The sequence below is a fragment of the Actinomadura harenae genome, assembly GCF_003696215.1.
GTDB classification, from domain to species: domain Bacteria; phylum Actinomycetota; class Actinomycetes; order Streptosporangiales; family Streptosporangiaceae; genus Spirillospora; species Spirillospora harenae.
Genome location: NZ_RFFG01000010.1, coordinates 55,888 through 112,743, shown reverse-complemented (window position 1 = coordinate 112,743; position 56,856 = coordinate 55,888). Strand labels below are relative to the sequence as shown.

Sequence of the window (56,856 nt, the reverse complement as noted above, 5' to 3'; positions counted from 1 at the left end):
CAGCCGTTCTGGAAGACCTCCACCTATGGTGAACACCCACATACCTCGGCTCGTCCCCGCCGTTCGTCGCAGCGTCCAGGATGGCCCTCACTCTCCGAGTGGATCACTCAATGTGACGTCGGCCGGAACTTGCCGGGCCACGCCGTCGGGCAGGTAGGCGTCATGGGTGAGGACCTGGATCCACTGTGCGACGGGACGAGCGTCGCCGGGCTCGCCGAGTGCCTGCGCCGGCTTCGGGCTCGCGCCGGGAACCCCTCGCTCCGCCGGCTCGAACTGTGGGGGCAGCAGAACCGCAGGCCGCTGGCGCGCAGCAGCACCTCGGACCTGCTGCGCGGCAAACGGCTGCCGTCGCGAGCGCTGTTGCTGGCGTTTCTGGAAGCCTGTGGGGTGGACCCGGTCGAAGACACGCGGTGGGTGGCGGCGTGGACCCTGCTCGCCGCGAACCGCGGTGCCGCCGTCCCCGTGCCGGCTCCGCTTCCCGAACGGCTGGCCGCAGACATCCGGACGGCGGGGCTGCTCCGGCTCGGAAACACCTATCTGCCCGACCTGGAATGGCGGCAGCTGTTCGCGACGGTCAGCGAACTGGACATCTTCGTCGCCTACGGCCAGACCTGGCGCCACCTGCACGCCCGCGAACTGGCCCAGCTCGCACGGCGCCCCGACGCGAGAATCCGGGTGATCCTCGCCGACCCCGCCGACACCCTCACCGTGCGCGTGCTGGCGGACCGTTTCGCGATCGGCCGGCAGGAACTGGTCGACCGCATCGAGAACACCCGGCGCGATTACCAAGACCTGGCCCGGCCGGGCGGCGCCACCATCGACATCCGCTACTGGCCCGGCGACCGGACCTGCTCCATCCACCGCTTCGACGACACCGCCGTCCTCGGCCTCTACAGCCACGGACGCACCCGCACCTCAGCCGTACCGGGACTGGTGTGCGCCGAGCCCGGTGAACTGTTCCAGTTCGTCAAGGACGAACTGGAAACCATCACCAACGGCAGCCGTCCCGCCCGGTGAACCCCGCCCGCCCCTGACCGGCCCTCTCGTTCAGTCATGCTTCGCCGGGCACGCTCATGCGGCGTGCACTTGGTCCGCCTTCGCCTTCGCTGGGCGGCCTCATCGCCGTGAGCGCGGTCGACGACGGGTGGAGAGCCGGAGTTCCGCGGTGAGGTGGCTCGCGGTGACCGCCCCCGATAGCTGTCCGGTGCTGTCCGAGCCTGTGTCGAGGTCCCCTCATCCAAGCAGTGTTCGTCCACAGCCGCGGGACGCCGGCGGCCTGGCTGTCCGGGTACGTCCGTTGCCCAGCAGGACGCGGGAGTTCGAGGTCTTCTTGAGGCGGTCCGTCGGGACTCGTCCTCGCTAAGTCGTCAGTCGGGCCGTCACCAGCGCAACGCATGAAAGGGGCCTGTCGATGAATCGCATCGTCCGGATGCTGGCACGCTTTCGTCCGCCTGACCGGCGGGAGGCCGCGGAGGATCTGGGGCCTGATCTGGCGGCGTTGGACGGGTGGGCGCGGCGGTCGCAGGAGATGGCCGAGACCAGCACGCTCACCATGACCCGTCGGCTGCCGCGCCTGATCGGGCAGGTCGGACGGCTCGGCTGGCAGGCGAACCGGCGTGACCTGGTCATCACCGTCGCGTGCAACGCCGTCGCCGGGGTGTTCACCGCGTTCGGGCTGCTCGCCACGACGCGGGTGCTCACGGCGCTGTTCGCGGCCGGGCCCACGCCCGACCGGGTGCGTGCCGCCGCCCCGGCGCTCGTGCTGGTCGGGGCCGCGATCACCGTCCGCGGGACGCTGACGTTGCTGGCGCAGTGGGCCCAGGCCCGGCTGCGTCCGCAGGTCGAGCGGATCGTCGAGCAGCGGTTGTATGAGACGACCACGGCGATCGATCTGGCGCGGTTCGACGACAGCGGCCACCAGGACGCCTTGCATCGCGCGCAGGTGCGTGGGCTTCAGTCCGCCACGTCCATGGTCGACAACGCGGTCGATCTCGGCACCGCCGCGATCGGCGTCGGCGCCGCGGCCGGGGCCCTGGGGGTCCTGCATCCGGTCCTGCTGCCGCTGCTGATCCTCACGGCGCTTCCGGAGGCGTGGGCGGCGGTCCGCTCGGCGCGGCTCGGGTACCGGGCGCAGCTGTCGCTGATCGCGGTCCGGCGGCGTGCCTGGATCCTGTCGGAACTCATGCTCGAGCGGCGGCACGCCGCCGAGGTCCGGTCGTTCACCGTGCGCCCGTACCTGCTGCGTCAGTACGGGTTTCTGGCCGACCATGTGCGCCGCGTCCTGGTGCGGGTGGCGCGCGGCCGCACCAGGACCCAGGCCTACGGGGACGTGCTGCGCGGGATCGCGACCGCGCTGCTGTATACGGCGCTCGGGGTGCTGCTGTGGCGGGGCATGATGCCGCTGGCCGTCGCCGGGACGGCGGTGCTGGCGATCCGCGCGGGTCAGCAGTCCCTGCTGAACCTCGTCCACGCCCTGAACCGCACCTACGAGGACGGCCTGTACTTCTCCGACTACCTCGCCTACATCGACATGGCCGAGGAATCCACCGGCAACCGGTCGACGGCCCTCCAGGGCGGTGCCGAGGCGCGCCATGTCCTGCGGGACTTCCGGCAGATCACCGTGGACGGCATCACCTTCACCTACCCCAGCAGCGACCAACCCGCGCTGCGGAACGTGTCGGTCCGGCTCAGGCGCGGCCAGGTCGTCGCGCTGGTCGGTGAGAACGGATCCGGGAAGACCACCCTCGCCAAGATCATCTCCGGTCTGTACGCGCCGCAGGAAGGCCGGATCCACTGGGACGACACCGTCGTCAACGGCCTGGACCCCGACATCGTCCGCCGCAACATCGCCGTCGTCGCCCAGGACCACACCCACTGGCCGATGACCGCCGCCGACAACATCGCCATGGGCGACGACCTCACCGACACCCGCATCCACGACCGGATGCGGACCGCCGCCGCCGACTCCGGCGCCGACGAAGTGATCAACACCCTCCCCCGCTCCTACGACACGCTGCTGGACAAACGCTTCGACGGAGGCCAGGAACTGTCCGGCGGCCAGTGGCAGCGCCTGGCCGCAGCCCGCGGCTTCTACCGCAACGCGCCCCTCCTGGTCTGCGACGAACCCACCGCCGCGCTCGACGCACGCGCCGAACACCACATGTTCGAACACATCCGCGTCCACGCCCAACGACACGGCCGGACCGTCCTGCTCATCACCCACCGCCTCGCCAGCGTCCGCCACGCCGACCACATCTACGTCCTCAAGGACGGACAGGTCATCGAGGAAGGCGGCCACGACACGCTCCTCGCCGCCGGTGGTTTGTACGCCGAGCTGTACGACCTGCAGGCATCCGCCTACCACCCCACCACCGAGACCGCGGAATCCCGGGCCGCCGACACCCTCACCGAGTGAACCGCCAGCGAAATGAGCCGATGGCCGATCCCCAGCGTCGGTGTGCTTCGCCCGGCACCGCGGCTGCGGACCAGGCGATGGGCAGAGCGAGCAGCACATGGAGGTGAGGACCGTGGAAGAGCCGGTGACGCCGTCGGTGTGGGCGTGGCGGCGGTTCCTGGCCGGGCTTGTGGTGTCGGGGACGGGCTCCACGATGACGCCGCTCGCGTTGTCGGTCGCACTCCTCGGCACCGGGCACGGTGGGACCGGTGTGGTGACGGTGCTGGTCGCCGAGTACGCGGCGTACCTGCTGGCATTGCCGGCCGGTGGTCTCCTTACCGACCGGGCCGCGCGGCACCCGGGTCGGCTGGTGCGGCTCCTGGTGCTCACCCAGATCGCTGCCGGGGCCTGTCAGCTGGTCGAGGGCACGCTGATCGCGTCCGGACGGGCGGGGGTCTGGTCTCTGGCGGTGGTCGCTGCGGCCGGAGCCGCTGTGGGGGCGGTGGCGGTCCCGGCCCGCAGGCGGCTGGTGCCGATGCTGGTCCCCGCGGGCCGGCTCGCGCACTCCAATGCCGTGGTCTCCACGCTGGGCCAGTCGCTGGCGGTCGCGGGCCCGCCGTTGGGCGGGTTGCTGATCAGCGCGGTCGGTCCCGCACCGGTCATCGTCTGGGACGGGGTGTCGTTCCTGCTCGCGGCGCTCGTCTGCGCCGGGCTGCCCGCCGTGCGCCACCCGGCGGGCCATGATCGGACGGCGCCGGTCGGGCTGGCTGCCGGGTGGCAGGCGATCACTGGACGGCGTTGGTTGTGGACGATGTCGCTCACCAGGTCGGTGGAGGCGGCGGCATTTCTGGCCGCGTTCGTCCTGGGCCCTTTGGCGGCCGGGCAGCAGTGGGGAGCCCCGACCACGTGGGGGCTGGTCAACGGGGCGCTGGCGGCCGGATCGGTCACCGGTGGCGTGTGGGCGATGCGGCTGGCCCGCACCCGCCCCGAGATGGTGTCCCGTCCCGCCTTGCTGGTCGCCGCGAGCGGAGTCGCGCTCGGGATCCCCTGGATCGTCATGGCCGCGGGCGCACCGGTCCCGGTGATGATGGGTGTGATGCTGGCCGGCGGCCTGCTCGCCGAGCCGGGGCAGGTGCTGTGGCCCACGCTCGTCCTGCACCGTATCCCCGGCCATCTGCAGGGACGCGTCCTTGCCGACACCGAGATGATCGCCTCGGTGGTGACCCCGCTGGCCTACGCCGTCGCCGGCCCCTGCGCCGACCACCTCGGCGCGCCCGTGGTGCTCGGCACGTGCGGTGTGGTGATGGTCATCGCGTCACTGGCCCCGCTGGCCACCGGCCCCGTCCGCAACCTGGCCGCCGTGACCGGACCTGAACCCCATTCCTTCCATCCGGCGGGCCAGCCTGCCGTGCCCGACAGCGACAGTCCCTGACCCAACCAAGTTCCCCGGGGTGAGGCCGCCGCGTCCGGCCCGCTCCCGGAGGCATCCCCCGCCGGCCGAATCAGGAGGTGATCCGTGCAGGACAGCGAGACCGACGCCATGCTCCCCACCGACACCCACCCCGTACCGCACAACGCCCCCTTCCCCCTGGACGGTGGCGAGCGTCGAGGAAGCCGGATCGCGAGGCTGGTGCACGCCCAGTCCGTCCGGATCTCTGCGCTGCTGCGCTGCCCAGTCCTCATGACGTAGCCCTGGCTGGGGGCGACACCGTCACCAGCGACGGCGACGGCGACGGCGACGGCGACGGCGACCAGATCGTCATCGCGCTCGGCAGCAGGATCTACGGCCTGCCCGCCCAGGCCGCCTGCCGCTCCCGATCGCCACCACCACCGAGGCCCTCGCCGGCTACTTGCTCGACAAGATCGTCAGCTGATTGAAGGACGAACCGTTCCATACGCGGATCGAGCTCACACTCGCCGAGGCTCCCGACACTGCCGCGACCGCCATCCGGACTTCGCCGCCGACGACGCCAGCGGCGGGCCCGCAAGCGGGCTGAAGGACGTCGCGTGACCTCGCCGCCGGCCTTCTGCCCGCCCGAGCATGTCCCGGACGCGCTGCTCGGCCTGGTCATGGAGATCTGGCTGTCCGGCGAACTGGGAATCGGGAACACCCGTCCCGACAACAGCGCTCGCAGGTAGTTGTGGTCAGGGCGCTGACCGGGCCGGAGTCGGTGGAGCCCAAGGGCCAGCCGCTGATCGGTCGGATATCGAGAGCGGCGCCCCCGCCGTCGCCGAAGGGCGTCACCGTCGTCGGCGGCGTCGGCGGCGGGGATGAGGAGGAGCTGCCAGCCGATGGCGGCGCGGTCCGCTCCCGAGAGAGCGGCGGGACGGGCTCGTCCAGAATGTTCGAGGACCTGCAGCCCAACTAACCCGAGGACCACGGGCTCCGATTGCGGCCTGCTGGCGTCAGGGTCCGCTACCAACGGGTCTCGGCGCTTTGTAGCCTTTCAGTATGGGCCCGGGTGAAACCGGCCGTCCGCGAAGGCTTTCTGGTCTCACGAAGTGAGAGTGCTATGACCGCCTGGAACGAGTACAGCACCGGCGAGCGTATGAAGATCCTGCGCGGGACCGACATCACTCAGCAGGCGCTGGCCGAGGCCGCTGGCATCTCGGTGGCCACGGTGCAGAAGGTGGAGCAGGACCGGGGCGGCTCGGTCGGCTCCCTCATGAAAATCGCCGACGCGCTCGGCACCGACGTGGGGGTGCTGCTGGGCCAGCAGGCGCCGCGCCAGGCGATGTCGCGGGCCGAGCGCACCGGCGCACGGGACCTGTCGCTGGCCGTGCACGACAGTGTGCTGGCCCCGGTCCCCGACATCGAAGCGCCGCCGCTGGCCGACCTGAAGGCTTCGCTCGCGCTGGCCTGGGATCAGTTCTGGCGTGGCGACTACACCGGCGCGTGCATGATCGCGCCGCATCTGATCGCCGAGTCCCGCGCGTTCATCGACACCCACGACGGCCAGCTGCGCGAGCAGGGCCTGGCGGTGCTGGCCAACGCGCACCACGTCGCCGCGTGCGTGGCCAACCTGCTGGGCAAGCGGGACCTGGCCTACGCCGCGCTGGCGCACGCTGAGCGGGCCGCCGAACAGTCCGGGGACGTGCTGCTGTCGGCGGTGCTGCAGTCGTCGCTGGCGTGGGTGTACCTGCGGGACGGGCGAATCGAGCGGGCCGTGAAAGTCTCGGAGGAGACCGCCTCAGGCATCCAACTGGCGTTCTCCGACGCTTCCCCGGAACGCCTGTCGGTGTTCGGCGACCTGATGCTGCGGGCCGCGGTGGCGTCCTCGCGGGCCGAGGACCGTACACGCTCCACCGATTTCCTGTCCCAGGCCCACGCCGCCGCCGCCCGGCTCGGCACCGACGCCAACCACTACCAGACGCTGTTCGGGCCGACCACAGCCCGCAAGACCGCGATCGAGATCCATCTGGCCTTCGGCGACATCGGCCAGGCCCTGGGGCTCATCCAAGACACCCGGATGCCCGGCAGCACACCGATCGCGGTCCGCTGCCGTCACCAGTTGAACGTGGCGCTGGCCTACTGCGAAGCCGAGCGGTGGGACGAGGCCGCCGACACTCTGCTGGAGGTGTGCACGGCTGCCCCCGAATGGGTGCGGCATCAGGCACTCGCGGGCGTGGTGGTGCAGCGGATCGGTGACGGCTCGACGGCCAAGCTCCGCAAGGTGACCCAGGTACTGGGCCTTCCGCTCCTGCCCCGCTGACTCCGCGCACTCCTACGGTTCATGCGACCGGCCTAGCCGACTGTTCCACCCGTCACACAGTGCGTGTCCGCTGTACGCCAGCGAACCGATGGGCTCCTACGCCTCGTGCCTACACGGGCCAGCGTTGGGCCCCCGACTGTCATGGTCTGTGTCTTCATTGGTTGAGATCGCCGGGCGATGCTTCGGGCATGACCGTGCCGCCCCCCGCCGACCGCTCACCAATCAGGCGCATCCACACGATCGTCAACACCCGCCGCGGAGACCCTGCTGAGCAAGGCCGTGCGATCTCCCGATGCCAGAACTGGGCCGCACGCCACAACTCGTACGTGGCCGCCGTCATCAGCGACCTCCGACGCCATCCCGCCTCTGATGCGGACCGGACTGGTCTCCGCGCTCGTTCCGCTGGAGGATCGCGAGGCGACGGTGCTGATGGTGACCGCACAGCTGGAGATCTCTGATCGCCTCGACGCCTTCCAACAGGTCTGTGCCAGCGCTGAGCGAACCGGCGGGTTCCTGCACGTGCTCGACACACCCGGGCACGGTCCCTGCATACTCGATCCCCCTCGCCCGACGCATCAGCCAGCGCAAACAGGCCTGCCGCGGAGCCATGTCCCCGCCCCGGCCGGACCCCCGCCGCTGTCCGCTGCCTCAGCAGAACGCTCGACTGCAGTCCCTCGGTCCCGGCCACCAGGAACGCGGCTTCAGCCGTGGCGTCGACGTGCTGGGGCACCTGACCGGACTCCTGGCCTTGCGCGATCAGGCCTGCGACCAAGTCCTCCAGTGCGTGTGGCGCGTCGCGGGCGACCTTGGCCAGGTCGCGGTCGGCCAGGAAGCGGATGAAGTAGGCGGCGTGTACCAGGTGCCGGGTGCGCCGTTCCTCGTCCACGGGGAGCAGTTCGAGCAGTACTCCCCGCACGATCGCGTGCATGCCGGTGTTTCACCGAGCAGGGCGAGGCGTTCGCGAGCGTGGCGCTCAGCGGCGATCTGACGGCGTCGAGCGGCTGACATCGACCGCGAGCCTTCGTCCTCCGAGGAGGAGGATGCACCATTCACTGCTCATCGTTCCTGAACTCGAGGAGTGGTCGTAGCGGACGCCGAGAATCCAACGAACCCTGGGCTGAGCTGGGGTTATTCGGGTTCGCGCCTGCGGCGCGGGTACGGACTGCGTGGATCGTGGCCGCGATCGAGGCGTCCAGGTCGATCCCGAGGACGTAGGCGGTGACGAACGCGGCGAGCACCTACGATGCGGCCATGACGATCACGTACGAGTGGCGTGGTGATTTCGACAACGCAGCCGTCAACGCACTTCATGCGGAGGCGTTCGGCCACGACCGGACATTCACCGACTGGCACGCGCAAGTGCATCGTCACAGCCTCGGCTGGGTTTGCGCCCGAAAGGACGGCAGCCTGATCGGATTCGCCAACGTCGCCTGGGACGGCGGCGCCCACGCCTTCATCCTCGACACGATGGTCGCTCAGGACCTCCGCACATCCGGCGTCGGAACCGAACTCATGGCCACCGCGGCCCGAGGAGCCCGCTCAGCGAACTGCGAGTGGCTCCACGTCGACTTCGAAGAGCACCTGTGTCCCTTCTACCTCAGCGCCTGCGGCTTCAGGCCAACGGACGCAGGACTCATCGCCCTGCGCTGAACCACGGGCGTCACCGGTCGGACAGCCCTGGGGTCCTCTGTCAGCCGAGGGAATGGCCACCACGACGACCGGCCTGCTGCCGCTCGCCCCCGTCCCCGGTCTCAACGTGCGGCGCCTGTCACTGGTCATGCCCCTCCTCAGCCGGAACGAAGTGACCTTGTCGCCGGCGCACGCCAGGCGATAGGCGCTGTACAGCCAGCCGCCGCCCACGCCCGAGCACGAAGGCCCCTGCGTTCCAGAGGTGCAGAGGTGGCGGCAGGCGGATGGTCGGCGGTCAGGGGCCGTCGCGGGCAACGGTCCAGGCGGACGTTCAGCAGGGTCGAGGGCTCGACCACTCCGGCGCGCAGGTCCTCGTGCCGTTGCTCTTTCGGCTTCCGCTCGACCCCTGTGGCCAGCGTTACCCCTCGGAACAGTGAGTCCAGAGTGGCTAAAGGGGACCTTTCAACCAACATCACCATAAGCGACACTCTGACTCCCGAGGGACGTCATCTCGGTGATGGCATCCGCGCGCTCCACGGAGCGTCCGGCCGTCTCCACGCCACCTTCATGCCGCGCCGATCCGACGGCGTGACCGCGGGGGCGAACGGGACGGGGATGAGGAGGAAGACGTGCATCTGACCCATCATGAGCAGGAACGCCTGATGATCCATGTGGCCGCCGATGTGGCCGCCAAGCGCCGGGCTCGGGGGCTCCGGCTGAACTATCCCGAGGTCGTGGCGCTGCTGACCGCGCACGTGCTGGAGGGGGCCAGGGACGGCAGGACCGTGCGGGAGCTGATGTCCTCGGGGCGCGGCGTGCTCACCCGCCAGGACGTGTTGCAGGGCGTTCCCGAGATGATCGAGATGATCCAGGTTGAGGCGACCTTCCCGGACGGCACCAAACTGGTGACCATCACCGACCCCATCCCCACCAGGCCCGACGTGACCGGTCCCGGGCAGGTCGAGCACCCCGAGTCGGCCGGGCCGGTGCTGGTCAACGAAGGGCTGCCGGTGACGCGGGTCGAGGTCCGCAACACCGGGGACCGCGCGGTGCAGGTCGGCTCCCACTACCACTTCTACGAGGTGAACCCGGCGCTGGAGATCCGGCCGCTGCAGGCCTTGGACGCGGCGCCCGACCGGGAGTGCGCGTACGGCAGGCGCCTGAACATCCCCGCCGGCAAGTCGCGGCGCTTCGAGACGGCCTGCCGTGTCGAGGTCGATCTGGTGCCACTGCAGGGAGACCGGATCGTCATGGGACTGCGCGGACTGGTCGGAGGCGAGCTGCATGACTGAGCCCGAGGTGTGCCGTCCCCGGCTGGAACGCGCCGAGTACGCGGACCTGTACGGGCCGACCGTGGGCGACCGGATCCGGCTCGCCGACACCGACCTGCGGATCGAGATCACCGAGGATTGGGCGGGCGGCCCGGGCCACAGCGGCGACGAGGTGGTGTTCGGCGGCGGCAAGGTGATCCGCGAATCGATGGGCCAGTCCTGCGTCCCCCGCGCGGGGAACGCCCCGGACACGGTGATCACCGGAGTGGTGATCCTGGACCACTGGTGCGTCGTCAAAGCCGACGTCGCGCTGCGCGACGGCCACATCGCCGCCATGGGCAAGGCGTACAACCCCGAGACGATGAACCGGCGGCACGACGATCACCCGGTCGCCTCCGACATCGTGATCGGCCCGGAGACCGAGATCATCTCCGGCAACGGCAAGATCCTCACCGCCGGCGGGGTGGACACCCACGTCCACTTCATCTGTCCCGAACAACTCGACGAAGCGCTCGGCTCGGGCGTCACCACGTTGATCGGCGGCGGCACCGGCCCCGCCGAAGGCAGTAAGGCCACGACCGTCACCTCGGGTTCCTGGCACATCGCCACGCTGCTGGAGGCGCTGGACGGCTCCGCAGTCAACATCGGGCTGCTCGGTCAGGGCGCCACGATGTCCAAGGAGTCGATGCGCGATCAGCTTCGCGCGGGCGTCATGGGGTTCAAGGTCCACGAGGACTGGGGCGCCACACCCGCCGTCATCGACGCCTGCCTGCAGGTGTGCGAGGAGTCCGGTGCGCAGCTGGCCATCCACGCCGACACGCTGAACGAGGCCGGATTCCTGGAAAGCACCCTGGAGGCCATCGGCGGGCGCTGCATCCATGCCTTCCACGTGGAGGGGGCGGGAGGCGGCCACGCACCGGACATGATCGAGATGGCGTCGCATCCGAACGTGCTGCCCGCGTCCACCAACCCGACCCGTCCGCTGACGGTCAACACCGTCACCGAGCACATCGACATGGTGATGGTCTGCCACCACCTCAACCCGAAGATCAAGGAGGATCTGGCCTTCGCCGACTCCCGTATCCGCCCCTCCACGATGGCGGCCGAAGACCTGCTGCACGACATGGGCGCCATCTCCATCATGTCCTCCGACGCCCAGGCGATGGGACGCATCGGCGAGATGATCCTGCGGACCTGGCAGACCGCCCACGTCATGAAGCGACAGCGCGGCCCGCTGGACGGAGACGGCGCCGCGGACAACCTGCGAGCGCGCCGCTACGTCGCCAAGTACACCATCAATCCCGCCATCGCCCAGGGCATCGCCCACAAGGTCGGCTCGGTGGAGACCGGCAAGCTCGCGGACCTGGTCCTGTGGGAGCCGGCGTTCTTCGGCGTCAAGCCCCACCTGGTGATCAAAGGCGGGCAGATCGCCTACGCCCAGGTCGGTGACGCGAACGCCTCCATCCCCACCCCACAGCCGATCCTTCCCCGCCGCATGTTCGGCGCGCTCGGGCACGCCCCGGGCGGCAACTCGGTCAACTTCGTCTCCGGGCACTTCGACGCCGATGTCCCCGGGCTCCGGAAACCCTTCGAGACGATCACCAGCACGCGGGGCCTGACCAAGGCCGACATGCGCGAGAACGACGCCCTCCCGCGCATCGACGTCAACACCGACAGCTTCACCGTGGTCATCGACGGCAGCGGCGGGACCTCCGAGCAGGACGACAGGACCGGAGACGTCGACGTGGAGGTCGGCGAGGACACCGTCGCACCGGACTACCGCACCGAACTCCCCATGGCCCAGCGGTACTTCCTGTTCTGACCGGCCACCCCCTGGAGCCATGATGAGCTCGGTGTCACTGCTGATCCTCGGTGACGGCCGCTTCCCGTCCGGAGGGCACGCGCATTCCGGAGGGGCCGAGGCCGCCATCGCCGCCGGGCGCGTCCACGACACCGCGACCCTGGAGGACTTCTGCCGCGGACGGCTGGCCACCACCGGCCTGGTCGCGGCCTCCCTGGCGGCCGCGGCGGCGACCGGGTACGATCCGCTGCTCCTGGACGCCGCCGCCGACGCACGGACCCCCTCCCCCGCACTCCGCCGAGTTGCGCGCAAGCTCGGCCGCCAGCTGATGCGCGCCGTCCGCACCACCTGGCCCGATCCCGAACTGGACCGCCTGGCCGCGGCACTGCCTGCCGGCGCGCACCAACCCATCGTCATGGGCCTCGCCGCACGCGCGGCCGGACTGACCCCGCACGACGCCGCCCGGGCCGCCGCCTACGACAGCGTCAGCGGCCCCGTGACCGCCGCGATCCGCCTACTCGGCCTCGACCCCTTCGAAGCCACCGCCGTCACCGCCCGCCTCACCGGCGACATGGAGAACGTCGCCGGTGAGGCCGCCGGCCACGCCGCACGACTACCGGCGGACGGGGTGGACGCGCTGCCCGCCGCGTCCGCACCCCTGCTGGACATCACCGCCGAACAACACGCGGCCTGGCCGGTACGCCTGTTCGCCAGCTGACCACCGCCACACCCGGAGCGCGCCATGCACCTGCACCACACCGACCCGGCCCTCACCGACATCATCCCTCCCACCGCTCCCCGCCCCGGCGGCCGTTCCGGCCCGCTGCGCATCGGCCTGGGCGGACCGGTGGGCGCCGGCAAGACCGCCACCGTCGCGGCCCTTTGCAGGCGCCTGCGCGACACCCTGTCCATCGCGGTGGTGACCAACGACATCTACACCCGCGAGGACGCCGAAGCCCTGCTGCGCCAAGCCGTGCTGCCCCCCGAACGGATCACCGCGGTGGAGACCGGCGCCTGCCCGCACACCGCCATCCGCGACGACATCTCCGCCAATCTCGAAGCCGTCGAAGACCTTCAGGAACGCATCGGGGACCTCGACCTCGTCCTGATCGAATCCGGCGGGGACAACCTCACCGCCACCTTCTCCAAGGGCCTGATCGACCATCAGATCTTCCTCATCGACGTCGCCGGCGGAGACGACATCCCCCGCAAGGGCGGCCCCGGCGTCACCACCGCCGACCTGCTGGTCATCAACAAGACCGACCTCGCCCCGCATGTCGGCGCCGATCTCAGCGCCATGGAACGCGACGCCAGGGCCGCACGAGGCTCCCTGCCCGTCGTCCTCACCTGCCTCAAAGACCAACACGGCATCGAACCCGTCGCCGACTGGGTCTGCCGCCGCCTCGCCGACCTGACCGCGGCCCGGTCATGACCACAGCGCCGCCCACCGCCAAAGCCGCGCAGACTCCCTACACGCTGAACGCCACCGCCCGCATCACGGCCGAAGCCGCGGACGGAGCCACCGACCTGCCATTACTCCACAGCGACGGCCCCTTCTCGTTCCGCCGGCTCCGCCCGTACGGCTCCCAGGCGCACATCTGCATCCTGAACACCATGAGCGCCCCGCACAACGGCGACCGCCTGAACACCGAGGTGATCGTCGGGCCGGGCGCGGACCTGCACGTCACCTCCGCCGCCGCCACGGTCGCACTACCTGGGCCCGTCCCCAGGCACGCCGCCCTCGGCGTGAATCTGCGCGTCGCGGACCACGCGCGACTGCGCTGGCTGCCAGAGCCCGTCATCTCGGCCGCAGGCAGCGACCTGCGCCAGCACATCCGCATCGACCTCGCCCCCACCGCCCGGCTCGTCCTCAGCGAACAGCAGATCCTCGGCCGCGCACACGAACCCAGCGGTCGGCTGACCAGCCGCATCACCGTCCGCCACGGAGGACGGACGCTACTGGACCAGCACAGCGCCTACGGCCCCGGCCTCCCCGGCTGGGACGGCCCCGCCGTGCTGGCCGGCAACCACGCCGTAGGCCAACTCCTCGTCATCGACCCCGCCTACCGCGACCCTCAACCCGATACGCAGATACTCGACGACATCCCCGTACGCGCACACGGCGTCATCACCCCACTGGCCGGCCCTGGCGTCCTGCTCACCGCAGTGGCTCCGGACGCCGGCGACCTGCAACGCTGCCTCGACGCCGCATTCGCCCACCTCGGTCTCCCGAACGGCTGACCACAGGTTCGGGTGCACGCAGTCCAGGAATCTGGGTCGGCACGGTGGCCGGGCGGTCCGGGCTGGTCCCCCGGACGGAGGCGCGCCCGGATCAGATCAAGGGCCGCTGGGCCTTGCGGTTCTCCTCGTAGCGGGTGCGGGCCTGGTTGGTGGAGTCCAGGTTGGAGACCTCGGCGACCGGGACGTCCCACCATGCCTCGCTGTCCGGGGCGCCGGTGGAGGTGTCGGTCTCGACGTGGACGACCGTGGTGCGGGTGCTGTCGCGGGCCTTGGTCAGGGCGGTGCGGAACTCCTCGGCGGTCGTCGCGCGCAGGACGTCGGCGCCGAGCGCGGCGGCGTTCGCGGCCAGGTCGCCGGGCAGTTCGAACTGGGTGCCGAGCCGCTGTGAGCCGACCGACTCCGACAGGTTGCCGATCGAGGCGAAGCCGTGGTTCTGGACCAGGACGACGACCAGCTTGATCTCGTCGGCGACGGCGGTCACGAGTTCCTGGGCCATCATCAGGTACGAGCCGTCGCCGACCATGACGAAGACCTCGCGGTCGGGTGCCGCGAGCTTCACGCCGAGGCCTCCGGCGATCTCGTAGCCCATGCAGGAGAAGCCGTACTCGACGTGGTAGCCCTTGGGGTCGCGGGTCCGCCACAGTTTGTGGAGGTCTCCCGGCATCGATCCGGCGGCGGACACCACGACGTCGCGCGGGCCGCTGACCTCGTTGACGATGCCGATGATCTCCGGCTGGGCGGGGAGGGGCCCGCGGGTCGGCGCGTAGGCGCGGTCGACCGCCTCGTTCCAGCGGGTGACGCGTTCGGCGATCTCGTCGCGGTAGGACGCGGTGACGGCGTGTCCGGTCATCGCCGTCCGGAGGGCTTCCAGTCCCGCGCGGGCGTCGGCGGTCAGCGGCAGGCCCGCGTGCTTGGCGGCGTCCGGCGCGGCGACGTTGAGGTTGATGAAGCGGACGCCCGGACGGGCGAACACGGTGCGGGAGGCCGTGGTGAAGTCGCTGTAGCGCGTGCCGATGCCCAGGACGACGTCGGCGTCGCGGGCCAGGGCGTTGGCGGCGGTGGTGCCGGTCGCGCCGATCGCGCCCACCGAGGCCGGGTGGTCCCAGGTCAGCGCGCCCTTGCCCGCCTGGGTCTCGGCCACGGGGATGCCGGTGGCCTCGACGAACTCACGCAGTGCTGCGGTCGCGCGCGAGTAGATGGCGCCGCCGCCCGCCACGATGAGGGGACGCTCGGCGTTGCGCAGCAGTGCGGCGGCGTCCTCGATGAGGGCGGGCTCGGGCACCGGGCGGGCGACCCGCCAGACCCGCTCGGCGAACAGTTCCGCCGGCCAGTCGTGTGCTTCGGCCTGCACGTCCTGGGGCAGCGCGAGGGTGACCGCGCCGGTCTCGGCCGGATCGGTCAGGACGCGCATCGCGGCGAGGAGCGCGCTCGGGAGCTGCTCGGGCCGGTTGATCCGGTCCCAGTAGCGTGAGACCGGCTTGAAGCAGTCGTTGACCGAGACGTCGTAGGAGCGCGGGTCCTCGAGCTCCTGGAGGACCGGGTTGGACACGCGGGTGGCGAAGACGTCGCCCGGCAGGAGCAGCACGGGGATGCGGTTGATGGTCGCGAGGGCGGCGCCGGTGACCATGTTGGTCGCGCCGGGTCCGACGGAGGTCGTGCAGGCGAACGCGCGGAGCCGGTCGTGAGTGCGCGCGTAGCCGACGGCCGCGTGGACCATCGCCTGCTCGTTGCGCGCGGCCCGGTAGGGCAGTTCGTCGCCGTACTCCAGCAGCGCCTGTCCGAGTCCTGCCACGTTGCCGTGGCCGAAGATGCCGAAGCAGCCGGCGAAGAACCGGTGCCGTTCGCCGTCCCGTTCGGTCCACTGGTTCGCCAGGAAGCGGACGATCGCCTGCCCGACGGTCAGTCGCACGGTCTCGGTCATCGATCCCCCTCGGGTCCGGCGGCCGAGCTCATCGGCAGCCTCGGGTCGGTCGGCTGGTCCGTCCAGGTGTCGCGGATCCAGGTGTGGGCCGGGTCGTCGCAGATCTTCCAGGCGCGTTCCTCGCCCGGTCCCGCCATCACGTTCAGGTAGTAGAGGTCGTGGCCGGGCGCGGCCATGGAGGGTCCGTGCCATCCGTGGGGGATCAGCACGACGTCGCCGGTGCGGACCTCTTCGAGCACGTCGGTGGTGCCGTAGACCCGCTGGTAGGCCATGCCCGCCCCGCCGTTCGGGGCGTCGGCGACCTCGAAGTAGTAGATCTCCTCCAGCACCGATTCGTGCTCGGTGTGCTCGTCGTGCTTGTGCGGCGGGTAGGACGACCAGTTGCCGCCCGGCGTCAGCACCTCGCACGCGATGAGCTTGTCGGCCTCGAACGCCTCGGGGGTGCAGAAGTTGTTCACCTGGCGGGTCATCTGCCCGGCGCCGCGCAGCTCCACCGGAACCTTCCCGGCGGGCCCGTAGCGGGGCGGGAGGCGCCGCTCGCAGCGCGCGGACGGCAGGGCGAACCGTCCGCCGTCCTTGGACCACAGGACGATCGAGGCGTCGCGCGGCGCGTAGGCGAAGTCGGTGACGCGGGAGAAGACGTCGGGACGGCCCTGGAGTTCGAACGTCACGGCGATCTCGTCGGCCGGGACGCCGACCGTGGCCACGCACGATCCGGCGAGCGGGAGCACGAGGGTCTCCGACTCCCCGGTCTCCAGTGTGATCTCCTCCCCCGCGGCGAGTGTCACCACGCGCAGGCCCGAGTACTCCCAGCCCGCGCTCTGCGGTGTGACCTCCATGGACACCTCTCCGTTCACAGCAGCGCCACCGCGGCGTCGACGGCGCCCGCGACGTCGTCGCCGGGCGGGTACAGCATGGATCGGCCGACGACCAGTCCGCGCACGGTCGGCAGGTCCAGGGCCGCCTTCCAGCCTGCCAGGGCGGCCTCGGAGTCGTCGGGCACCTCGCCGCCCAGCAGCAGGGCGGGCAGTGTCGAGGATTCCATGACCTCGTCCATCCGGTCGACCACGGGCACCTTCAGCCAGGTGTGGGCGGAGGTGGTGCCGAGCCCGGACGCGATCGAGATGGCCTTGGTCATCGCCTCGGGAGTGAGGATGTTGGTGATCTTCCCGTCGTCGCGCCGCGTGGACAGGAACGGTTCCACCATCGCGGGGAGGCCGCGTCCGGCGAGTTCGGTGACCGCGTTCGCGCAGTTCTCCAGTGTCGGGGCGGTCGCCGGGTCGTCGAGGTCGACGCGCAGCAGCATCTTGCCGCCGTCCAGGCCGCCGGCGGCGATCGAGGACGCGTTGTAGGCGGTGAACCGGTCGTCGATCTCGAACGAGGCTCCGGCCAGGCCGCCCCGGTTCATCGATCCGATGGCGTACCTGCCGTCCAGTTCCCCGAGCAGGAGGAGCTCCTCCATGATGTCGGGGGTGGCCAGGACGCCGTGCACGCCCGGCCGGGCGAGGCCGGCGCAGATCCGCTCGAGGAGGTCGCGGCGGTTGCCCATGGCCTGCGGGTCGGACCCGGCACGCAGCGCCCCGCGCGCCGGATGGTCGGCCGCGATGATCATCAGTTTGCCCGCGGCGCCGAGCGGGACGGCGGGCCGCGCGCGGCGGGCGGCGGCCTCGGCGATCGCGCCGGGCCAGGCGGCCCGGGTCTCGATCAGCTCCGCGTGGCGTTCGGCGAACGTGCGGGTGTTCAAACCGTGCTCTCCTTGTCGTCGGTTTCGGCAGGCGGGCCGGTTTCGGCGGATGGGCCGGTTGCGGCGAGCAGGCGTTCGACCTCGCCGGAATCGGGCATCGCGTCCGCGCAGGCGAGCCGCGACGCGACGATCGCCCCGGCGGCTCCGGCGAAGCGGACGATCCGCTCGAGGTCCCAGCCGTGCAGCAGGCCGTGGCAGAGGGCGCCGCCGAAGGCGTCGCCGGCGCCGAGGCCGTTCACCACCTCCACCGGTGTCGGCGGGACCTCGACGATCCCGTCCGCCGACGCGGCGAGCGTGCCGCGCGGCCCCTGCTTGACGATCGCGATGGACACGCCCCGGTCCAGCAGCGCGCGGGCGGCGGCGTGCGGCTCGCGTTCGCCGACCGCGACCTCGCACTCCTCCAGGTTCCCGACCGCGACGGTCGTGTGCTCCAGCGCGCGGGCGACCAAGTCCTTGGCCTCGTCGGGCGACTCCCAGAACATCGGCCGCCAGTCCAGGTCCAGGACGGTCGTGCCAGGGTGGGCGGCGAGCGCGGTCAGCGTCGCCTCCCGGCTCGGCTCCTGGGACAGGCCGGTCACCGTCGCCCAGAAGATCCGGGCGTCGGCGATGGCGTCGAGGTCGAGTTCGTCCGGGCGGATCTCCAGGTCGGGCGCCTTGGGGTGCCGGTAGAAGTAGAGCGGGAAGTCGTCGGGCGGGAAGATCTCGCAGAACGCCAGGGGCGTCGGCAGGCCGGGGACGCCGGTGACGAACCGGTCGTCCACGCCGTACTCCCCGAGCTTGCGGTGGATGAACCGGCCGAACGGGTCCTGGCCGGTCCGGGTGATCACCGCGGTGCGGTCGCCGTGGCGGGCCGCGGCGACCGCGACGTTGGTGGGGCTGCCGCCGAGGAACTTGCCGAACGACTCGACGTCCTCGAGCCGGGTGCCGGTCTGGAGCGGGTAGAGGTCCACGCTGACCCGGCCCATGGTGATGAGGTCGAAGGTCACGGCGTCCTTCCGAGGAAGGCCAGGCTGGTGCGCACGTCGCTGAGCGGGCCGGCGTCCGCCGCGGGCTCGGATTCCAGGATGGTGTCCTGTTCGAGGACGTACCAGCCGTCGTAGCCGGCGTTCTCGAGCGAGGCGATGATGCCCGCGATGTCGATGTCGCCGTGGCCGAGCGGACGGTAGATGCCGTCGCGGACCGCCTCGGTGTAGGTCGCGCGTCCCGCCTGGACGGTGCCGGCGAGCGCCGCGTCGACGTCCTTGAGGTGCACGTGGGAGATCCGCGCGGCGGCCGAGCGGGCCAGTTCCAGCGGGTCGGTGCCGCCGATCAGCAGGTGCCCGGTGTCCAGGCAGAGCGGGATGTGCGATCCCGCCAGTACCCGGTCGACCTCCTCGCGCCGCTCGACGACCGTGCCGACGTGCGGGTGCAGGGTCGCGCGGTGGCCGCGTTCGGCGGCGTAAGCCGCGGCGCGGTCGAGGTTGTGGAACAGGGTCTTCCAGTTGTCGGCGTCCAGGACGGGCCGCTCGTCGTAGCCGTCCAGGCCGGTGACGGCGGCCAGGACCGCCGTGGCGCCCGGGTCGCCGAACGCGTCGAGCGCGCGCACCAGCTCCGGCATCGGGTCGAGGCCCGGGTCGTGCAGCACGAGCGGGACGAAGCCGCCGACGGGGGCGAGCCCGTGGGCGGCCAGCAGTGCGGTCCGGTCGCGGGGGTCGGCGGGCAGGAAGCCGTCGGGGCCGAACTCGGTCGCGCTGATTCCGAGGTCGCGCATCTCGGCCAGCACCCGCTCGGGCTCCATCTGGTGGCCCCAGCCGGGAACCTCGCAGACGCCCCAGGAGATGGGGGCTGCGGCGACGCGTCCGGCGGCGATGTCGATGCTCATCGGCGTACCTCCTCGATCGTGACGGTGCGCCGCTCGCGGCGGGAGATCTCGCATGCCTCGGCCACGTAGAACGCCTCCAGGCTCTCCTCGGGCGGGCAGGGGCTCGCGCCGCCGCCCTTGACCATGGCGGCGAAGGCGTGCAGTTCGGCGGCGTACGCCTCGGCGAACCTTTCGAGGAACCCGCTGTGCGCCGGGCCCGAGGGGCGGAGGCCGTCGCCGGCCGGGGACAGCGGGGTCCGGTCGTCCAGGCCGGCGACGATGCCGGCGAGCGAGCCGAGGACCTCCAGCCGCACGTCGTAGCCGGCCGCGTTGTACCGGGTGGCGGAGACGACGGCGATGGTGCCGTCGTCGAGCGTGAGCATGGCCGAGCCGGTGTCGACGTCGCCGGACGCGGCGAACGGCCCCGGCCCGTGGTTGGCGCCGGTCGCGGTCACCTCGGTGACCGCGCGTCCGGTGACGAACCGCACGGCGTCGAAGTCGTGGACCGAGCAGTCGCGGAAGAGACCGCCGGAGTTCGGGATGTAGTCGTCCGGCGGCGGGACGCGGTCGAGGGTCATCGAGCGCACGGTGTGCACCCAGCCGAGGCGGCCGGAGGCCACCGCGTCGCGCGCGGCGACGTGGCCCGGGTCGAAGCGCCGCTGGAAGCCGATCTGCACCGGCACGTCGGAGCCGCGCAGCGCGGTCAGCGTTTGGATCGTTCCATCGAGGTCCGCGGCGAGCGGCTTCTCGACGAAGACCGGCAGCCCCGCCTCGACCGCCCTGATCACCAGGGGGGCGTGCGAGGCGGTCGGCGTGGCGACGACCACGGCGTCCAGGCCGGAGGAGAACAGCTCGTCCACCCCGTCCACGGCCGTGGCGCCGAGCTTCCCGGCGACCTCCCGGGCACGCCCGGCGTCGGCGTCGGCGATGACGACCTCATCGGCCAGGCCCTTCAACGTCTCGGCGTGTGCGGCTCCGATCCGTCCCGCACCTGCCAGTCCGACCCTCATGTGGCTGCGCCTCTCGTTCGCCTCATCCGCGCCTTCTCCATGCTGTCGCCGGCGCCCACGCCGGCGTGATCAAGTCTCATGGAACGCTCCAAGCACTGTCAATAGTTTGTCCTGACATAAGGACTTCAAGGCCAGGGTGCGTGTCGTCCGCTATCCTCCTCACGTGCAAGGACCCACCGTGACGCTCGATCGGGGCAGCCCGGTCCCGCTCTATTTCCAGGTCGCCCAGCAGCTCGAGGCCGCGATCCGCGCGGGCGAGCTGCCACCCGGCGCCCGCCTCGAGAACGAACTCGACCTGGCGGCGCGCTACCGGCTCTCCCGGCCGACCGTGCGGCAGGCGATCCAGCACCTGGTCGACAAGGGGCTGCTGGTCCGCAAGCGGGGCGTCGGGACGCAGGTGGTCCAGTCCCAGGTGCGGCGGCCGATCGAGCTGTCCAGCCTCCACGACGACCTCACCTCCGACGGGCGGGAACCCCGCACGCAGGTCCTGGAGCTCGAGACCGTTCCCGCCGACGCGGAGGCCGCCGAGCAGCTCGGCATCGCGGCGGGCACCGACGTGCTGCGGATCCGCAGGCTGCGCCTCACCGGTGGCGAGCCCCTCGCGCTGATGACCAACATCGTCCCCCTCCGGCTGATCGACGTCACCGCGGCCCATCTGGAGGCGCACGGCCTGTACGAGACGTTCCGCGGCGCGGGGGTCAATCTGCGGATCGCCCACCAGACCATCGGCGCGCGCGCCGCGACCGCCGCCGAGGCGAGGCTGCTGGACGAGCGCCGGGGCACCCCCCTGCTCACCATGACCCGGACGGCCTTCGACGACAAGGGGATCGCCGTGGAGTTCGGCACCCACGTCTACCGGGCCGACCGCTACTCCTTCTCGCACACGCTCGTCGGCAAGTAGTCCGCCGCGAGGCCCGCGGCGGCCGTCCGCCGTGAAGCCCGCGGCGGACGTCCGCCATAACGGACGTCGGCCACGGGCCCTCAGCGGACGTCGGCCGCGGTCGCCGGCCCGGGACCTGCCCGGACCGGCGACCGCGGCGTCATGTCAGCCGGTCAGCTGCGCGGCGCTGCTCGCCGTGCCTCCCTTCGCGGCCTCGAACGCGACGGTCAGCGAGCCGGTCGCACCCGGCACCGTCACGGTTTGGACACCCGCACGGGCGATGTCGACCTTCTTGCTTCCGAGCACCTTGCCGTCCCACACCAGGACGTGCGCCGTGCCCGGCCCGGTCGCCTGCAGCTTGAAGGTGACCGAGCCACCGGAGACCTTCGGCTTGCCCACGATCCGCGCGGTGTCGGACGCGGGCGCGGCGGCGGTCGCCGCCAGCGGGAGGCCGGTGCGCACGGACTGGAGGATCGACTCCGGCGAGGTCGCCGAGGTGGCCGCGTCGGTCGGCATGACCGGCGCCGGCGGCGTCGTCGGCAGCCCCGCGGGCGGGGTGTAGCCCGGCAGCGAGGTGAGGGCCCACCGGTACGGGTCGCCCTGCACGCCGCCCCAGGTCGACCAGCCGATACGGGTCTGGCCGGTCTTGTCCTGGGTGTCGGAGTCGTACACGAAGATGTTCATGCCCATCCGCGCCGGGTCCACGGCGGTCGGAAGGTCCTTGAACGGGATCTTCGCCTCGATGGTGTAGCCGTCGTAGGGCTCGTTCACGACCGAGGCGACCTGCATGCCGGGGGCCGTCTCCGCGCCGGTGCCCTGGTGGGCGTCGGCGTCCCGCTCGAAGCAGGGCTTGCCGTCCGACATCTGCGGGAAGATCCCCGTCTTGAACGTGGTGGAGGTGTTCTCGGAGTCGCCGCGCGGGTCGATCGCGATCTCGACCGAGTCCGAACGCCAGTGACGCTTGCAGTCATCGGCTCCGAGGATGGTGCCCTGCTTGTCGTCGCGGACCTTGACCAGCACGTACAGCGCGTCGTCGGTCCAGGAGACCTTGCCGGTCGCCGAGCAGTCGGCGGCCGAGTCGCAGGCCGTGCCCTCCCACAGGCGGGACAGGTCGATCTCCTGGCCCGGGTACTCGCCGGCCGACTCCTTGCCGTCGACCACCGGAGCGGTCGTCGCCTTGGCCAGCTCCGCGGTCGGGACGAGCTCGAGCCCGCCCTTCTCCACGTCGGCCGCGCCCGAGGAGGGGGTCGTGGTCACGGTGAGGTCGTAGTCGCCGCCGGAGCCGCCCTGGTTGGAGGTCGGCAGGGAGGCGTCGGTGTTGGTGACGGTGAAGGTGGCCGCGCCCTTGGCCCCGGCCGCCAGCGTGAACGGCTTGGAGTCCTCGTCGGCCGAGAAGCCCTTCGGCAGTCCCAGCTTCACCGTGCCCGACTGCGCGGACGCGGTGGTGTTGGCCAGGTCGACCCGCACCTTGCGCGACTTGCCGGACGCGAGCGTGAGCACGCGCTTCATCCGGCCGGTGAGCGCGGGCACGCCGTTCTTGCCGGCCCAGGCGTCGAAGTCGGCGACCCGCGGCAGCGGCTCCTGCAGCCCGGTGACGGGCGGCTGGACCTCGACCATCGTGGACGTCTGCCCCGAGGCCTTGCCGGCGGTGAGCGTCGCGGCGACCTGCACGCGGCCGGTCGCGGCGCCCGCCGAGGGCGTCACGGTGAACGTGGTGGTGCTCTCGCCGTCCGAGACGGTCCCGAGCGAGCCCGAGCCTGTCACGTTCCAACCGGACGGCACCGTGAGCGCCGCCTTGGCGCCGCGCAGCGCGCTCGGCGACGAGGCGTGCGCGGTCACCTTGAACGCGCGGCCTGCGCCGACCCCGAAGTCGCTCGTCAGGTAGAACCGGCTGCCGAGCGGAAGCCCGCCCTTGGCCGGCTGCACCGCGCCCTCGAGCATCGCCGCCGGGTCGGTGTTGCCCAGCGTGAACGGCACCCGGCTGTGGATCTGGGTGAAGAAGTCACAGCCGACCTTGGCCGGGTCCGCGGGCACGTCACCGAAGCCGCCCCAGCCCTGGCTCACGTACATCCGCTGCGCCTCGCGCTCGACCTGCGCCCAGGTCTTGCCGCCGTTGCGTGCGGAGGCACGGCCGCCCCACACGCCGTAGGACAGGGTGGCGGGGCTGGAGGTGGTCAGGCCGCTCGCGCAGGACGGACCGGTGGGACCGGAGGCCCCGCCCGTGCCGAACAGGCGGCCCGGCGACCAGGCCGTCAGCTTCTCCTTGCTCAGCTGCGAGGGGAAGGCCTTGGGGTCGGCCGCGGCGAAGTACGCCTCGGTCGCGAGGCGCGCCGCCTGCTGGTGGTTGCCGTGCTGGCCGGGCAGCGGCGCGGGCTCCATGGTCACGATGACCTTGGGCCGCGTCTCGCGCACGAGCCGCACGACCTTCTCCAGCGTGGCGTCGTGCCCCCACGTGTCGTCGGTCAGCGGGGCACTGACCGTGTAGAAGAAGTCGACCTTGTCGAGGTAGTGGATGTCGGTGACGCCGGCCTTGCCGACCGCGCGCCGCTCCTCGCTCTCACGAAGCAGGCCGAGCGGCGGACCTTCCTCGTTGCCTGCGGCGTTGCCGCCGCCCTCACCGCGGGTGACGGTGAGGACGCCGGTCCGTGCCTTGTCGAACTCGTTCCACTGGCCCAGAGTCGACAGCGAGCCGGCCTCGTCGTCGGGGTGAGCCCCGACGAAGAGCACGTCCAGCTGTCCCTTGTCGGCCTGTACCGGTGCCGCCGCGTGGGCGGGCACGCCGACCAGCGTGACCGCCGAAGCGGCCAAGGCCGCGGACAGGACGGCGGGCAGGGTGAGTTTGCGCAAATCAGCTCTCCTGTTCGTTCTCACTCCTTGATGGCCCCCGAGAGCATTCCTGCGATGAACTGTCGTTGCAGGAAGACATAGACGACGATGACGGGCGCCGCGATGATCAGCGCTCCCGCCATCAGCAGCGGGTAGTCGGTCTTGTGGGCGCCCTGGAAGAAGGACAGCCCGAGGGGCGCGGTGCGCAGCCCCTCGTCGGAGTTGACGATCACCAGCGGGAGCAGGAACTCGTTCCAGGTCCACATGCTGGTCAGCAGCACCATGGTGAGGATCGCCGGCTTGCCCACCGGAACCAGCACCCGCCAGAGCGTGGTCCAGCTGGAGGCGCCGTCGATCCGGGCCGCCTCGAGCAGCGACGGCGGGACGCTGCGGAAGAAGGCGCGCATCCAGAACGTGCCGAACGCCACCGACATCGCCACCTGCGGCAGGATCAGCCCCGCGTAGCTGTTGTCCAGGCCCATCGACCGCAGGTCGAAGTACAGCGGGACCACGATGGTCTCGGTGGGGATGGTCAGCCCGGCCAGGAACAGCAGGAACAGCACCGAGGCGCCGCGGAACCGCATGGTGCCCAGCGCGAACCCGGCCATGATCGACAGGACCCCGGACAGGACCACCGTGATCGAGGTGACGATCACGCTGTTGCGCAGGTAGGTGGCGAAGTGCCCGTCGCGCCACGCCGCGGAGAACGCGCCGAGGTCCAGGTCCGGCAGCTGCAGCGCCTTGACCGCCACGCCGAACATCGGGAACAGCGCGATGACCGCGAACAGCGTCAGGATCGCGTGGTTGAAGATCAGCTCACGCCGCGAACTCATTCGCCCTTCCCTTCCACCAGGCGGCCGATGGCGGCGGTGACGGCGAACAGCAGCACCGCCATGGTGATGCCGATCGCGCACCCGAGGCCGACCTCGCCGGTGTTGAACGTGCGGTTGTAGACCTCGTACGCGGGCACCTTGGTGGCGTTGCCCGGGCCACCGCCGGTGGCCATGTAGATGAGGTCGAAGTTGCGGATGGACATGGTCGTGGTCAGCGTCAGCGCCACCGCGAGCTCGCGCCGCAGACCCGGCAGCGTGACCGAGAAGAACTCGCGGACCGGCCCGGCCCCGTCCATGCGGGCGGCCTCGTACAGCTCACGCGGGATCCGCTGCACGCCCGCCATGAACAGGACGAACGCGAGACCGATCTCGACCCAGGTGCCGACCAGGCCCACGGCCGGCAGCGCGAAGGTGAAGTCCCCCAGCCAGCCGTGCCGCCAGTCGGGCAGCCCGGCGTCGTGCAGCCAGCCGAGCACGGTGTTGACCGGGCCGTCGGCGGAGTACACCCACTGCCAGGCCACGGCCACGGCGACCATCGCGATGACCTGCGGCAGGAACAGCACCGTGCGGAAGAACGTCATGCCGCGGATCTTCGTCCGCGACATCGCGGCCACCAGCACGAACGCGATGCAGCACGGCAGGATCGAGTAGAAGACGATCAGGACCAGCAGGTGGCCGAACGAACCGCGCAGCGCCGGGTCGGTCCAGGTGGTGGTGTAGTTGGACAGCCCGGCCCAGGTCGCGCTGCCGAGCCCGTCCCAGTTGTAGAACGAGAACTGCACGCCGCGCGCCAGCGGCCAGAGCAGGAACGCCCCGTACACCAGCAGCGCGGGCAGGATGTACAGCCAGCCGATGTTGCGTGACTCGCCTGGGGCACGGCTCTTCACCCGGCCCCCCGCCCGGCGCTCGGCGCGGATGGCGGGCGGCTTCTCCCCGGTCTTGCGGGTCTTCTGCCGCGCGACGCTCGTCATGGGCGGACTCCCTTGGCTCTGCCGATCTATCCCGATCTCGCCGCCGGGGCGCCGGGCGGCTGTTCCCGGCGCTCCCGGCGGCGAGGACGGTCGTTACTTCTTCTTCTGGGCTGCGGCGGCGTCGTCCTGCGCCGCCTTCATGACGTCCTCGGCGGACTTCCTACCGGCGACCAGTTCCTGCAGCGGCCCACCGAACCCGTCGGTGAACGTGGGGCTGGTGTAGTCGTTGTAGGGCGTCGTGCCGTCGTTCTTGCTCAGCTCGGCCCAGGCCGTCGACACCTCCTTCATCAGCGGCAGCGACGGCTGCTTGGTCGGCGCGGCGAGCACGGGCAGGTTCCCGGTCTCGACGGAGACGTCCATGGCCTCGGGCGAGGTGATGAAGTTGATGTAGGCCGCCGCCACGTCGGAGTGCTTGGACTTGGCGGTGATCGACCACGGCAGGCTCTCGCCGCCCATGGTCGAGACGGGCTGGCCGGCCTGGGCGGCCGGCGGCAGGACGAAGCCGACCTTGTCCTTCATGCGGTCGGCGAGGTCGGGGGCCCACCAGGTGCCGCCGAACATGAACACGCCCTGGCCCTTGGCGAAGTCGACGGGGGTGTCGTCCCACTTGCGGGAGTTGGGGTCCTTGGTGAGGTAGCCCTGCTTGGCCCAGTCGGAGAGCTTCTGCGCGGCCTGGACGTTCGGCCCGTCGGTCCAGGAACCGCCGTTGCCGAAGACCAGCTTGCGGACCGACTCCTTGTCGGTCAGGCCGTCCTGGATGATGCCGTACAGCTGCATCGCGGGCAGCTTCTCCAGGTTGTTGAACGCGATCGGGAGCTCGCCCTTGCTCTTGGCGGTGGCGAGGGCCTGGTCGAACTCCGCCCAGGTCTTGGGCGGCTGGAGGCCGAGCTTGGCGAGCTTCTCCTTGTTGTAGTACAGGCCGACGATCTCACCGTTCAGCGAGACGCCGTACAGGTTGCCCGAACCGATGAGCTTGCCGTCCGGGGTGACGCTGTTCAGGTCCATCAGGCCCTTGGGGTAGCGCTTCTTCCACCCGTAGACCTGGTCGTAGGAGTCCAGCGGGAGCAGCATCCCCGCCTTCACGTACTGGGCCATGTTGGCGTAGCCCTGGTTGGCCTCGACGACGTCGGGCGGGTTGCTGCCCGACAGCGCCAGCCGCAGCGTCTTCTGCAGGTCGCTGAACGACCGCGACACCCGGTTGATCTTCACGTTCGGGTACTTGGCCATGAACTGCTTGTTGAGCGTGTCGACCTGCTGCTTCAGCCCGCCCTGGACCTCCTGGTCCCAGACGGTGAGGGTGACGTCGCCGGCCTTCGCCACGTCGGTGCTGATGGCGTTCGGCGCCTTGTCCACGGGCTTGTCGTTGGACGAGCCCGGAGCGCAGGCGGTGGCGAGCGTCATCGCGAGGGCCGCGGCCGTCGCGACCGCCCCCCGCGTCAATCGTGTCGGCATTTCAGCGGCTCCTTCCTGTACTGGTCGTTCTGGTTCTTTGGTGCGGCGTTACTGCCGTGGTGCCGCGTTACTGCTGTGGTGCGCTGTTACTACTGTGGTGCGGTGATTCTGCTGTACTGCGGTGATTCTGTGTAGTGCTGTGGTGTGCGACGTCCGATCAGGACGCCTGCACGGGCTCGGCACGAAGCGTGGGCTCGGCCCGGACGACGGTGTCGGTCGCCGCCTCGGGGAGGAAGTCCACGACGAAGGCGTACGGTTCGAGGGCGGCCTCGGGGATCTCCCCCGACTCACCGAAGGCGGCGATCTCACCCCAGCAGGGCGCGCCCAGCGACCCGCTGCGATGCCGGACCGACAGGCCCGCGCAGAGATTGGCGAACTTCAGCCGTTCGGGCAGCGGGAGACCCGCCAGCGTCCCGAACATGAACCCGGCCCCGAAGACGTCGCCCGCGCCGGTCGCGTCGAGCGCCTCGACGGGAAGCGCCGTGGTCTCGGCGACCTCGCCCGTCCGGGAGTCGATCGCGATCGCACCGTCCCCGCCGCGCTTCACCACGACCACCGGCACCCGCTCCGACAGCGCGCGGGCTGCCTCCTCGGGCGAGTCCGTGCGCGTGTAGGCCATCGCCTCGACGGCGTTCGGCAGGAACACGTCCACGTCCCGCAGCCGGTCCAGCACCTCGCTCGACCAGGTCCCGGTCGCGTCCCACCCCAGGTCGGCGAAGACCAGCGCGCCACCGCGCCGCATCTCCTTGGCCCAGGCGGGAACGGGACCGTCGATGTCGATGAAGCAGGCCCGCGCGTCCGGCGCAGTCGTGCCCGCGGCACCGTCCGGGACGGGCTTCTCGTAGGTGACCATGCTGCGGTCGGAGTCGTAGGCCAGCGAGACCGTGACGGGCGTCGGCCACTCGGCCACCCGCCGCGACCAGGCGAGGTCGACGCCCTCCTGCTCGGAGAGCGTGCGCCACAGGTAGGAGCCGAACAGGTCGTCGCCGAACGGCGCCGCCAGGCCGACGCGCAGGCCGAGCCTGCTCATCGCCACCGCCATGTTGGCGATGCCGCCGGGCGCCGAGCCGAGGCCCTCGGTGAACAGCTCGGTGCCGGGGGGCGGCAGCCCGGGCAGCCCGGTGAAGATCATGTCCATGAAGACCTGGCCGCTCAGAAAGACGTCCAGGCTGGGTGCCTCCCCGGCGTCACGCTGGCCGTCCGCGCGGCGCAGCAGCGCGCCGCCGAGGTCGCGCTCGGAACACGGGTCCGCGAGCGACGGCTCGGGCGGACGGCCGGCCACCGCCTGCCCGGGGGTCTCCCGGACGGACTCTGCCTGCGTGGTCCCGTTCAGGGTGTCTGCTGTCATGATGCCTCCTCACGTGGGAGTCGGGGTTGGTGATCAGGTTGACCGAATGTCAGGACAATTTCTGGTCGAGTGAGATCCCGGGGCGGGCCGGGATCTCACTCGGGTCAGAGGACGGCGACCAGCAACGACACGGCCGACTCCTGCCGGGCGATGTCCGTGCGATCGAACGGCCCGGACCAGCTCAGTCCGTACCGGTCGTGCCCGTCCCGCCCGTGGGTGTACAAGGAGGTCGCCTGCGCGCGGAGGTAGCCGCGGTAGGGATGACCGGGCAGGACCCGGTCGAGCTCGGCGAGGTTCCGAGCGAAGATCCCCTTGAACGACGCCTGGTCGGCGTTGCACGTGCCGGCCGCCTCGCACGGCTCGGTCAGGATCCCGCCCGGCGACAGCCGAGGGCTCTTCACGACGGCGTCGGCGATGCGCCGCGCCGCCACCAGCAGAGAGCGGTCGTGGGTCGCCTTGTAGAGCTCAATGAGCCCGCCGAGGACGACGCCCTGGTTGTAGGTCCAGGTCGTCCCGCCGTTGTTGACGCACCCGCCGGACTGCGTGGCGAGACCGTCGTTGACCAGGTTCTCGCCGTTGATCATCCCGCTGCGCTGGAACCACGTCCACGCCTCGCGAGCCCGCTCCAGGTACACGCGGTCACCGGGGATGCGGTTGTGGAGCGAGGCGAGCACGGAGAAGTAGAGCTCCAGGCTGATCGCGTTCTTGTAGCTCTTGCCGGGGATGTCCCACCAGACGCCGCCGCCGCAGGTGTTGTCCCAGTACTCGCGGATGTAGGCCTCGTCGACCTTCGCGATGTCGAGGTACCGGCGGTCGCGGGTGAGGTCGAACAACCGGACCATGGCAAGGGCCCACCAGCCGGTGTCGTCGGTGGAGTCGGCGCGGAACTCGCCGCCGCCCTCCGGCCACCAGGGCAGAGGCTTGCGCTGCTGGGCGACGGTGTTCTTCACCGCGTCCATGAGACGGCGGTCACCGGTCTTGTCCATGTAGTCGAGCAGAGCCTGAAGCGCGTTGCCCGACTGCCACCACGGAGCGTCGGCGTCCCAGCGGCCCGACTCACGGTCGTAGAAGCCCATCATCGCGTCCACGGCCGCACTCGCCCGCGCCCGGTCCTGGCGCCCGGGAACGTTCCCAGGCGAGGCCTGGGCCGGGACGACGCCCGCCAGGAACGTCATCACCAGCCCGGCGGCCAGCACACCGAGCCTGCGGGACCGACATCGTCCGATCACGGCGTCCGCTCCTTCGCGAAGACCGCGGCCACCTCGGGAATGCGGTCGATGTAACCGTCCAGCAGCTGGCGCCCCACCGAGACGGAGTCCACCAGGGGGTGCAGCGCGAACGCCTTGGCGGCGTCGGCGCGCGAGCCGTTGCGCGCCGCGCTGATGACCAGCCGCTCGACGGCCTTGACCTGCTGCATGAGCCCGGTCTGGTGAAGATCGGGCTGGGTCAGCGTCAGCGGGTGCACGCCGTTCGCGTCGACCATCACTGGCACCTCGACGACCGCGTCACCGGGCAGCGCCGTGACGGTCGAGCCGTTGCCCACGTTGAGGATCATCTGGGCGCGCTCGTTGCGGCTGATCGCGTTCATCACGCTCAGCGCGACCCCCGCATAGCCCTGGTCGACCGGGTCGACACCGGAGTGGTCCTCCAGCTCATCGCCGGCGCTCGCGCCCTTCACCTCGGCCATGTAACTGGCGCTGCGCGCGGCCACGGTCTCACGCCACGTCTCCAGGGCGGCGCCACCGGACGCGCCGGCGATCCGCTCGTAGAACGCGGACTGCTGCTTGGCCAGGTACTCGCCGCGGGTCTGCGACGCGTCCAGCGTGGCCCGCACCGCCTCCCGGTTGAAGTAGTAGTAGTACAGGTACTCGTTCGGGATGACGCCGAGGTCGCGCAGCCACTCGTTGCCGAAGACCACGCCCTCCTCCAGCGACCCGAGCACGTCGTCGTCGGCGAGCAGCGCGGGCATGATGTCGACGCCGTCGTGCATGATCCGGCGCATCCAGCCGAGGTGGTTCAGTCCCACGTAGTCGAGCTGGATGCGGGCCGGGTCGAGACCGAACGCCGCGGCCACCCGCGTGCCGAGACCGGACGGGGTGTCACAGATCCCCATCACGCGGTCGCCGAGCACGTCCCGCATAGCCTCGGTGATCATCCCGGCCGGGTTGGTGAAGTTGATGACGTAGGCGTCCGGCGCCAGCGCCTTCACCCGGCGCGCGATGTCGAGCATCACCGGAATCGTGCGCAGCCCGTAGGCCAGGCCGCCGGGGCCGGTGGTCTCCTGGCCGAGGACGTTCAGGTCGAGCGCGACCCGCTCGTCGCAGACCCGCCCGGCGAGCCCGCCGACCCGGATGGCGGCGAAGACGAAGTCCGCGCCCTCCAGGGCCTTGTCGAGCCCGGTGCTGGTGAACACCTTGGGCGCGTCCGCCACGCCGTCGGCGAGCGTCGCGAGCACGGCCGCCATGCCCTCCAGGCGTCCGGCATCGGAGTCCTGCAACCAGACCTCTTCGATGCGCGGCGAGCCTTGGTCGCGCAACAGTGCCTGGTACACGTACGGCACCCGGAACCCACCGCCGCCGAGAATGGCCAGCTTCATGCGATGATCACCTTTCCACCCGCCTGCCGGCAGAGCTCGAGAGTCTGAGGATCGGCACCGGCGGTCGTGACCAGCGTGTCGAGTTGCTCGAGGGAGCACACGCGCAACGACCCGGTGCCGGGGAACTTGGTCTCGGACGCCACCAGGACGACCCGGTCGGCGGCCTCGATCATCGCCCGCTTTATCTGGGTCTCCACCTCCATGTCGTCCACGACATGGCCGTTGGACCGCACCCCGGTGCAACTGAGGAACACAAGGTCGGCACTGACCTGGCGGAGCGCGGACTCGGCGAGCGACCCGACGAGCGAGAGGTAGTTGCGCCGCACCACGCCGCCCACCAGCACCAGCCGGACGGCGGCGTCGTCGCGCAGTTCGTCGAACACCGCCAGGTTGGCGGTGATGACGGTGACCGGACGGCCGCGCAGGTGACGGGCGATGAGCCGGGTGCTGGTGCCTATGTCGAGCACGACGACCATGTCGTCCTCGACGAGCTCGGCGGCCCGGCGGGCCACCGCCTCCTTGCCCTCGCTGTCACGCTCGGCCGAGGCGGCGAAGGAGATCTCCGGCGCCCCCTGCTGCGACGGCGAGGACGCGGCCCCGCCGTAGGTCCGCACGAGCTCGCCGTTGCGGTCCAGCACGTCGAGATCACGACGGATCGTCGACTCGCTCACCTTGAGGCTCTCGGCCAGTTCCCTGACCGAGGCCACCCCCTTCGTGCGGACCGACGAAACGATCTGCGCACGGCGCTTGCTCGATGTCACGCAGGTGAACGTAACACCCGTGCGTGATGTCAGTCACCACCTGGGAAGAAGTTGCTCAAAATCAGTCATCCCACCCCCTGAAGTGCGAAGACTCCGTCAAGCCACTCCCGATGTCAGGCACCCGCGTCAACTTGGGAACGTTCCAGACACCCACTGGCCACTGCCACGTAAGAAATCACCCCCGCCCCACCCCAACCCCGACGACACGGCTGTCAGCACTGACCGTCAAATCACGCCCCGACGTCACCCGACGTCATTTTCCTGCGACGACCGCCCAGACCCGATCGAAGGGACGCCATCAACCCCCGCCGCCCACAAGAACCACTGCGCACCTCCGCACAGGTCCCTTCACGAGGGACGAGCAGCTGAAGCAGGACCGGAGCGGCTCCGATGGCTGACGGCTTGTCCGGCGATCTGGGCGAGTGCGTGAACGCGTGCGGCATGCCGATGCTCGACGGTGTCGGCGGCGTGCTGCGGGATGTGGATTCAAGTCCGGGCTTACAGGGGGTTGCTCCTCAACCAGGCGAGGACCTGCCCGGCGTGCTCGCTCGGAGGGAAGATCGGATAGAAGACGTGCTCGACGACACCGTCGCGGATGATCAAGGTCAGCCGTGTGTAGAGCGTCTGCCCGGCGGCCTCGAACGTGGGAAGAGCGAGCTCCCGGGCCAGGCTGCGTCCAGGATCGGAGAGCATCTGGAACGGCAGGTGAAGCCGCTCGACGACCTCACGCTGATAGTCGGTCTCCTGGCTCGACAGGCCGAACACGCCGTCCGCGCCGGCAGCGAGAAGGTCCTGATAGTGATCGCGGAAGCCACAGGCCTCCGGGGTGCAGCCGCGCGCCCCGGGGATCGAGTCCCAGCCGTCGGGCACGTCCACGCCCGGACGCCCGGTGAGCGGGTAGATGTAGACCACCGTGCGGCCCGCGCCGAGCGCCTCGAGACGGACGGAGCCACCACCGGTGCCCTGGAGTTCCAGGTGCGGGACCTTCGCGCCGGGCAGATGGGCGGCCGCGCCGTCGTCCTCGGGGACAGGCAGGTCGGCGGGCAGGTTCAGGTAGTCGGACATCAGGTCAGCTCCTTCGTCGGTCGGTGAAAGGCGGCTGCCACGGTTGGCGGCCTGGTGCAGGTGCGCGACCAGTACCGCCCGGCGGGCGGTGAGTCCGTCGATCCGCTGGGTGAGCTCGTCGATCGCGTCCCGGTATCCGGCCAGCGAAGCCGGACAGTCGTCGGCATGCCGGTGGCCCGCCGTGAGGCACTCCAAGAACGGACGGGTGCGCTCAACGGGGATTCCGAGCCTGGCGAGTGCCCGGATCTCCTGCGTGAGTCGAACGTCGTGCTCGCTGTAGTACCGGTAGCCGTTGGCCAGCCGCCCGGGCACGAGCAAGCCCAGCGATTCGTAGTAGCGCACCGCTTTGGTCGTCACACCCGCCCGGCGGGCGAGCTCGCCGATCTGCATGCCATTCACAGTGAAGAACGCTAAACCCTCCCCTCCAGGGCAAGGTCAAGGCGAGTCCGGGGGCAGGCGTTCACCCTCCTGAACTCCACTGCGCCACCGCAAGCCCGCCATCGGAGAGCCCCGCGCCTCCGAGGAAGGCAAGGTCTCCGCGCCGAGACCGACCCGGGCGCTGGCTCAGCGCCCTAGCCGAACCGACCTCCACCTACTCGCGAGTCCATCAAGCACCAAGCGCTCGGGCGATTTGTCGGCGGGCCCGCCTACTGTGCTCAAAGACAGATCGCTTGAGGTCGCGGAGGTACAGATGGCGGGGCTTGGATGGATGTACGGCCGGGATCTGCCACTGCTGAGCCTGACCTTCGCACGCGGCCTCACCGCACCTCAGCTAGTGGAACGCATGGGGGCCGACTCGACCACCCTGGCCCTACGCAGCCAGGACGTCTTCCTCGATGAGTTCGGTGACGTGCTCTACGACGACGATGCCTACGTCGTGTCCGCTGGGCAGTACGCCTCATGGGCATGGGCGTGGGAGCACGGAAGCTGGTTGTGCGTCGAAGACGACGACCTGGTGCGCAGGGTGTCGGCCGGCACGACGGCCGTGGTGCTGCACGCCAACGAAAAGCCCATGGTCGAATTCCTCTACGCAGAAGACGGGCGCCTGGTCACCGGCATCAACACCTTGCTCAGCCTCCGCCCCGAAGACCGCACCGGAAGTGAACCCCACCGCTTCGATGCCAGGCTACGTGCGCTGAAGGCCGACCCAGATAGCGACGACTCCGGGCCCCTGGGGTTCCGCGGACTCTTCTACCGGGTCGCCGAAGACCTTGGCATCGGGCTCCCGTACGAGGACTTGATCAAGACGCCCGTCTTCAGCGGACGGCTTCAGCCCCGGGTTCCATGACCAAGACCGGCGCGGCTTTCACGACGCGTCTCCGCTGTCCGCACCGACAAATCCTCACAAGCCGTGACCGCTTCACGGAAATTGAGCCAGGGCCTGAGGAGCGGGGCACTTTGCACATGGGTTGAGTGACCGTCGCGCGTCCATGGGGGCGGTGAGTCGACGAGGCTCAGTGAATGTGATGGGCCGGTGGATGCCGCACTGGGGAGCGGCGGGCGGTGAACGCGCGGTGGACGAGCCGGGTAGTGGAACTTCCGAAGGCCCCTCTACAAGGCGCTGGTTGCGGTGATCGTCGTGGCGTCAGTCGTCGGCTGCGACGAGGAGATCGAGGGTCCCTGCAGAGCGGTCGATGAGGACGAGCTCGAGGTAGTCGATGTGGATGGGGCCGTAGTCGTGGAACGCGTCCTCCGGAAGCTGCCGCAGCAGATATCTGCCGGTTGCCTTCCGGGTCGGGGCGTAGATCTCTCGCCGCAGGCGTGATGCGAGTGGTTCTGGGACGTTTCCATGTTGATTGGCCCAGGAGTGGATGATGTCGACCACTGCCGCCGCATCGACGGCCTCATAAGTGTCGGGAGTGATGCGGTCAAGCCACCACCGGCCGTGCCGCGGCCAGTCCTGGACGCCGGCTCCGTCATAGGTGTCCCGGAACTGCGGGTGGGAGATCAAGGCCGCCAGCGCGGCTCGGTCGTCCGGCACCTCGGGCGGCAGCCGGAAATGCCTGCCATCGACCCAGCGGTAGCCATGAAGGGAACCCTCACCGAAGTCGAAGTCTCGGAAGTTGATGAAGGAACTGTCCAGGTGGACGAGGTCGGGCGCTGGTTCCATGCCCGTCATCGTAGGTCGCGCCGTCTCCTCAACCCCTCGGCGCTCGTCATCAGCTTGACCAGCAGATGTTCCTGACGGCGCAGGGCCTGCAGGGGGTCGTACAGGGCGGGCCGGTCAATCCACGACCCGAATGCGGTCCGAGGGCGTGGACCTGCCCGTCGCGGCGCGACAGTGTCCGTTTGAGCTTGGTCTTGACACGAGGCCCTCGCTGACCTGGCCTTACTCGGTCCTTTTGCCTGGCTGCATGGGTCTTGGCGACGCCCCTTAGCGCGGCGGGGGGTTCCACGACCGCGGAGGACACGCGTCTTGACTGGGCGCGTCGGCGGGGCGATCTTGACGGTGCGGTGGCGGCGGGTGTGGACGGGAGTGGGTGGATGGGCGACGGAGGCCGGATGCGGATTCTCATCCTGGGGCCGATCGAGGTGTGGCGAGGCGGGGAGCGACTGCAACTCGGCGGGGCCAAGCAGCGGACGCTTCTGGCCGGGCTGGCGCTGCATGCGGGCCGGCATGTCGCGGCCGACCGGATCATCGGTTGGCTTTGGGGTGAGGATCCTCCGACGACCGCCGTGCAGCAGCTTCACAAGCAGGTCTCGCAGCTGCGGTCGCTGCTGGGGGCGGGCTCGATCGAGCGGCATGCGCAGGGCTACACGTTGCATGTCGGACCGGACGGGCTGGATCTGGCCGGGATGGAGGCTGCGGCGAGGGCAGGTCGTGCCCATCTGGCCGAGGGGCGGGTGCGGGAGGCCGCCGAGCGGTTCCGTGCGGCGTTGTGGACGTGGCGGGGTCGGTCGATCGCGGACGCGGCTCCCGGGTTGAACGGTGCCGGGCAGTTCCTGGAGGAGCGGAGGCTGGCCGTGGCCCTCGAATGGGCCGATACCGAGCTGATGATCGGTGGAAGCGCGGAGCTGGTGGCCGGGCTTCGGATCCTGGTGGCCGAGCACCCCTGTCAGGAGCGGCTCTGGGCTCAGCTGATCCTCTCCCTCCATCGTGCCGGGCGGGGCGCGGACGCGTTGGCCGCTTATGAGGAGTGCCGTGCGGTTCTCGCGGACCGCCTGGGCCTGGATCCCGGCGTTGAGCTGCGCAGACTCCATCAGGCCATGGTGGAGGACGACCCGGGCCTCAGCCTGCGGGCCTCTGATCCGGATTCGCCGCAGGCGGGAGCAGATGTGCCGCGGCCGGTGAATCTTCCGGCGGCGATCGGTGACTTCACCGGCCGGGAGGCGCAGGTGGCCTGGATCCGTGAGCGTCTGGTCCGGGGCGCGGTGGAGCGGCTGGCGGTGCCGGTTCTGGTGGTCTGCGGTCAAGGCGGTGTCGGGAAGACCGCCCTGGCCTTGCAGGTCGCCCACGATGTGGAGTCGGACTTCCCTGATGGGCGTCTGTACGTCAACCTTCGTGGCCAAGACCCCTGCCCCACCGACCCCATCGACGTCCTGCACCGGTTACTGCATGCCGTCGGAGTCGACGACAGTGCCATGCCTCGCGATCCTGACGAAGCCGGGGAGCTGTTCCGGTCTCGAACCGCTGGTCGCCGCATGTTGTTCGTCCTCGACAATGCCGCCGACGAGGCCCAGGTCCGGCCGCTGTTGCCTGGCTCGCCGTCCTGTTCGGTCCTGGTGACCAGCCGCTCCCGCCTGTCCGGGCTCAGTGGCACGCAGACCCTCAGCCTGGAGGTGTTCTCAGCGCGCCAGGCCGTGGGACTCATCCGGGCCATCGTCGGAGGTGAACGCGTCGCCGCCGAACCCGACACCGCCCACGACATCGCCCGGCTCTGTGGCCATTTGCCGCTGGCTGTGCGGATCGCCTCCGCGCGGCTGGCCAGCCGGCCGCACTGGCCGCTGGCCCGCCTGGCCGAGCGGCTCATGGACGAACGACGGCGCCTGAACGAGCTCGCCTTCGGTGACATGGAGGTCCGAGCGAGCGTCGCCCTCGGCTACCAGGGCCTGACCGAGCCGCAACGCCGCGCGTTCCGGGTGCTCGGCCTGGTCCAGATCCCCGACTTCGCCGCCTGGACCCTCGCTCCCCTTCTCGGCGTCCCCGTTGCCGAGGCCGAAGACCTCATCGACGCGCTCATCGACGCCCAGCTCCTCGAGGTCGTCCAGAGCGGCCCCGGCGGGCGACTGCGCCTGCGCTTCCACGACCTGGTCCTCTTGTACTCCAGGGAATGCCTCGCCCAGGAACCACCGCAACCCAGACACGCCGCTCTCGCCCGCATCAGCGACGCCTGGCTCCAGCTGACCCGGACCGCCCAGGGCCACGCCGGAACGCACCGCTCCTGGAGCCCCGCACCCGCCGCGGCCACGGCGTACCCGGGCCTGACGGAACGGGAGATGAGCGGGATCGTCTCCACTCCCCTGCCCTGGTACGACGAAGAGCGCCTGGCCCTCCGCACAGCCGTGTCGCAGGCATGTGAAGCTGGCCTGACCTCGACGGCCTGGGGCATCTGCCACCATCTCGTCGACTTCTTCGAGCTCCGCGGCCAGTACGACGACTGGGAGCACACCCACAGGACGGCGCTGCGGCTCTGCCTGCGTTCCGGTGACGCCTTGGGCGAAGCCACCACGCGCCTCGGCCTGGCCCGATGCCTCCTGCCCCTGGACTTCGACAGTGCGCTCACAGAGGTCGAGCTCGCCTTGAAGGCGTTCCGGGAACTCAAGTGTCACGCCGCGGAAGCGGAGGCCCTCACCACGCGAGCCACCTTGTTGCGGCTTGCCGGGCGGCACCATGAGGCGACGGAGGACCTGAACCGCGCGCGGGGCGTCGCCGAATGGGCCGGGAACGCCCTGGCGGCCGTCCGGGCCGAGCGGGAGTTCGCGCTCAACGAGCATGAGCAGGGCCGCCACGCCGAGTCCATCGCGGCCATGCGGCGGAGCCTGGACCATGCCACGCGGCACGGGATGTCCCATGAACGGGCCGCCACCCTGCAGCGCCTGGCGATCATCAAGCGGGAGCACTGCGATCACGCCGCGGCGTTCGACCTGGCCGGGCAGGCGCTGGCGTTGTACCGGGAGCAGGGGGACGTCCGGTCGGAGGGGTTCACGCTTCTCACGCTCGGGATGGCGGCGCTGTCGCTGGAGGAGCCCGGGGCGGCGTCGCTCATCCGTGCAGGGTTGGGTCTGCTGACGCGGCTCAACATGAACGTCGGGGGCGTCCAGACGCGTTATGTCATGGGTCGTCTGGATCTGGCCGAGGGGCGGGTGGCGCAGGCGATCGACCATCTGGACAGTGCCAGGAGACCGGGGCGGTCGTCCACCTCCCCGCATTTCCTCGCGCAGGTCCATTCATGGCTGGCGGAGGCGTACCGGAGATGCGGCCGGGACCAGGAGGCCCATGCCGCCTACCTCACGGCCCGCACCCTCTGCCAGCAGATCGGGAACCGGACGGCCGCCGACGATCTCGACCGGCTGATGACGGCCCTGGGACTGGCCGAACCGAAGGGCGGCGAGAGCTCCCCGCGCTAGGACGCGTCGGGCGCGGGGCTCCCGGCGAACTCGCGGATCAGGGCGCTTTCCGTGGCGGCGGGCCAGACCGGAGCACAGATCACCGGAGGCAGGCCGGACACCGGCACCGTGACGACGTGGGGGTTGTCCGGACGGACCGAGGCGACCGTCAGGTGGATCACGTCCCCCTGGGCGACCAGGACGATCGCCTCCTCCAGCGACGCGGACCTGTGCCGGGGGACCCGGCGCAACGGGACGCCGCCGGGGGTGGCGGGCGGTATCCACAGGTCGGCCAGGTCCGTCGGCATGCTGCTCGGATAGAGGACGTCGTGCTCGGCCAGTTCCTCGGCGTCGATCATGACGTGCCGTCCGAGCGGGTGCCCGGTCGCCAGCAGGGCCGCCCGATCCTCGCGACGCCATGCCCGGCCCACGCGCAGGCCCCTGGCCTCGATCGACGCGGGGTCGCTGGGCAGCCAGCCGACGAAGACGTCCACCGGCCAGTCGTCGGCCCACCGTTGCGGTTCGGTGTTGGGATGCGCGGAGCGCACCACGGCACAGCGCGGGCGAGTCCCTGCGAACGCCTGGATCCTCGCGTCGACCACGGCTGCGGGCAGGCTGGTCGCGACGCCGACGCGCAGCACCTTGGTGCCGTTGCCTTCGCGTGCGTCGGTGAGCGCCCGTTCCATTCGCTCGTGCGCGGGCGCGAGTTCGGCGCGCAGCCGCTCGCCCAACGGTGTCAGCCGCACCCGCCGGGTCGTCCGCTCGAACAAGGGGGCGCCGACCCGGCGTTCCAGCGCGCGCACCGCCTGGCTCACCCGCGGGGGCGATACGCGCAGCCGCTCGGCGGCGCGGCCGAAGTGCAGCTCCCGGGCGACCTCCAGGAACGCCTCGATCTCGCGCATCTCCATCCGCCCATTGTGACGCGCAGCGAAACGATCATGGCGGAACAGGTGATTGATCACTCTTGTGTGTTCGACCAGCCTGAAGAGTCATGGGACTCGAAGAGCACCTCCCCGGCGACTTCCTGCTCACGACCGTCGAGAAGATGGCCGGGCTGGCCCGGCAGTCGTCGATGTGGCCGATGACGTTCGGGCTGGCCTGCTGCGGCATGGAGCTGATGGCCGTGGGAGACCCGCGTCACGACTTCGCGCGGTTCGGCATGGAGCGTGCCTCGGCGACGCCCCGGCAGGCCGACCTGATGATCGTGGCCGGACGGGTGAGCCAGAAGATGGCGCCGGTGCTGCGGCGGCTCTACGACCAGATGGCCGGACCCAAGTGGGTCATCGCGATGGGCGTGTGCGCGTCGTCCGGCGGCATGTTCAACAACTACGCCGTCGTGCAGGGCGTCGACCACATCGTCCCGGTCGACGTCTACCTGCCCGGCTGCCCGCCCCGACCGGAGATGCTGCTCGATGCCATCGTCAAGCTGCACGACCAGGTCCGGAACACCAAACTGGGCGCCCATCGCCAAGCCGAGATCGCCGCAGAGGAGAAAGCCCGCCTCAGCCGGCTCCCGCTCATCAACGTCGGTCCGCCTCGAACCGGGAGCCCCGGCGATCTCGACTGACAGTGGCGGTGCGGTTGGGGCCGGCCCCTTCGCCTGACTGACCAAGAGGTTCCACAGGACCGGGTGCCCGAGGCGTGGCCGAAGGCACCCGGTCCGGCGTCGCCCGGGAGCGGGCGACCCGCACGCGTCAGTCGGTGTGGTCGAGTACCGCCGCGACGATGCCGTCGGTGTCGATCCCGTGCGCGTGGTGCACACTCTCCAGATCCCCGGACTGGCCGAACGCCGTGACGCCCAGATGCGTCGCCGGGGTCCCGGTCACCCCGGCCAGGAACGCCAGGGTGTGCGGGTGCCCGTCCAGCACCGTCACCAGGGGCGCGGCGCGGTCGGCGGGGAAGAGGGTGTCCAGGATCCACGTCGGGGCGTCGTCCAGGCCGCGTCGCGCCTGGACCGCGCGGAAGAGCAGGTCGGGGCTGACGACGCAGAGCACGTCGACGGCCGTGCCGAGCTTCTCCAGGCGTTCCGCGGCCTCCAATGCCTCGGGGACGAGGGCGCCCATGGCGACGATGGTGGCGTCCGGGGTCCCCGGTGCGCGCCGCAGCGCGTAGCCGCCGGCGACCACCTGGCGGCGGCGGCGTTCGCGGGCGGCGGGGTCCTCGGGGATCGCCGCCAGGCGCTGGTCGACCGGACGCGTCGACAGGCGCAGGTAGGCCGAGGATCCGCCGGGACGGCCGAGTCGTCCCAGTGCCGCGAGCAGGCACCACTCGGTCTCCAGGGCGAACGCCGGCTCCCAGGTGGTGCATCCGGGCTGCTCGATGCCGATGGACGGCGTGACGATCGACTGGTGGGCCCCTCCCTCGGGGGCGAGGGTGACGCCGGACGGAGTGCCGACCAGGATCGACTGGCCGCCCGCGTAGATCCCGAACGACCAGGGCTCCAGCGCCCGGGTGACGAAGGGGTCGTACAGGACGCCGATCGGCAGCAGCGGCTCGCCCCAGCGGCTCCAGGTCGCGCCCAGCTCGCCGAGCAGGCCGACCAGGTTGCCCTCGGCGATGCCGAGCTCGATGTGCTGGCCGGCGGGCCCCTCCCGCCAGTGCAGGATCGTCTCGCGGTCGTCGGCGAACCAGTCGAGGTGCTCCTCGGGCGACCACACGCCCACCTTGTTGACCCAGCCGCCCAGGTTGGTGCTGGAGCTGACGTCCGGTGACACGGTGACGACCCGCGCGCCAGCCTGCGGGGCGGCGCGGTTCAGGTCGAGCAGGGCGCGCCCCAGCGCGGACTGGGTGGTCGCGGTCCCGGACGGGGTGCGGCCGAGGTCGGCCGGGACGGCGGGCGGCGCGGCGGGCGCGGTGACCGGACGGCGCAGCCGTTCGGCGGCCCCGGCGCACAGCGCGGCGGCGTCGCTCCCGGGCGTGAACCGCTGCCATGGCGCGTCGGCGGACATCCCCACGCGCGCGGCGAGTTCCTCGACCTGGGGACCGGTCAGCAGCGCCGAGTGGTTCTGGGGGTGGCCCTCGATGGGCAGGCCGTATCCCTTGACGGTGTAGGCGATGATCACGGTCGGCCGGGTGTCGTCGATGGCGCGGAACGCCTGCCGCAGCGCGGCGTGGTCGTGCCCGCCGAGGCCGCGGACGGCCTCGGCCAGCCGCTCGTCGTCGACGCCGGCGAGCAGGTCGCGGATGGCTCCGGCGCGGGGGCCGGTGCCCGGGAGGAGTTCACGCAGCCGGTCCGGAGCGTGGCGCAGCAGGCGCTGGTACTCCGGGTTGGCCATGCCGTCGATGCGCTCGCGCAGCGCGTCGCCGCCCGGACGCCGGAACAGCTCCTCCAGCGCCGCGCCGTACTTGACGGTGATGACCTGCCAGCCGGCCGCGGCGAAGAACGACTCCATGCGGTGCGCGCCCGCGATCGGCACGACCCGGTCCAGGGACTGGCGGTTGAAGTCGACGACCCACACGAGCTCGCCGAGTTCGGCGACGCGCGGGTCGAGGATGGCCTCCCAGACCGCGCCCTCGTCGAGTTCGGCGTCCCCGACCAGCGAGTACTGGCGTCCGGGCGCCTGGGGGGCGAAGTGGCCGCCGACGTACCGGCGGGAGACGGCGCCCCAGATGGGGGCGGTGGCGCCGATCCCGACCGAGCCGGTGGAGTAGTCGGCCGGAACCGGGTCCTTGGTGCGCGACGGATAGCTTTGCAGCCCGCCGAAGGCGCGCAGGGTCGTCAGATGCCGCTCGTCCAGCGAGCCGAGCAGGTACTCGATGGCGTGCAGGACCGGCGAGGCGTGCGGCTTGACCGACACCCGGTCCTCGGGCCGCAGGTGCTCGAACCACAGCGCCGTCATGATGCTGGTGATGGACGCGCTGGACGCCTGGTGTCCCCCGACCTTGAGACCGGTGGGGTTGGGGCGGACGCGGTTGGCGTGGTCCACGATCGCGGTGGACAGCCACAGCACGCGCTGCTCCACTTCGCGCAGGGTGTCCAGGCTGGTGTCGGTCACGGGTGTGAAGATCTGATCAGTCATGGCGCGGTCCCGGCGGTGACGTTGACGGTGGCTGTGCGAGCCGCCTATTCGGCGGCTTCCACGAGGAGACGGTCCGACTCCTGCCGTGTCTCTGGGGTGGCCTGCACGGGGGCAGCGGTCGCGGAGAAGGATATCGAGTGGGGTGCGGCCAGGGCTCGGTCGAGGTCGGCGATGAGGTCCTCGGCGTCCTCCAGCCCGATGGAGAGCCGGACAAGCCCGGCGCCCGGACGGGCCTCCGCGGCGACGGGCCGGTGGGTCAGCGCCGCCGGGTGCTGGATCAGGGAGTCGACGCCGCCCAGGGAGACCGCGTGGGTGAACAGGCCGGTCGCCGCGGTGACGCGCTCGGCCTGCTCGTATCCGCCGCGCAGGTCGACCGAGAGCATCGCGCCGGGCCCGTCCATCTGCGTCCCGAGCAGGCCCTGCGGGTCCCCGTCGATCCCGGGGTAGTGGACCCGCGCGACGCTCGGGTGGGTCGTCAGCCATGAGGCGACGCGCTGGGCGTTCGCCTGCTGGGCCCGCACCCGCACCGGCAGTGTCGCGAGCCCGCGGTGCAGGAGGTAGGCGCCCAGGGGGTGGAGCAGGCCGCCGGTGACGGCGCGGACGCGGCGCAGCGCGGCCGCCTGCCGCTCGTCACACGCGATGACGCCGCCGATGACATCGCCGTGCCCGCCCAGGTACTTGGTCGCGCTGTGCAGGACCATCGCGGCGCCGAGGTCGATCGGGTTCTGCAGAACCGGGGTGGCGAAGGTGTTGTCGACCAGGACGGGAACCCCCTGGGCGGCCTCGACGACGGCGCGGATGTCGACCAGGTCCAGGGTCGGGTTGGCGGGTGTCTCGAGCACGACCATCGCGGTGTCGGGGCGACGTTCCGCGGCGACCCGCGACGCCGAGCAGTAGGTCACCTCCGCCCCGAGGAGGCCCGAGGCGAGCAGGTGGTCGGTCCCCCCGTACAGGGGACGCACCGCCAGGACATGACGGCGGCCGCTCTCCTTCAACGTCGCCAGGATCGCCGCGGTCACCGCCGCCATGCCGGACGAGAACGCCACGGCGGCCTCGGCGTGCTCCAACCGGGCCAGCGCCGACTCGAACCGCGCCACGGTCGGGTTCCACAGCCGCGCGTAGACCGATCCGCCCTCGGCGTTCGGCGTTCCTCCACCGGCCATGGCCTCGTAGGACAGGCCGCCCGCCTCGATGCTGGGGAGCGGGTTGGTCGTGGAGAGATCGATCGGCAGCGCGTGGACGCCGAGTTCGGCCAGGTCCTCGCGTCCGGCGTGCACGGCGACCGAGTCGAGTTGCAGATGCGGCGAAGTCATGACGGAAGACTGGGCTGATCCGCAGTGATCTGCAAGACTGCTTGCTGAATAGACGGCCATGCACGGGTATCGGTGCAGATTCCACAAGAGGAGGACGTGTGGCCGGGCCGCAGCCGAAGAAACCACAGTTCACTCATTCCCCTCTGGACGGCACAGACCTGGCGATCCTCGCCGCCCTGGTGGACGACGGCCGGATGACCAACGCCGCGCTCGCGGCCCGGGTGGGCATCGCCGAGTCGACGTGCGCCTACCGGGTTCGCGCCCTGCGGGACTCCGGGGTCATCACGCGCATCACCGCACGCCTCGACCTCGGCGTCCTCGGCCACCCGATCAACGCCATCATCAAGGTCCGCCTGGGCAGCCACAGCCGCGACCACGTCCGCACCCTCTACGACCGGCTCGTCGACGTCCCGGGCGCCCTGACGGTCCTCCACGTCGGCGGCGACGACGACTTCCTCCTGCATGTGGCCGTGGCCGGCCCGCAGGAACTCCGCGACCTCATCCTCGAACACGTGACCGTCCACCCCGTGGTCCGCCAGACCGAGACCCAACTGGTCTTCGAGGTCCGCGACGGCCGCGGCGTCCTCACCCGCTGAACCGGAACGGCGTCGGCGGCGCAGAACCCGGCCCGGCACGCCCATCGTCCGCACCCGCCGTCCCCTCGGCCAGACGACCGATAAGGCCGGTTCCATGAGCGGAACCGGCCTTTCACCTGGACGGTGCAGAGGTCACGCCGCGGCGTGCTGCGCGCGGTGCAGGAGGTACACGGCCGACGCGATCGAACCGGCCGCGGCGACCAGGCCGAGCGTCAGGGCGACCCCGACGGACGACCCCGAGGACGTGCAGGAACCGCTCGGAGAGCACTGACTGGATCCACCCGAGAAGAGGAGGAACCCGACAAGGGCCGTCAGTCCTCCGGGGAAGACCAGCGTGCCGATCAGCTTGTCGCGGGTCGTCCAGCGGGCGGAGGCCCACAGGAGCACCACGGCGATCACCCAGCCGAGACCGGGCAGGACGATGCCGCCGACCAGCAGGAGGATGACGGTCACCAGATCGAAGGCGCCCACCCGGCGTCGCCCTGTGGCCGTCGCCTGAGGCGGAGACTCCACTGTGAGGTCGGTGCCGGCCTCGCGGGCGATGTCCTCCGGTGTTCCGAGGCGGTCGAGGACGGTGCGCACCGCCGCCTCGCCCCGGCCTTCCTCATGAGACAGCGTGATCTCAATGTGTGTTCTGATCTCGGTGAGCAACTCCGCCCGCTGGGCCGAGGGCAGCGTGCTCGCCGCCGACTCGAGGCGGCCGAGGTAGTCCTCGATCAGTTGGTCCGTGGCCGTCATCGCTTTGGATCTCCCTCTCCTATGAAGTGCTCCACGGCACCGCTGAACCGTTCCCACTCCCCCGCGAAGGCGTCCAGTGCCTGGTGCCCCGCGGCGGTGAGCTGGTAGTAGCGCCGTGGCGGACCGGCGGTGGACTCCCGCCATGTCGTCTCGACCAGGCCCTGCCGGCGCAGCCGGGACAGCAAGGGGTAGATGGTCCCTTCGCTGGTGACCATGCCGTCGACCTCGCCGAGCAGCCGGACGATCTCCACGCCGTAGCGCTGCTCGTCCCGCAACAGCGCCAACACGCAGTACGGCAACGCGCCCCTGCGCATCTGGGTGAGGAGGTTCAATGCATCACCCTGTTCCATGCGTCGCATGGTACCTGTCTCGGCATGGATCATGGAAGGGGTGAGCGTGCGGGCAGGCACCGTCGTGGCGCGACGGGTGGTTCACCGACCGCCGGGCGCGTGTGTCCTCGTGGCCCGGCGGTAATCGGAGGGGAGTGGGGCGGAAGGTTTACGGAAGTCGGTTCCCGGACCCTTGGGACATCACCCGTCAGCCGGTCGGCCGGCCTCCCTTCCCCGGCCTCGGCTGGATCCCTTCGGGCCTGCCAGCACCGCCGCGTCCGGGCCCGGACCTTCGCAAGGGAGAACTCCGTGCACCGCTCGATCCCCCGCGTCTCCACCGGGCTGGCCGCGCTCGCGCTCGCCGTGTCCCCGCTGGTCGCGGTGGCCACGCCGGCCTCCGCGTCCGAGATCGGCTCCTGCTCCGACGCCTACCAGGTCGGCAGTACCAAGGTCGTCCCGGACGAGAACGGGCAGTCGGCCATGTCCATCAAGCAGTACTGGTCGCCGAGCTGCCACCAGAACTTCGCCTACGCCTACGTCTGGCAGTCCTTCCGCGACAGCCACTCGGGCACCTGGACGGTCGACCTGGGCGAGATCTGGGTCCAGTCGCCCGGTGTGGAGACCGACGGCGGCCACCGGACCACCTACAACACGCGGCAGGCGGACTTCTGGTCGCCCGGCTTCGCGGGCAGCGGCAAGTGCACCTACGCCGACGCCGCCCTCTTCTTCGGCTCCTACGTCAGCAACGGCCAGACCGACCAGCGCTGCGGCTGACCCTTCACCCCGGAAAGGAACCCCCCATGAGGAAGCTCACCCGCGCGATGTTCGGCGTCGTACTCGCGGCCCCGATGACGCTCGGCGTCACCACGGCGGCGCACGCCGAGCAGGCGCCCGGCTGCTCCAGCACCGTCCAGATCGGCTCGACCGCCTACATCAACATCAGCGGCCAGACCTTCGCGTCGGTCAAGCAGTTCAAGGGCTGCGGCAAGAACTACGGCTACCTGTACGTGTGGCAGGGCTACCGCGACACGCACAGCAACTGGGACGCCTGCATCTCCATCGCGACCGTCCAAAGTGACGGCACCCGCCTTCTGGAGGACCTCAGCTGCCCGGGCAAGGTCGTCGAGGCATGGTCGCGCGGCGCCGCGACACTCGACCAGTGCACCGTCGCGGTCGGCTGGTACCCGGATGTGGCCAACGCCGCCACGGACGTGCGCTGCTGACCCGTTGAGTGCTGCGGCCCTGACGTATCCGTGCGCCAGGGCCGCTTCCGACTGTGAACGGAGAACCATGAAGCTCAAGGCCGCCCCGCTGTCCCTGACCCTCATCGTCGGGATGCTCCTGCCTGCCGTGAACGAAGCCAACGCGTTGGCCGACGCCCCTGCCATCCCCGCTGTCGCCAGCGACGGTTGCAGCGGCACCCTGGTGGAGACCGAGCCGATCGACACCGTCCAGACATCCACGACCGTCGGCTACCTGAATCTGTACTGGGACGGCTCCACCGGCCAGAACTGCGCAACGGCCACCTCGGCGTCCGTCGACTGGGGCGTCGTCAAGCCGATGGGCGTGACCATCTACCAGTGCGCGGGCAGCGCCCCCTGCAGCCCTCCGTACAACCTGCAGCGCTCCGACCCTGCCGGCGGCGGCCTGGCCAACTACGGCTACTACGCCGGCCCGGTCTCGGTGCCCGGCGCGGGGCACTGCGTATGGGCGAGCGCGGGGATCATCTGGAACGGCGACCGCGGCTCCGCAGTAACCCGCTGGCACTGCTGACCCACCCACAGCAACGGGGAGTGTCCACATAGCGGCCGATCTGGGAGTGGCGGTCTGTGAGCACACCGCGTGGCCGGGACGTCTGGCCTGCCGCGGCAGGCCGCCGCTGCGGCAGCGCGAAGGACGGGGCCCGCGCGTGGACGGGACTTCGGCCCGACATCCCGGCACCGCTCCCCCGGCAAGATTATTCCCATACCTGGCGGAGCGACGTCCCTTCCAGCGCCCCGGCCCTGGTGGCAGGAGATCGCCTCCTATGTAACTGGTTTCGTTAGACGCCGGTCGTAAGGTCGGTGGCGAGTTCGTCGAGGTGGAGGGCGTGGCCGGCCTTGATGAGGACGACGACGCCGGGTTGGAGGACGCCCTGGAGGGCGCGGCCTGTGCGGTGCCTCGATCCTCGACGGAGTCGATCGTGAGTCCGGGGCGGGTCTGGTGTGCGGCGGTGGCGATGATGGCGGCGGCCACCGACGCGTTGGAGGTGTTCGCGATGCGTGGATCAGTCTCGGGAATCCGGCGAGCGCGCCAGTTCCGCGACGTCCTGGAAATCCTCGGTGAACAGAGCCGAGCCGACGAGTTGAACGAGCTGGTGCGTGCACGGCTGCGAGCCACACGATGAGTGAGATCCCGGCGGAGCTGGTCGCCCGGTCGACCGTGGCATCCGGGTCTGTGTCGGCTGCCACGGCCGACCGGAATCGCCGAGGCTCACGCCAGGCGGGAGGTCGTTCACTTCGGTCCCCGGCTGCGTCGGGAACGGTCAGTGCCAGGCACGTTGGTCGTCGGAGGGCTAGGAACACCCAGGGTCGGCGGGGCCCAGGAGTGTGGAACGTCCGCCCTCGCAACGGTCGCAGGGGTTGGCCGTCGGGGGTGGTCATGGGAGAGCCAGGGCGTTCGGTCGTGGGCGGCCTTGGAGAGGTGTGTGCTCGCCCCCTTGACGGCGTCGCTCTGTGGCTCGTGGCGGTGGAGGTGGTGCAGGTCTCCGATGGTGTCGATGAGGGTCAGGAGTGCGGACGCGAGCGCTGCCGGGGGTTGGAGGCCCGGGTCGCCGCTGGTTCGGGCGATGGCCATGATCCGGGCCGCGCCGCGGAGTCGGTTTCCGCTGGGTGTGGGGTGGGGGATGCGGCCGTGGGGTGGGCGGGCGGCGCGGTCGTAGGCGTCCGCTGCGCCTCTCAGATGCCGGTCGCCGGTCGCGTCGGCTGCGGCGTGCAGAAGGTCGGCGGTCGCCCAGCAGGCGTCGCGGGCCGCGTGGGGGTCGGTGACGGTGTGGCGGCGGATCTCGGCGCTGGCGAAGGCGGCTGCGCGGGCGGCGTCGCTGTAGATCGCTCGGCGTTCATCGGCTGAGAGTTCGGTGACTGGTGTTGGGGACGGAAGACCGTTCCAGGAGCGGCATAGGGATGTCCAGGTCAGGTCTTCCGCGAGTTCGCTTCCCGGGTACCAGGCGGGATGGCCTTGGGCGTCGTGGTGGTCCGGGAGGGCGACGGCGTACCCGGTGATCTCATTGGGGTCTTGGACGCTGCGTCCGGTCTTGACGGTGACTCCTGCGGCCTCCAGGTGGGTGAGGAAGTCGGCGGCGGTCCGGGATGTGCCGGCCGCTTGGCGGACGGTGGTCCGGAGGTAGGCGCGGACGGTCGGTTCGTCCAGGCCCCGTCCGGACACCGGCGGATCGGTCGAGGACCAGCGGATCCGGAGCCTGGGCAGGGTCAGGTCGGCGGCGAGTTTGCCGCCGCCGTACCAGACCGATGGTCCGGCGGCCGTCCGGTAGTTCGGCAGCGCGACCGCGTAGCCGGTCACCTGGTCCGGATGGTCCTGGCTGAAGCGGCGGTGGACCAGGACTCCTGCCTCGCGCAGCCGCTCGAAGAACTCGGCCTCCGTCCGCGCGGTGGCGGCTGCGTCCTGGACGCGTCGGCGGAGAGCGGTGCGGGGATCCTCCGTCAGGCCGACACGTTGGGCTTTCTCCACTTCGCCGCGGGTGGGGCGGCGGGCGGCCGTCAGGTCGCCCGGGGCGGTCCGTCGCAGTCCGAGCTCGTCTTCGATTGCGCGGCAGAGGTCCCGGATCAGGTACCCGTTGTTCCTGGTGGTCGGGCGAATGCCGTCGGCGCGGGCCAGCGTGGCGACCACGTGGATGTGGTCGACGGCGTGCCGGACGGCGATCCAGCGGACGGCGTTCGGGTCGCCCTTGGGCGCGAGTCCGACTCGGTCCATCATCTGGCCCGCGATCCGCGCCCATTGCGCATCGGTCAGGATCGGGTCCTCGGGCGCGGCGCGAAGGGACGAATGCCAAACAGGTCTGTCGTAGTTCCGGTCTCCCAGCAACTTCACCGGGTGAGTGAGTAGCGCGCGGAGCCGGCGAAGGTCCCGGGTTCCGTCCGCCCGCTGCGGAGGTTCGAGCTCCGCAGGAGTGCGGAAGCCGGTGACGAGGTGGGCATCGTGATGCTCACCGTTGGCGCCGGGCCCGAACAGGTACCGCAACAAGCCGTCCACTCGCCTGCTCCGCGTCACCTTGCCGATCACGCTGGCCGTCCAGGTCGCCTGGTCACGGCAGACGCCTGCAGATCGCGTCGGCCACCCGATCGACCTTGTCGACCAGGCGAGCGCAGGCTTGGGCGTCGGCGCCAAGTTGCTGTGTCAGTTCACCGGGGTGCAGTTCCGCGGCGACTTGGTCGAGGGTCACGCCCAGCTGTCGGATCTCCCCGCCCACCTGCATCAACTCCTCCAGGAGCGCGCGGAGCTCAGCGTGCTCGGGTTTGCGGGTGCCCTTCACCTCCGACAGCACCGTGTGCGCGACGAACGCTCTGAGGGCCCAGTGCGAGCGGTTCGCGGCCTCGCGGAGGGCTGCGTACTCCTGCTGGGTCAGCCGGAAGTCGATCGTCTTGTCTCGGGGTGGTGACTGTCGCCTGCGTTTGGTCCGACCGGTGCCAGGCCTTCTCTCCGCTGCCTGCTTCGAAATTGGCTCTTCTGACATGCCGCCTCCATACGAGATCGCGCAATCCGGCCCGCGCTCCCTGTTCCGCTCGGTCGGGAGCGAGAGTCCTGGGACTGCCTTTCCTGTTCTGCGGAGCCGAGCTCATATGGGCGGCATCGCCCCAGCTCGCTCGGCTTCACCGGGCCCCGGCCCCGGCTATGGCGCTCGGCTGGGAACAGGCCGAGGAACGCTCGAACGAGTTCGAGGAATCGGTGGTGATGGCGGACCGCCGGCGTCGATGGGGTTGCCGGCCTGCGCCACCGCTGCCCAACAGGGCTCACCGGCCGTCGGGATGCTCCCGTGGAGGAAGCTCGGAGTGGCACTGCGCTCGGGGACGACCAGGACGGCGATCTCGCGCCGTGCGTGCTTCAGTGCGTTGCCGAGTTCCCGCTCCAGGGACTCTCCCCGCCGCTCAAGCCGCTGATCGCATCCGTAGGCGGCCTCGTTCGGGTCGCCCAGGATGGCGTGGACGGCCTGCGATGCCGTCAGTCCGGACGGCCCGGACGTCGCGTGGTTCAGGTCCCGGACCCGCGCGGGGAGGGCGCGGGCGGGCTGAAGCGTGTGCTCAGCGTTCGGAGTACCAGGCTCGGTCATGAAGGAGCTCCACAATCAGGCGCAGTCTGATCATCTGGGTCTTCCTTCCTCTTGAAGCTGGCCATCGATAACACTCACAGAGACGAAGTAGCGTTCTCTGCGCTCCATACTCTGCGATCAGGGACACAGAGTCAACACTCAAGCTCGGCGTGTAACCGGGTGATGGTCGCCACCGCTGTCACCGACCCCAGCAAGAGGACGGGCGACGCGGCGATGGTCGACATCGGCTCGCTCTCCGGTCGGCGTTGTCAGGGCCGTCGAGTTCGGCTGGATCAACAGCGTCGTCGGCTGACGAACGCGCACCGGGCCGGGCACGCGCGTGCCCGGCCCGGTGGTCCGCTTCACGTCATCCGCTCAGCGGACGCGACGGTCAGAAGACCGGCGTGCCGTTACGGGTGAGCTTCCAGTTCTCGATGTGGAAGTCGGCCGGGTCGATCGTGCCGGACGCCGACGCGTAGGCGACGATCGCCTCGCGGATGGCGACCTGGGCGTTGTAGACCACGGGCGCGCCGCTGATGTGCGGGAAGCCGCCGCCGCCGGACTGGCGGTAGTTGTTCACCGCCACGACGAACTTCTGGTCCGCCGCGATCGGGGCGCCCTTGTAGGACAGGTTCGCGATGCGCGACCCGGCGTCCTTGGAGATGTCGACCTCGTAGTCGACGCCCGCGAACTGGTCGTAGTTGTAGTCGGGCCGGTTGGCCTCGTTCGTCCAGGACGCCGGGTCGACGGGCGCGTCCGGGGCGGTCTTCTTGAAGTACTGCGCGGAGTACTCCAGGTAGTCCTTGATCTGCGCGCCGGTCAGGACGCTGCCGAGCAGGGTGTTGTCGTAGATGTAGAGCCCGGCGATGTCCTTGATGGTGACCTGCCCGGCGGGGAAGGTCGCGGCGCGGCTGAACGGCGCGGCGATCGACAGCACCGGCAGCGACGCGTACTCGGTCCCCGCGATGGCCTCGGTGACCTTCGCCGTCTGGACGAGCTGGACGTAGTCGAGGATCGCGGTGTCCTTCCAGCAGGACTCCGCCGCCGACAGCGCCTGGGTGGACGTCGCCACCTTCTGGTTGACGTAGGCGACCACCTTGTCGTGCTGCTTCTTGACCAGCGAGACGATCGCCGCGTCCTCCTGGACGGTGTTGGTGTTCACCGTCGTGGCGGACTTGCCGGTGACCGTCCAGCGGCCCCGGTCGTGGGTGAGGGTGAGGTCGAAGACCGACAGCCGCTCACCCCAGCACTTGGGCTCGCTCATGACGACGCCCTGGCCCGTCGTCTTGTTCGTGACGTACCGCACCGGGATGTCGAGGTGCGCGTGGCCGAACAGGATCGCGTCGATGCCGGGAACCTGCTCGGCGACCATCGCCGACGCGTTCTCCACCGGGAGGTCGGTGCCGTAGGACGACAGGCCGCTGTCCCCGGCGTGAGCGCTGACGATCACGACGTCCGCGCCCTGCGCGCGGATGATCGGCACCCAGCGCTTGGCGGTCTCGACCAGGTCGAGGAACTCCAGCTTCCCGGAGACGTTCGCCTTGTCCCAGATCGCGACACCGGGGTTGGTGAGGCCCAGCAGCCCGACCTTGATCGGCGGGTGGCCCGGCACGTGCATCCGCTTGATGATGTACGGCTCGAACGCCGGACGGGTCGTCCCCGCGTGGACGGCGTTCGCGGCGAGCGCCGGCGCGTCCATCTGGTCGATCCACTGGCGGAGCATCGGCAGCCCGTAGTTGAACTCGTGGTTGCCGAGCGCCACCGCGTCGTAGCCGATCCGGTTCATCAGCCGCGCCATCGGGTGGACGTCGCCGGTCTTGGTGATCGGCTCGACCGTGGCGTAGTAGTAACCCAGCGGGGTGCCCTGGATGGTGTCGCCCGCGTCGAACAGCAGGGTGTGGTCGCGTCCCCGCGTGGAACGGATCTGCTCCACCAGGCTCGACACCCGGGCGAGACCGACGACGTTCCCGGCGCTGTCGGTGTACGCGGCGTCGGTGTAGTAGTCCCAGTTCACGGCGTGACTGTGCAGGTCGGACGTCCCCATCACGGTGATGGTGACCGACTTGTCCTTGCCGGGCGCCGCGGCCTGCGCCGACCCCGGCCATCCCGCCATCGCCAGCGCCCCGGCGGCGGTGAGGCCACCGAGCACCTTCCTGCGGCTCACACCGGACGGACGCTCCGCGTCGTCCGGCACCCGACACGAACACCAGCGCGGCGCCGGACCGGATCCGTTACCCGCATCAACCATGTTTATATTCCTTCACTCTGAGGGCAAGGCGACACGATAGCCCCTCAAGATCCGGTCCGACCTGGCGGTATCCCGCAATCTTCACCACCCCCCGTTGGCACACCTTGCCCCGCACAAAGCGCCCGCCCGTCCCCGTCCCGTGGACAAGGAACGGGGACGGGCGGGACGACGCTCCGCTACTCGTTCGTTCCGCTGACGACGTCGAGGACCCAGGTGACGCCGAACCGGTCCCGAACCATCCCATAGGCGGCCGCCCACCCGGCCGGGCCCAACGGGATCACGATCGTCGACCCCTCGATGAGCCCCTCCCAGTAACCGGTGACCTCCTCGACGGTCTCGCCGCGCACCGACACGAAGAACGCGTTCTCGCCCTGGCCGTAGGGCAGCCGCGAGGGGACGTCATAGGCCATGACGTGGAAGCCGTTCGCTGCGAGCACCTGACCCCACATCACCTGGTCGGCCTCGGACTCCTCCTGGACGGCCCCGGCGTCCTTGTAGGTGACGACGGCGAGGTCCCCGCCGAAGACGGACCGGTAGAACTCCAGCGCCGCGCGAGCCTCGCCGCGAAGGTTCAGGTGGGTCGTGGTCGTGACGGACAAGGTCCGCTCCTAACTCCAAGCTGCTGTCTGACACGAGCCAACGTCCCAGGAGTAGCGGCCAGGATGTGTCCTACTCTCCGTCCAGAATGGCAGTCACACCGAAGACTGGCGTCGACACTTTTAATCCGTAGGTTGTGGGTTCGAGTCCCACGCGACCCACCCACCTGACCTGGGCAAACGCAAAATTGTCGCGTTTGCCCAGCGTCATTTTTGCCCCAATTTGCCCCCGTGGCTGTCCGGTGGTTGCTCGGCAACGATTCAGCCAGGTCACCTTCGGCATGCCCAACCGCTGGTGACGATCAGATGGGGCTGTACTCCCTCTGATGGCTCCCTGCGGCGTGCGCGACCGCCCCGTCCGGCATCCCCGCACGACCGCCTGCCAGTGCAGGCGGGGCACGCTGCGGACGTAGTTCGTGTCAACGGCCTGAAGGCGCAGGGCGGGCACCTTTACGCTTCCCGCATGGTCACCAAACGGCCCAATCCGAAGAAGGACAAGTCCGCCCGCCGCCGCCGACCGGCGCCTCCTCCGCTGGCCTCCTCGCATGCGGGAATCGATGGCGCTGCGCTAACCGCCGCCACGCTGACGGACGGGCTGGTACTGGCGAGCGGGGTTCGGATCCGCATGGCGCAGGTCGGGGACCTCGAAACGGTGCAGCGCTTGATCGCGTCGACTGGTAGCGGGGTCAACCTGGAGAACAGGCTCGCGGACGCGATGGCCGATGGCCGGCTGGGGACCGCGGTGATGAAGGGGCTTGCCGAAGGCGAGGAAGCGCTGACGTACGAAATGGCGGTGGCAGCCTCCCCCGAGGGCGAAGGGTCGGTGGACGACCTGATCATCGGTCTGTCATGCATCTTGGTCGCCGACCACCCGAGTCACGGGGTGGTGGGGGCGCTGCTGGCACTCCCACCAGCGCGAGTCCTATCGAACCTCGGCATCCCAGAGATGGAGGCACTGGCCGGCCTGCTGAAGATCATCAAGCTAAACGCTGTAGCGGTCGAGCCCACTCATCGGTCAGGCGGGATCGCCGCCGCGCTCATCGCCACCTGCCGCCAGCTCTACAGCCAGCTTCGCTATCTGCTGCTGTACGGACAGTTCAGCGCCAGGAGCGGTCTGGATGCCTACTATCGCCGACAGGGCCTCACAGTGCTCCGCGAGGGGCAGGGCGTCAAGCTGACCATGTTCAGCGTGCCAGCTGGGATCTACACCGATCCCTCGGAACGTTTCTTCGCCTGCGATCTGTGATCGCATTCAGCACGAACAAGTTCGACGTCCACCACTTGAGCACGCGGATGCCCGCGCTGCTGGCGCTCCCGTCCGGAACGACGAGTGGAGACGGCCTTGAACACAGCCGGCCTGGTATCCCTGTCGCATCAGTAGGCGAGGAGGATCGCCCGATAGTGTGCGGCGCATGGCGGAGCACAACCCCTCACGCGGCGGCGCGAACGACTCCGCTCAGGGCGCGCTGCCGCTGGCGGGGGTGGGGATACCTGAGCTGGGGAGCGGCCGCGATGTCCCCTTTCGATTGACGGCCTACTCGAGGCTCTGGCCTGACAGCGATCCTGCCGAGGATCGGGACACCTTCTGGGGCCCGATGCGAGATGCCCGAGGGCACCTAGTCAAGGCACTCGGCGGCGGACCAGCCGGCAGTCAGGTCATCCAAAGGATCGGCCGCAGCAGCTACCGCCTCAACAACGGCTTCTGCCAGACCGACGTCTGGCAGCTTCGCGACAAGCTCAACGCAGCCCGAGCCGCCACTCCGCCCAACAAGGCCGCACTCCTACAGAGCGCCGTCGACCTCTACACCGGCCCCTACCTGCCCGGCTCCGAGCACGAGTTCGCAATCACCGCCCGCCGCGCACTCGACCGCGAGGTGGTTGAAGCCCTCGTCCAACTCGCCAGCATGAGTCCGCTGGAGGCCGCCCCTGCACTTCTCGAACGAGCCACAAGCATCGCCCCGAACTCTGAACACCTGTACCGCAGCCGCATACAGGCCTACGCCGCGCTCGGCGACACAACCGCGATTCACCACTGCTACCAGGAGCTGACCGAACTCCTAAGCCCCATGAAGCTTCGACCGGCTGCCCCAACAGTCGACTTGTATCAGCGGGCTGTCCGCAGCACCTGAGCCCACGCTCCCAGGCCAGCCCCATGGCCGTCCTGCTTGAGAGTCTGGCGACATTCGGCTTGGGGTCGGACGGCCGCGACCTGTGCTGAGGGCATTCGGTGCCTCGGATCACTCCTCACGCGAGCCGGGCAGCACGTTCGTTGAGTTCGGTTGCCTTGTCGTTTCGAAGGAGCTCGTACAGCTGAGCGGCTCTGGTCCAACTGCGTCGCGCGTCCGTGCGGTTGCGCATCTCCTCGAAGACCTCGGCCAATGCCTCCCAGGCCATCGCTTCACTCTGCCGGTCGGTAAAGCGGGCGAAGGTCTCAACGGCCTGGCTCAGGCGGACCTCGGCCTCGGCGGCGCGCCCCAGTTGCCGCAGGGCCGGCCCCAGCGAGAGTGCCGTCCAGGCGGTGCTCCATTCGTCTGGCAGTGCTTCGAAGATTTCCGTGGCCTGCTCGCCCAGTGTGATGGCCGGCTCGATGTCCCCTGCTGCGAGCGCGCTTCGGCTGAGGCTGAGCAGGGCCATCCCTTCTCCCCGCCGCCATCCGGCATCCCGGAAGACGTCCAGGGCGTTGAGGACCAGAGCGTTCGCCGCGTCGAAGTCACCTTGCTCTTCGCGGATCAGTCCGAGCCCGCGCAGAGTGAAGCCCTCCAGCCACGTGTCCCCGAGGCCGCGTGCGATGTCGAGAGTGCGGTTGTAGTTCTCGATGGCTTCCTCGTGCCGGCCGCCGCGCCAGGCGGCGTCGCCGAGGCAGAACAGGTTG

At 70.4% G+C, this 56,856-nt stretch carries 51 protein-coding genes (2 of these 51 cut by a window edge); 24 read left to right on the top strand and 27 right to left on the bottom strand.

Annotated features, from left to right (window positions below):
• From EBO15_RS08105 to EBO15_RS08080, 7 genes are all read left to right on the top strand, one after another.
• Nucleotides 1–32, top strand: the end of a protein-coding gene (locus EBO15_RS08105) for a 5'-3' exonuclease (protein ID WP_233616049.1). 796 nt of this gene lie to the left of the window's left edge; the window shows 32 of its 828 coding nt (coding positions 797–828); its start codon lies off the left edge, out of view; it ends in the stop codon at nucleotides 30–32.
• 130 nt (nucleotides 33–162) lie between these two features.
• Nucleotides 163–1,017 (top strand): helix-turn-helix domain-containing protein, encoded by an 855-nt coding sequence (locus tag EBO15_RS08100; protein ID WP_147481419.1) that lies wholly within the window; start codon nucleotides 163–165, stop codon nucleotides 1,015–1,017.
• Nucleotides 1,018–1,411: 394 nt separating this feature from the next.
• Complete coding sequence (locus EBO15_RS08095; RefSeq protein WP_233616048.1) at nucleotides 1,412–3,415, top strand: ABC transporter ATP-binding protein; 2,004 nt, start codon at nucleotides 1,412–1,414, stop codon at nucleotides 3,413–3,415.
• A gap of 112 nt (nucleotides 3,416–3,527) precedes the next feature.
• Nucleotides 3,528–4,826, top strand: a complete 1,299-nt coding sequence (locus EBO15_RS08090) for an MFS transporter (protein ID WP_158628153.1) — start codon at nucleotides 3,528–3,530, stop codon at nucleotides 4,824–4,826.
• 84 nt (nucleotides 4,827–4,910) lie between these two features.
• Complete coding sequence (locus EBO15_RS44085) at nucleotides 4,911–5,084, top strand: hypothetical protein (RefSeq protein ID WP_158628152.1); 174 nt, start codon at nucleotides 4,911–4,913, stop codon at nucleotides 5,082–5,084.
• A 317-nt stretch (nucleotides 5,085–5,401) separates the two neighbouring features.
• On the top strand, nucleotides 5,402–5,533 hold the full coding sequence (locus tag EBO15_RS46745) for a hypothetical protein (protein ID WP_267898389.1): 132 nt from the start codon (nucleotides 5,402–5,404) through the stop codon (nucleotides 5,531–5,533).
• A gap of 374 nt (nucleotides 5,534–5,907) precedes the next feature.
• Complete coding sequence (locus tag EBO15_RS08080) at nucleotides 5,908–7,107, top strand: helix-turn-helix domain-containing protein (protein WP_122193686.1); 1,200 nt, start codon at nucleotides 5,908–5,910, stop codon at nucleotides 7,105–7,107.
• A 154-nt stretch (nucleotides 7,108–7,261) separates the two neighbouring features.
• Here the strand turns inward: EBO15_RS08080 and EBO15_RS08075 are convergent, their stop codons facing one another.
• Nucleotides 7,262–8,035, bottom strand: a complete 774-nt coding sequence (locus EBO15_RS08075; RefSeq protein ID WP_233616047.1) for a TetR family transcriptional regulator C-terminal domain-containing protein — start codon at nucleotides 8,033–8,035, stop codon at nucleotides 7,262–7,264.
• A gap of 323 nt (nucleotides 8,036–8,358) precedes the next feature.
• Here EBO15_RS08075 and EBO15_RS08070 point away from each other — a divergent pair, with 323 nt between their 5' ends.
• The 6 genes from EBO15_RS08070 to EBO15_RS08045 all read left to right on the top strand — a co-directional run bounded on the left by EBO15_RS08070 (nucleotide 8,359) and on the right by EBO15_RS08045 (nucleotide 14,049).
• Nucleotides 8,359–8,757: a GNAT family N-acetyltransferase gene (locus EBO15_RS08070; protein ID WP_122193721.1), complete on the top strand. Its 399-nt coding sequence runs from the start codon at nucleotides 8,359–8,361 to the stop codon at nucleotides 8,755–8,757.
• 608 nt (nucleotides 8,758–9,365) lie between these two features.
• Nucleotides 9,366–10,028 carry an urease subunit gamma gene (locus tag EBO15_RS08065; RefSeq protein ID WP_122193685.1) on the top strand — a complete coding sequence of 221 codons (663 nt, stop codon included), beginning with the start codon at nucleotides 9,366–9,368 and terminating at the stop codon, nucleotides 10,026–10,028.
• Nucleotides 10,021–11,829 carry an urease subunit alpha gene (locus EBO15_RS08060; RefSeq protein WP_122193684.1) on the top strand — a complete coding sequence of 603 codons (1,809 nt, stop codon included), beginning with the start codon at nucleotides 10,021–10,023 and terminating at the stop codon, nucleotides 11,827–11,829. The genes EBO15_RS08065 and EBO15_RS08060 overlap by 8 nt, the downstream gene beginning before the upstream one ends.
• 22 nt (nucleotides 11,830–11,851) lie before the next feature.
• Nucleotides 11,852–12,526, top strand: coding sequence for an urease accessory protein UreF (locus tag EBO15_RS08055; RefSeq protein WP_122193683.1), 675 nt, complete (start codon nucleotides 11,852–11,854; stop codon nucleotides 12,524–12,526).
• Between the two features lie 24 nt (nucleotides 12,527–12,550).
• Nucleotides 12,551–13,240 (top strand): urease accessory protein UreG, encoded by a 690-nt coding sequence (gene ureG, locus EBO15_RS08050; protein WP_122193682.1) that lies wholly within the window; start codon nucleotides 12,551–12,553, stop codon nucleotides 13,238–13,240.
• On the top strand, nucleotides 13,237–14,049 hold the full coding sequence (locus tag EBO15_RS08045) for an urease accessory protein UreD (protein ID WP_122193681.1): 813 nt from the start codon (nucleotides 13,237–13,239) through the stop codon (nucleotides 14,047–14,049). The genes ureG and EBO15_RS08045 overlap by 4 nt, the downstream gene beginning before the upstream one ends.
• Nucleotides 14,050–14,140: 91 nt before the next feature.
• On the opposite strand, the gene iolD is transcribed toward EBO15_RS08045, so the two are convergent.
• From iolD to EBO15_RS08015, 6 genes are read right to left on the bottom strand one after another with little or no spacing between them, the layout of a single operon-like run.
• A complete protein-coding gene (gene iolD, locus EBO15_RS08040; protein WP_122193680.1) occupies nucleotides 14,141–15,970 on the bottom strand; it encodes a 3D-(3,5/4)-trihydroxycyclohexane-1,2-dione acylhydrolase (decyclizing) in 1,830 nt (609 codons plus the stop codon).
• Nucleotides 15,967–16,827: a 5-deoxy-glucuronate isomerase gene (gene iolB, locus EBO15_RS08035; RefSeq protein ID WP_325051880.1), complete on the bottom strand. Its 861-nt coding sequence runs from the start codon at nucleotides 16,825–16,827 to the stop codon at nucleotides 15,967–15,969. Before iolB ends, iolD begins: the two co-directional genes overlap by 4 nt.
• Nucleotides 16,824–17,714, bottom strand: a complete 891-nt coding sequence (locus EBO15_RS08030; RefSeq protein ID WP_122193679.1) for a Cgl0159 family (beta/alpha)8-fold protein — start codon at nucleotides 17,712–17,714, stop codon at nucleotides 16,824–16,826. The genes iolB and EBO15_RS08030 overlap by 4 nt, the downstream gene beginning before the upstream one ends.
• Nucleotides 17,711–18,679: a 5-dehydro-2-deoxygluconokinase gene (iolC, locus tag EBO15_RS08025; protein ID WP_122193720.1), complete on the bottom strand. Its 969-nt coding sequence runs from the start codon at nucleotides 18,677–18,679 to the stop codon at nucleotides 17,711–17,713. Before iolC ends, EBO15_RS08030 begins: the two co-directional genes overlap by 4 nt.
• Before the next feature lie 17 nt (nucleotides 18,680–18,696).
• Nucleotides 18,697–19,575 (bottom strand): TIM barrel protein, encoded by an 879-nt coding sequence (locus EBO15_RS08020; protein ID WP_122193678.1) that lies wholly within the window; start codon nucleotides 19,573–19,575, stop codon nucleotides 18,697–18,699.
• Nucleotides 19,572–20,564, bottom strand: a complete 993-nt coding sequence (locus EBO15_RS08015) for a Gfo/Idh/MocA family protein (protein WP_122193677.1) — start codon at nucleotides 20,562–20,564, stop codon at nucleotides 19,572–19,574. The genes EBO15_RS08020 and EBO15_RS08015 overlap by 4 nt, the downstream gene beginning before the upstream one ends.
• A 178-nt stretch (nucleotides 20,565–20,742) precedes the next feature.
• Here EBO15_RS08015 and EBO15_RS08010 point away from each other — a divergent pair, with 178 nt between their 5' ends.
• Nucleotides 20,743–21,465, top strand: coding sequence for a GntR family transcriptional regulator (locus EBO15_RS08010; protein WP_199744395.1), 723 nt, complete (start codon nucleotides 20,743–20,745; stop codon nucleotides 21,463–21,465).
• Nucleotides 21,466–21,609: 144 nt separating this feature from the next.
• Here the strand turns inward: EBO15_RS08010 and EBO15_RS08005 are convergent, their stop codons facing one another.
• The 9 genes from EBO15_RS08005 to EBO15_RS07965 form a co-directional block, all read right to left on the bottom strand.
• Nucleotides 21,610–24,291, bottom strand: coding sequence for a sugar-binding protein (locus tag EBO15_RS08005; protein WP_122193676.1), 2,682 nt, complete (start codon nucleotides 24,289–24,291; stop codon nucleotides 21,610–21,612).
• Between the two features lie 20 nt (nucleotides 24,292–24,311).
• The gene (locus EBO15_RS08000) at nucleotides 24,312–25,103 is read right to left on the bottom strand and encodes a carbohydrate ABC transporter permease (protein WP_122193675.1); all 792 of its coding nucleotides are present in this window, start codon (nucleotides 25,101–25,103) and stop codon (nucleotides 24,312–24,314) included.
• The gene (locus EBO15_RS07995; RefSeq protein ID WP_122193674.1) at nucleotides 25,100–26,074 is read right to left on the bottom strand and encodes a carbohydrate ABC transporter permease; all 975 of its coding nucleotides are present in this window, start codon (nucleotides 26,072–26,074) and stop codon (nucleotides 25,100–25,102) included. Before EBO15_RS07995 ends, EBO15_RS08000 begins: the two co-directional genes overlap by 4 nt.
• A 93-nt stretch (nucleotides 26,075–26,167) precedes the next feature.
• The gene (locus EBO15_RS07990; protein WP_122193673.1) at nucleotides 26,168–27,526 is read right to left on the bottom strand and encodes an extracellular solute-binding protein; all 1,359 of its coding nucleotides are present in this window, start codon (nucleotides 27,524–27,526) and stop codon (nucleotides 26,168–26,170) included.
• Between the two features lie 157 nt (nucleotides 27,527–27,683).
• On the bottom strand, nucleotides 27,684–28,874 hold the full coding sequence (locus EBO15_RS07985) for a carbohydrate kinase family protein (protein WP_122193672.1): 1,191 nt from the start codon (nucleotides 28,872–28,874) through the stop codon (nucleotides 27,684–27,686).
• A gap of 104 nt (nucleotides 28,875–28,978) precedes the next feature.
• Complete coding sequence (locus EBO15_RS07980) at nucleotides 28,979–30,103, bottom strand: glycoside hydrolase family 76 protein (RefSeq protein WP_199744394.1); 1,125 nt, start codon at nucleotides 30,101–30,103, stop codon at nucleotides 28,979–28,981.
• The gene (locus EBO15_RS07975) at nucleotides 30,100–31,470 is read right to left on the bottom strand and encodes a 6-phospho-beta-glucosidase (protein ID WP_122193671.1); all 1,371 of its coding nucleotides are present in this window, start codon (nucleotides 31,468–31,470) and stop codon (nucleotides 30,100–30,102) included. The genes EBO15_RS07980 and EBO15_RS07975 overlap by 4 nt, the downstream gene beginning before the upstream one ends.
• Nucleotides 31,467–32,231 (bottom strand): DeoR/GlpR family DNA-binding transcription regulator, encoded by a 765-nt coding sequence (locus EBO15_RS07970; protein WP_122193670.1) that lies wholly within the window; start codon nucleotides 32,229–32,231, stop codon nucleotides 31,467–31,469. Before EBO15_RS07970 ends, EBO15_RS07975 begins: the two co-directional genes overlap by 4 nt.
• 498 nt (nucleotides 32,232–32,729) lie before the next feature.
• Nucleotides 32,730–33,686, bottom strand: coding sequence for a redoxin family protein (locus tag EBO15_RS07965; RefSeq protein WP_122193669.1), 957 nt, complete (start codon nucleotides 33,684–33,686; stop codon nucleotides 32,730–32,732).
• 301 nt (nucleotides 33,687–33,987) lie between these two features.
• On the opposite strand from EBO15_RS07965, the gene EBO15_RS07960 reads away from it, so the two are divergent.
• Nucleotides 33,988–34,584 (top strand): DUF6461 domain-containing protein, encoded by a 597-nt coding sequence (locus tag EBO15_RS07960; RefSeq protein WP_122193668.1) that lies wholly within the window; start codon nucleotides 33,988–33,990, stop codon nucleotides 34,582–34,584.
• A 297-nt stretch (nucleotides 34,585–34,881) separates the two neighbouring features.
• Here the strand turns inward: EBO15_RS07960 and EBO15_RS07955 are convergent, their stop codons facing one another.
• The gene (locus tag EBO15_RS07955; RefSeq protein ID WP_199744393.1) at nucleotides 34,882–35,406 is read right to left on the bottom strand and encodes a hypothetical protein; all 525 of its coding nucleotides are present in this window, start codon (nucleotides 35,404–35,406) and stop codon (nucleotides 34,882–34,884) included.
• Between the two features lie 392 nt (nucleotides 35,407–35,798).
• Between EBO15_RS07955 and EBO15_RS07950 the strand changes: the two genes are divergently transcribed.
• On the top strand, nucleotides 35,799–38,864 hold the full coding sequence (locus EBO15_RS07950) for an AfsR/SARP family transcriptional regulator (RefSeq protein WP_158628151.1): 3,066 nt from the start codon (nucleotides 35,799–35,801) through the stop codon (nucleotides 38,862–38,864).
• Here the strand turns inward: EBO15_RS07950 and EBO15_RS07945 are convergent.
• Nucleotides 38,861–39,751, bottom strand: a complete 891-nt coding sequence (locus EBO15_RS07945; RefSeq protein ID WP_122193665.1) for a LysR family transcriptional regulator — start codon at nucleotides 39,749–39,751, stop codon at nucleotides 38,861–38,863. The genes EBO15_RS07950 and EBO15_RS07945 overlap by 4 nt on opposite strands.
• Nucleotides 39,752–39,834: 83 nt before the next feature.
• Between EBO15_RS07945 and EBO15_RS07940 the strand changes: the two genes are divergently transcribed.
• On the top strand, nucleotides 39,835–40,410 hold the full coding sequence (locus EBO15_RS07940; RefSeq protein ID WP_122193664.1) for a NuoB/complex I 20 kDa subunit family protein: 576 nt from the start codon (nucleotides 39,835–39,837) through the stop codon (nucleotides 40,408–40,410).
• A 127-nt stretch (nucleotides 40,411–40,537) separates the two neighbouring features.
• Here the strand turns inward: EBO15_RS07940 and EBO15_RS07935 are convergent, their stop codons facing one another.
• Both EBO15_RS07935 and EBO15_RS07930 read right to left on the bottom strand, forming a co-directional pair.
• Nucleotides 40,538–42,862: a transketolase-like TK C-terminal-containing protein gene (locus EBO15_RS07935; protein WP_122193663.1), complete on the bottom strand. Its 2,325-nt coding sequence runs from the start codon at nucleotides 42,860–42,862 to the stop codon at nucleotides 40,538–40,540.
• A 44-nt stretch (nucleotides 42,863–42,906) separates the two neighbouring features.
• Complete coding sequence (locus EBO15_RS07930; RefSeq protein WP_122193662.1) at nucleotides 42,907–44,175, bottom strand: trans-sulfuration enzyme family protein; 1,269 nt, start codon at nucleotides 44,173–44,175, stop codon at nucleotides 42,907–42,909.
• A gap of 98 nt (nucleotides 44,176–44,273) precedes the next feature.
• Between EBO15_RS07930 and EBO15_RS07925 the strand changes: the two genes are divergently transcribed.
• On the top strand, nucleotides 44,274–44,771 hold the full coding sequence (locus tag EBO15_RS07925; RefSeq protein WP_199744392.1) for an Lrp/AsnC family transcriptional regulator: 498 nt from the start codon (nucleotides 44,274–44,276) through the stop codon (nucleotides 44,769–44,771).
• A 132-nt stretch (nucleotides 44,772–44,903) separates the two neighbouring features.
• On the opposite strand, the gene EBO15_RS07920 is transcribed toward EBO15_RS07925, so the two are convergent.
• Nucleotides 44,904–45,509, bottom strand: a complete 606-nt coding sequence (locus EBO15_RS07920; protein WP_122193661.1) for an HAAS signaling domain-containing protein — start codon at nucleotides 45,507–45,509, stop codon at nucleotides 44,904–44,906.
• The gene (locus EBO15_RS07915; protein ID WP_233616046.1) at nucleotides 45,506–45,859 is read right to left on the bottom strand and encodes a PadR family transcriptional regulator; all 354 of its coding nucleotides are present in this window, start codon (nucleotides 45,857–45,859) and stop codon (nucleotides 45,506–45,508) included. Before EBO15_RS07915 ends, EBO15_RS07920 begins: the two co-directional genes overlap by 4 nt.
• Nucleotides 45,860–46,147: 288 nt before the next feature.
• Between EBO15_RS07915 and EBO15_RS07910 the strand changes: the two genes are divergently transcribed.
• From EBO15_RS07910 to EBO15_RS07895, 4 genes are all read left to right on the top strand, one after another.
• A complete protein-coding gene (locus tag EBO15_RS07910) occupies nucleotides 46,148–46,612 on the top strand; it encodes a hypothetical protein (protein ID WP_122193660.1) in 465 nt (154 codons plus the stop codon).
• A gap of 26 nt (nucleotides 46,613–46,638) precedes the next feature.
• Entirely contained in the window at nucleotides 46,639–47,061 is a 423-nt protein-coding gene (locus tag EBO15_RS07905) for a hypothetical protein (protein ID WP_122193659.1), read from the top strand.
• Nucleotides 47,062–47,128: 67 nt separating this feature from the next.
• A complete protein-coding gene (locus tag EBO15_RS07900; RefSeq protein ID WP_122193658.1) occupies nucleotides 47,129–47,611 on the top strand; it encodes a hypothetical protein in 483 nt (160 codons plus the stop codon).
• 316 nt (nucleotides 47,612–47,927) lie between these two features.
• Nucleotides 47,928–48,224, top strand: coding sequence for a hypothetical protein (locus EBO15_RS07895; RefSeq protein ID WP_147481418.1), 297 nt, complete (start codon nucleotides 47,928–47,930; stop codon nucleotides 48,222–48,224).
• 107 nt (nucleotides 48,225–48,331) lie between these two features.
• Here EBO15_RS07895 and EBO15_RS44080 read toward each other — a convergent pair whose 3' ends face one another.
• The 4 genes from EBO15_RS44080 to EBO15_RS07875 form a co-directional block, all read right to left on the bottom strand.
• Complete coding sequence (locus EBO15_RS44080; RefSeq protein WP_158628150.1) at nucleotides 48,332–49,924, bottom strand: relaxase/mobilization nuclease domain-containing protein; 1,593 nt, start codon at nucleotides 49,922–49,924, stop codon at nucleotides 48,332–48,334.
• A 214-nt stretch (nucleotides 49,925–50,138) separates the two neighbouring features.
• Nucleotides 50,139–50,567 (bottom strand): plasmid mobilization protein, encoded by a 429-nt coding sequence (locus tag EBO15_RS43565; RefSeq protein ID WP_147481417.1) that lies wholly within the window; start codon nucleotides 50,565–50,567, stop codon nucleotides 50,139–50,141.
• Nucleotides 50,568–51,531: 964 nt separating this feature from the next.
• Nucleotides 51,532–53,304 carry a bifunctional metallophosphatase/5'-nucleotidase gene (locus EBO15_RS07880; protein WP_233616045.1) on the bottom strand — a complete coding sequence of 591 codons (1,773 nt, stop codon included), beginning with the start codon at nucleotides 53,302–53,304 and terminating at the stop codon, nucleotides 51,532–51,534.
• 260 nt (nucleotides 53,305–53,564) lie between these two features.
• Nucleotides 53,565–53,987: a VOC family protein gene (locus EBO15_RS07875; RefSeq protein WP_122193653.1), complete on the bottom strand. Its 423-nt coding sequence runs from the start codon at nucleotides 53,985–53,987 to the stop codon at nucleotides 53,565–53,567.
• A 460-nt stretch (nucleotides 53,988–54,447) separates the two neighbouring features.
• On the opposite strand from EBO15_RS07875, the gene EBO15_RS07870 reads away from it, so the two are divergent.
• Both EBO15_RS07870 and EBO15_RS07865 read left to right on the top strand, forming a co-directional pair.
• Nucleotides 54,448–55,230 carry a GNAT family N-acetyltransferase gene (locus tag EBO15_RS07870; RefSeq protein WP_147481416.1) on the top strand — a complete coding sequence of 261 codons (783 nt, stop codon included), beginning with the start codon at nucleotides 54,448–54,450 and terminating at the stop codon, nucleotides 55,228–55,230.
• 166 nt (nucleotides 55,231–55,396) lie between these two features.
• Entirely contained in the window at nucleotides 55,397–56,113 is a 717-nt protein-coding gene (locus tag EBO15_RS07865; protein WP_122193651.1) for an AfsR/SARP family transcriptional regulator, read from the top strand.
• Between the two features lie 115 nt (nucleotides 56,114–56,228).
• Here EBO15_RS07865 and EBO15_RS07860 read toward each other — a convergent pair whose 3' ends face one another.
• Nucleotides 56,229–56,856 carry the end of a tetratricopeptide repeat protein gene (locus tag EBO15_RS07860; protein WP_199744390.1) on the bottom strand. It continues 1,241 nt past the right edge of the window, so 628 of the gene's 1,869 nt are visible here — the last part of the coding sequence; its start codon lies beyond the right edge, outside the window; its stop codon occupies nucleotides 56,229–56,231.

Bases quoted from the DNA above. Each gene is read 5' to 3' on its own strand.
- EBO15_RS08100 (WP_147481419.1), top strand. From the start codon at position 163: ATGGGTGAGGACCTGGATCCACTGTGCGACGGGACGAGCGTCGCCGGG.
- EBO15_RS08095 (WP_233616048.1), top strand. From the start codon at position 1,412: ATGAATCGCATCGTCCGGATGCTGGCACGCTTTCGTCCGCCTGACCGG.
- EBO15_RS08080 (WP_122193686.1), top strand. From the start codon at position 5,908: ATGACCGCCTGGAACGAGTACAGCACCGGCGAGCGTATGAAGATCCTG.
- EBO15_RS08075 (WP_233616047.1), bottom strand. From the start codon at position 8,035: ATGCACGCGATCGTGCGGGGAGTACTGCTCGAACTGCTCCCCGTGGAC.
- EBO15_RS08070 (WP_122193721.1), top strand. From the start codon at position 8,359: ATGACGATCACGTACGAGTGGCGTGGTGATTTCGACAACGCAGCCGTC.
- EBO15_RS08060 (WP_122193684.1), top strand. From the start codon at position 10,021: ATGACTGAGCCCGAGGTGTGCCGTCCCCGGCTGGAACGCGCCGAGTAC.
- EBO15_RS08055 (WP_122193683.1), top strand. From the start codon at position 11,852: ATGAGCTCGGTGTCACTGCTGATCCTCGGTGACGGCCGCTTCCCGTCC.
- ureG (WP_122193682.1), top strand. From the start codon at position 12,551: ATGCACCTGCACCACACCGACCCGGCCCTCACCGACATCATCCCTCCC.
- EBO15_RS08045 (WP_122193681.1), top strand. From the start codon at position 13,237: ATGACCACAGCGCCGCCCACCGCCAAAGCCGCGCAGACTCCCTACACG.
- iolD (WP_122193680.1), bottom strand. From the start codon at position 15,970: ATGACCGAGACCGTGCGACTGACCGTCGGGCAGGCGATCGTCCGCTTC.
- iolC (WP_122193720.1), bottom strand. From the start codon at position 18,679: ATGGGCCGGGTCAGCGTGGACCTCTACCCGCTCCAGACCGGCACCCGG.
- EBO15_RS08020 (WP_122193678.1), bottom strand. From the start codon at position 19,575: ATGAGCATCGACATCGCCGCCGGACGCGTCGCCGCAGCCCCCATCTCC.
- EBO15_RS08015 (WP_122193677.1), bottom strand. From the start codon at position 20,564: ATGAGGGTCGGACTGGCAGGTGCGGGACGGATCGGAGCCGCACACGCC.
- EBO15_RS08000 (WP_122193675.1), bottom strand. From the start codon at position 25,103: ATGAGTTCGCGGCGTGAGCTGATCTTCAACCACGCGATCCTGACGCTG.
- EBO15_RS07995 (WP_122193674.1), bottom strand. From the start codon at position 26,074: ATGACGAGCGTCGCGCGGCAGAAGACCCGCAAGACCGGGGAGAAGCCG.
- EBO15_RS07990 (WP_122193673.1), bottom strand. From the start codon at position 27,526: ATGCCGACACGATTGACGCGGGGGGCGGTCGCGACGGCCGCGGCCCTC.
- EBO15_RS07985 (WP_122193672.1), bottom strand. From the start codon at position 28,874: ATGACAGCAGACACCCTGAACGGGACCACGCAGGCAGAGTCCGTCCGG.
- EBO15_RS07975 (WP_122193671.1), bottom strand. From the start codon at position 31,470: ATGAAGCTGGCCATTCTCGGCGGCGGTGGGTTCCGGGTGCCGTACGTG.
- EBO15_RS07965 (WP_122193669.1), bottom strand. From the start codon at position 33,686: ATGCAGATCGGCGAGCTCGCCCGCCGGGCGGGTGTGACGACCAAAGCG.
- EBO15_RS07960 (WP_122193668.1), top strand. From the start codon at position 33,988: ATGGCGGGGCTTGGATGGATGTACGGCCGGGATCTGCCACTGCTGAGC.
- EBO15_RS07955 (WP_199744393.1), bottom strand. From the start codon at position 35,406: ATGGAACCAGCGCCCGACCTCGTCCACCTGGACAGTTCCTTCATCAAC.
- EBO15_RS07950 (WP_158628151.1), top strand. From the start codon at position 35,799: ATGCGGATTCTCATCCTGGGGCCGATCGAGGTGTGGCGAGGCGGGGAG.
- EBO15_RS07945 (WP_122193665.1), bottom strand. From the start codon at position 39,751: ATGGAGATGCGCGAGATCGAGGCGTTCCTGGAGGTCGCCCGGGAGCTG.
- EBO15_RS07940 (WP_122193664.1), top strand. From the start codon at position 39,835: ATGGGACTCGAAGAGCACCTCCCCGGCGACTTCCTGCTCACGACCGTC.
- EBO15_RS07935 (WP_122193663.1), bottom strand. From the start codon at position 42,862: ATGACTGATCAGATCTTCACACCCGTGACCGACACCAGCCTGGACACC.
- EBO15_RS07930 (WP_122193662.1), bottom strand. From the start codon at position 44,175: ATGACTTCGCCGCATCTGCAACTCGACTCGGTCGCCGTGCACGCCGGA.
- EBO15_RS07920 (WP_122193661.1), bottom strand. From the start codon at position 45,509: ATGACGGCCACGGACCAACTGATCGAGGACTACCTCGGCCGCCTCGAG.
- EBO15_RS07915 (WP_233616046.1), bottom strand. From the start codon at position 45,859: ATGGAACAGGGTGATGCATTGAACCTCCTCACCCAGATGCGCAGGGGC.
- EBO15_RS07905 (WP_122193659.1), top strand. From the start codon at position 46,639: ATGAGGAAGCTCACCCGCGCGATGTTCGGCGTCGTACTCGCGGCCCCG.
- EBO15_RS07900 (WP_122193658.1), top strand. From the start codon at position 47,129: ATGAAGCTCAAGGCCGCCCCGCTGTCCCTGACCCTCATCGTCGGGATG.
- EBO15_RS43565 (WP_147481417.1), bottom strand. From the start codon at position 50,567: ATGTCAGAAGAGCCAATTTCGAAGCAGGCAGCGGAGAGAAGGCCTGGC.
- EBO15_RS07870 (WP_147481416.1), top strand. From the start codon at position 54,448: ATGGTCACCAAACGGCCCAATCCGAAGAAGGACAAGTCCGCCCGCCGC.
- EBO15_RS07865 (WP_122193651.1), top strand. From the start codon at position 55,397: ATGGCGGAGCACAACCCCTCACGCGGCGGCGCGAACGACTCCGCTCAG.